Source organism: Candidatus Fusobacterium pullicola (assembly GCA_018883725.1).
Classification (GTDB): Bacteria; Fusobacteriota; Fusobacteriia; order Fusobacteriales; family Fusobacteriaceae; genus Fusobacterium_A; species Fusobacterium_A pullicola.
In genome coordinates this window covers 57,672-99,509 of the sequence record JAHLFN010000076.1, presented here as the reverse complement: position 1 = coordinate 99,509, position 41,838 = coordinate 57,672, and the positions used below count along the sequence as shown (strand labels likewise).

Genomic DNA, 41,838 nt, shown 5'->3' with positions numbered 1-41,838 from the left:
AGAAATGGAAGAACCTCAATATACAAATGAATATCAAAGACAGCTTTTAGCTATTCAAATGTCTCATATGATTGGTTATTATAATACGTTATTAGCTAGAATAGACAATGATAAAAACATAAAAAAAGAGGCGTAAAAATGGGAGAAATTTTTGCTTTTATCAATCATGAAAGATGGTACAAAATAGGGTGGGGAACTTATGCTAGTGGTATTCCTTGCTCTTTTTTATATAGAACTAAAAGGAGATGAGAGAAATGACACCAGCAGGATATTTTTTTATAGGACTTGTAATAGGACTAGGAATTGGCTTTATTTGGGGAACTATAAGAGAAAGAAAGGGTATGAATAAAAAATAAAGAGGAGGAAAAATAAATGACTAAAGAGCAATTAGTAGCATTAGGACTTAAAGAGGAACTAGCTCTAAAAGTAGCTGGAGAATCTAAAAAAGAGTTAGAAGGATATGTGGAAAGAGCTAAATATTTAGAGCTAGAAACTGAAAAAAATCAACTAGCTGAGAGTAATAAGTCATTAATTAAGAATTTAGAGGAGGTGAAAAAGAATGTAGGAGATAATGAAGAACTTAAAAAGCAAATATCAGATATGCAAGAAACTCAAAAGTCTAAAGATAAGGAGTATGCTGAGAACATAGCAAAAATCAGATTAGATAATGCTTTAGATATAGCACTAATGAGTGCAGGAGCTAAAAATAATAAAGCAGTAAAAGCATTATTAAATTTAGATGGAGCAAAAATAGGAGAAGATGGGAAAGTTGTAGGACTTGATGAGCAATTAAAAGTTTTAAAAGCAGCAGCTGACTCATCTTTTTTATTTGAAGTAACACAAACACCTAAAGGTGGAAGTCCAGCAGGAAATCCTGAAAAGAAAGTTAATTTTAATGAGATGACTTATTCTCAAATGGAAAAATATTTAGCAGAAAATCCAGGAGCAAAAATAGATTAATTAAGGAGTGATGAATAATGGGAAAATTTGATGAAAAAAGTTTTAATGGACAAGCATTTGGAAAATATGTAGATAGAATACCTAATACAAAAAGAAATGAACTGATTAAATCTAAAGCTGTAAAAGGAAATGAGGCTATAAGATCAGTATTTAGTTCTCAAACAGGAACAGGATATGCTACTATTCCTTTCTATGGACTTTTAGATGGAGTTCCTGTAAACTATGACGGAAAAACAGATATTGAATCAACAAGAACAGAAACTTATGAAAGAGGAGTAGTAGTCATTGGTAGAGCTAAAGCTTGGACAGAAGGAGATTTTTCTTATGATATAACAGGTGGAGTAGATTTTATGGATAATGTTGCAGAGCAAATAGCTGAATATTGGGGAGAGATTGACCAAGCCACAATACTTTCTATTCTAAAAGGAATATTTGCAATGACTGGAAAAGAAAATCTTGAATTTGTAAATAATCATACATTAGATATTTCAAAAGAATCTATTGCTAAATCAGTGGTTGGGCCAGCTTCTTTAAATACAGCTATTCAAAAAGCATCTGGAGACCACAAACATAGATTTTCATTAGTTATTGTACATTCAGCAATTTCAACTAATTTAGAAAATTTAAAACTTTTGAACTATTTAAAATACACAGATAAAGATGGAATACAAAGAGATTTAGCATTAGGAAGTTGGAATGGAAGACTTGTATTAATTGATGACGGAATGCCTACAGAGATTAAAGAAACTTTATATGTGAGATGTTTAGCTACAGATGAAGGAGCTTTAAAAGTAGCAACTCCAGGAACAGGGCAAGGAGAAGTAGCAAAAGAAACAGTAGCAACAGTTATCTCTGATGTAAAAGATGGAGAATATGTACAACATATTCAAAATGCAGTAATCTATACATCATATATACTAGGAGATGGAGCTTTTGACTATGAAAATATAGGAGCTAAAGTTCCTGCAGAAATGGCTAGAGATCCTAAAACAAATGGAGGAGAAACTACACTTTATTCAAGACAAAGAAAAGTTTTTGCACCATATGGAATTTCTTATACTAAAAAATCTCAGGCTTCTAACTCTCCTACAGATGAAGATCTTGAAAATGGAACTAACTGGGAATTAGTAAATAATGGTTCTACTTCAAAGAAAAAATGTATTGCACATAAGACAATTCCTATTGCTAGAATCATCTCAAGAGGATAGTGATTAAGATGGCACTATATGATGATGTTGTTAATAGATTAGGGATGTTTAATTGTGAAGTAGCTGAAGAGCAAAAGAAAGCTATACAATACCTCATTAAAAAGACTTTGAGTAGTATTAATAATTATACTAATCAAAATTATAATGAGGAAAATATACCTTATGGAATTTATTATATAGTTGTGGATAAAGTTGCAGGAGAATATCTCCAAGCAAAAAGAGTTACTGGAAATTTAGAGGGGTATGATTTTACTCCTCTAATTAAAGATATTCAAGAAGGAGATACAAAGATAGGTTATTCTACTTCTCTTTCTCAAGCTGATTTAATAGATAAAGCTATTGATTTTTTAATTAATGGTAAAGATGAAGAACTTATTAAATATAGGAGATTAGCATGGTGAGAAAAAATCCTTTAGAAATACTTTATACTGATAGATGTGATATTTACAACTGGGAGTCAGTGAAAGACCCTACAACAAAAGTTACAGAACATAAAAAATTTTTAAGGTATGAAAATATACCATGTAGAATATCATTTAAAAGTATCACTTCTGTAAATCAAACTACCTATGAGCCTATAATATCTCAAGTTGTAAAACTTTTTCTTTCAAAAGATATAGAAGTTAGTGCTGGTTCTGAAATAATTGTATATAGAGATGAAAAAAGTTTTCTATATAAATGTTCTGGAATGCCTGCTAAATACTCAAATCATCAAGAAATTATATTACTTAATGCAGAGGAACATGCTTAATGGGAAGAGCGGTAAGAGTTAATATAAAGGGGTTGACAGAGTTAAAACAAAACTTAGTAGAGCAACAGAAACAGATAGATGACTACATAAGGCTATTAGCAAGCGATATAGCAGCTTTATTACTCAGAAAAGTTATTAAAAGAACTCCAGTAGGAGTTTATCCTCATAAAACAGGTGGAAATTTGAGAAGAGGTTGGACTGTTGGAGAAGTTGTTAAAACTAATAATGGGTATAAAGTAGAAGTGATTAACTCTGTAGAATATGCATCTTATGTTGAGTATGGGCACAGAACTAGAAATCATAAAGGGTGGGTTCCAGGTAGATTTATGTTAACTATATCAGAGAATGAAATAAGAGATAATTTAGAAAGTATTATCCAGAAAAGATTAAAAGTAATTTTGGAGAAGATGAAAAATGCTTAAAAAATTAATAATAGCTATAAATACAGTCTTAGAAAAAATAAATTCTGAGGCTGAAATTTATATAGAGGAAATTCCACAAGGTTTTAAAAAGCCATGTTTTTGTGTACAAGTATTAAATCCTGATGAAAAACAATTATTAGGAGATAGATATTTAAGAACTTATAATTTTTGTATTCAGTACTTTCCTAAAAAAGGATTATGGGAAAATGCAGAAATAGCAGAACTGTTACATAGAGCCTTAAATATGATAGATTTAGGAAATGAAAATTATGTAAGAGGGATAAATCGTAGATATGAAATAGTGGAAAAGAATCTATACTATTTTGTTACTTATAGATTACATGTTAGAGATGTAGATACGGATGATAACTATATGGAAGAAATGCTATGTAAAGGAGGTATTAAATAATGGCTAAAGAGAAAACTGAGAAAGTAAAAACTACTGAGTCTAAATTTTCAAAAGAGCAGTTGCTAAAAAGTAAAAAGTATTCTAATAGAAAAGACTTATTAGGAGTCTTATTAGAAGATGACAAAGAATATACTTTTATTGAAGTAGATACAATAATAGATAAATTTATGAAAAGAGGTGTTAAATAATGGCTAATGGTGGAGGAACATTTTTAAGTTACAACAAAGTTTTACCTGGATCATATATTAACTTTGTTAGTGCAGCAAGAGCTACTGTAAATATATCTGATAGAGGTTTTGCAGCTATAGCTATGGAATTAGATTGGGGAGTAGAGGGAGAGATCTTTACTGTAGAAAATGGAGATTTTCAAACTGATACCCTAAAGATATTTGGGTATGATTACACCCATGAAAAAATGAAACCTTTAAGAGATTTATTCATGAAAGCTCAAACAGTATATATGTATAGGCTAAATGGTGGAGGGACTAAGGCAGCTAATACCTATGCTACAGCCAAATATAGTGGAACTAGAGGGAATGATATTACTATAATAGTTAAAACTAATGTAGATGAGGAGAGTAAAAAAGATGTAACGACAATGATAGGTGATATCAAAGTAGACGTTCAAACAGTAACCAACTCTTCAGAACTTATAAGTAATGACTATGTAGATTTCAAAACATCAGAGTTAACAGAAACAGCTGGAGAAAAATTAACAGGTGGAACAAATCTTGTTAGTGTAACAGGAACTCAGCATCAAGAGTTTTTAGATCTACTAGAATCTTATAGCTTTAACGTTGTGGGATGTACAGCTAAAGACTCAATTATCCAAAAGTTATATATTAACTGGACTAAGAGAATGAGAGATGAAGTTGGAGTGAAATTTCAATGCGTAGTCTATAGAGAAGCTGCTGATTATGAAGGAGTTATCAATCTTCAAAATAAAGTTTCAGATGATGGAGCCCCTGAAAATGTATTAGTTTATTGGTTAACTGGAGCTGAAGCAAGTTGTGCTGTAAATGCTACTTTAACTAATACTAAGTATGATGGAGAGTATACTATTGATACTAAATATACTCAATCACAGTTAGAGGCAGGAATAAAAGCTGGCCAATTATTATTTCATAATAATGCTGGAGAACCTTATGTTTTAACTGATATAAACTCTCTAACAACTATCACAGTAGAGAAAAATGATGATTTTACATCTAACCAAGTTGTAAGAGTGTTGGACCAAATAGGAAATGATATAGCTTTATTATTTAATAAAAAACATTTAGGGCACACTAGAAATATTGAAAGCGGTAGAGAAGCATTATGGAAAGATATAGTGGCCCATCATGAGGAATTAGAAAGAATACAAGCATTGGAAAATTTTGATCCTAAAGCTGTAACAGTGGAAAAGGGACCTACTAAAAAATCGGTAATAGTTAATGACCCTGTTACTCCAGTAGCTTGTATGGAGATATTATATATGACAGTAGTGGTATCGTAGGAAGGAGAGAGTTTAAATGCCAGAAGGAAAATTAACAATGTTAAGTAAAGATGCAATAGCTGGAGTATTTGGGGAATGCTATGCTACTATTGATGGTACTAGATATAATTTTATGACAGCTATTAAGTTTGAAGCTAAATACACAAAGAATAAGTCTAAACTACCTATTCTCGGAAGAGTTAACAAAGGAAATAAAGCAACCTCAGCAGAAGGTACAGGAACTATGACTATGCATTATAACACCAGTGTAATGAGAGAGATATTAGAGAAATATCAAAATACTGGAGAGGATCTGTACTTTGATATTGAAGTAGCTAATGAAGATCCAAATTCGGCAGCTGGAAGACAAGCTGTATTGATTCAAGGTTGTAACCTTGATGGTGGGGTTATAGGGCAATTTGATGCAAATGGAGAATACCTGGAAGAGGAAGTATCTTTTACTTTTGAAAAATGGGTACTCAATAAAAAGTTTAATATTTTAGATGGAATGGTATAGAGGAGTTGAAAATAAATGAATTTTAATAGTTTTTTTAAGCAAAATGCTAAAGTAGTAGAAAATAAGAAGATCACTATTTCAGAAAGATTTATCAAGGAAAGTGGAGAAACTGAACTATTTGAAATAAGAGCTATCTCAGCTCAAGATGACCAATTACTTAGAGAAAATTGTACTATTATAAAAGATATCAATGGGCAAAAACTACCAATGTTAGATGGTAATAAATACCAGGCAATGTTATGTGCTGCTTGTGTAGTTTATCCTGACTTAGGTAACGCTGAATTACAAGATAGTTATGGTGTAAAAACTAAGCAGGATTTATTAAAATCAATGTTGTTACCAGCTGAGTTTCAGGACTTAGCAACTGAGGTTAATAAAGTCAATGGTTTTAAAACTTTGGGAGAATTAACTAAAGAAGCAAAAAACTAATAAAAGCAGGTGATGGTGAGGCTAACATAGCTTACTATTGCCTGCACAAATTACATATAAGACCTAAAGAATATTTAGAGATGAGTAATGAGGAAAAAGCTTTTGTAATTGCAGCTATTCAAATAAGACTTGAGAAAGAAAATAAATAATTATTGACTTTTTATTCTTTTTTTACTATAAATAGAGGTATAGAAAATGATGGAGGGAAATATCTATGAAAAAAATACTTATTTTATGTTTTTTTACTCTGAGTTTTATATGTTTTGCTGTAAAAGACATTCCTGCTGATGGTAAATATAAGGGATATAGAAAATTAATAGAACATGAGTTTGAGAAAAAATATGACCTATATTTTAAAGTAGAAAACAATAACGGGATTGTTAGTGAGGAAATGAAAGTAATCCCTCTTTATCCAGGTGTTAATTTAAAAGAAAAAATAACTATAGTATTCCCGAACGGAGAAAAAAGAGTTGCTACTAGAGAAAATTGGTATAAAGTTTTCAGAAATTTAGACATGGATTATGGAATTGGGAGAGTTCTTTCTGAAGAGAAATTGTATGATGAATGGGTTGAGTTAGAGCGTGATGGAGATGCTGAACGGATTTTAAAAAAATATATTCAAGAAGAGTATTATCCTAAAATAGGGGTGGAACCAATCAGAAATAGATTTTTATAAGGTGTATGCACTTGAGAATTAAAATTCTCGGGTGCTTTTTTTATTGGAGGTGATAAGGTGGCTACAATAGAAAGTTCAATAATGCTTATAGATGGCATGAGTAAACCTCTCAACAACATAGTAGGAGCTATTAATACTACAATAGCAGCTTTACAAGGAGTAAACAATGCTAATGTAAATATTGACACCACTAGATTAACAAATGCCTCTCAAATGATAACAGACGCAGGAGCAGAGTTAGTAAGAATAGAGCAAGAGATACAAAATCAAATTAATAACAATACAAATGGGCAAAATAGATTTAATCAAAGTCTTGCAAGAGGTGTTAAAGAAAGTGACGGGTTATTATCTAAAATTAGTAGAGTGGCAGCAGCTTATGTAGGACTACAAACTCTAAGAGGAGCTATAAACCTTTCTGATAGTTTAACACAAACTACTGCTAGATTAGATTTAATGAATGATGGTAATCAAACTACTAGTGAACTTCAAGCAATGATATTTCAATCAGCTCAGAATAGTAGAGGAGATTCATTAGGAACTATGGATAGTATCTCTAAAATGGGACTTATGGCAGGAGATGCCTTTTCCTCTAACACTGAACTTATTGGTTTTATGGAGTTAATAAACAAACAATTTAAGATATCAGGTACAAGTGCTGAGGGAGTTAGTGCAGCTATGCTACAATTAACTCAAGCTATGGGAGCTGGAGCTTTGAGAGGAGAGGAATTAAATTCTATACTAGAACAAGCACCATTAATAGTTAGAAATATAGCTAACTATATGGAAGTTCCAGTAGGACAGATAAAAGACCTTGCATCTCAAGGCAAAATTACATCTGAAGTAGTTAAAAACGCTATGTTTAATGCTGCTACTCAAATAAATAATCAATTTGAGAGTATCCCATTAACTTTTACAGATATAATTAGTAGTATAAAAGGCCAAGTTATTCAAGGATTTATCCCTATCTCTAATCAAATTTCTCAAGTATTAAACTCTGAAAATTTTAAAAATTTTACAAATAGCATTGTTACAAGTATAGGCCAAATTATGGCAATATCTCAACAGGGATTGAATATTATAGTTGGGTTAGGTAGTATTATTTATGATAATTGGGGGGTGATATCTCCAATATTAAAAACAGTTACGGCATTAATGGGAGTTTATACAACTGCTATTGGGGTTAATACTCTAGTTACTAAAGCTATGGGATTAGCTCAATTAGGAAGTGCTTTGGCAATGACTATTTATAATGCGGCTACTGGAAAATCTATAGCTTTAACTCATCAGCAAACATTAGCCCAATGGGGATTGAATAGTGCTATATTAGCAAATCCAATAGTTTTAGTTGTAAGTGGTGTAGTTGCAGCATTATATTTAGGAGTAGCAGCCTTTAATCATTTTGCAGGTACTTCAGTATCAGCTACAGGAATAATAGTAGGAGCTTTCTATGCTATTGGTGCTGTAATCCATAATGTGATTGGAGCTGTTTATAATGCAACTCTTCAATTAGGAAGTTCAGTTTATAATTATATAGCTGGAATAGTAGAATTTATAGGAAATGTTTTTACACATCCAATAACTGCTATCAGTAATTTATTCTTAGATTTTACCAACTTTATTATAGATCAATTAAAAGTTATCGGGAGAATAACAGATACAATACTGGGAACTAGTGTATCTGATACGTTAGGGGAGATTCAAAATTCCTTAAATACTTTTGTTTTAGATAAAGTTGGAGAAAATTCATTTAAGGTAGAAAGAAAAGATTTTTCAGAAATGATGGTGGACTATAAAGACCCTTGGCAAGCAGCAAAAAATGGATATAATGCTTGGGATAATTTTTCTTTAACTGATACTATCCAGGAGAAAAATCAAGAACTACTGGGCCAAATAGCAACAAATACTGAAGCTATTGTAGATAACTTAGACTTAACAATAGAAGAGATTAAATATATGAGAGATTTAGCTGAAATGGAAGTTATCAACAGATTTACTACTGCTGAAATAAAAGTTGAGGTTGGCGGAATTACTAACCAAGTTAATAATTCTATGGATGTTGAAAGTATTTATTCAAATATCAGTGATAAATTGAGAGAAACTGTTTCAGTAGTAGCTGAGGGGGTGTATGATTAATGCTATTAAAAAATGGATACGCGTTTTATATCGACGGGGTGTTATTCCCTATTACCCCTCAAAGAATGAATATTAAATTCAAAAATAGAAATAGGACTGTAACTCTTGTGAATGAGGGAGAATTTAATATATTGAAAGAGTCTGGATTACAAGAGATATCTTTTGATGCTTGTATTCCAGCTGTTAAATATCCCTTTGCTCAATATTTAGGTGGGATATTTTTACCTATTGTTTACTACATCGAACTAATAAAAAAGCTAAAGAACTCTAAAAAACCTTTTAATTTTGTAATAATTAGAGAAGGTAGTATTGGGGTATTGGGATATAGTCATTGCATGAAGGTATCATTAGAAGATTTTCAAATAAAAGAAGATGCTGACGAAGGAAGAGATGTAATAGTATCTTTAAATCTAAAAGAGTATAAAGATAGTAATAGAGCTATAGTTAGTGCTATAAGTGGTGGATTAATAACTACTACAAAAGTAAGAGACAGTGCTTCTAAAACGATAGCTAAAACTTATACAGTTAAAGCTGGAGATACTTTGTATAATATAGCTAAAAAAGAGCTTGGAAACGGCTCTAGATACTTAGACTTAAAAACTTTAAATAATTTAGCAAATGCTAATAGCATAAAAGTGGGGCAGGTGTTAAGACTTGAATAATTTAGATATAGAATTAGGAATAAAAACTACAAATGGGGCAATAGCACCTGCTGTACTAGAGGGAGTAACTTGGACAACAGAAAGAAGAGGTGCTCCTGGAAAACTCACATTCAAGTGCTTATTTGATGAGAATAACATCTTTGAAGAGGGAGATTTAGTAACAGTTAAGTACAAAGGGCAAAAAGTTTTTTATGGATTTATCTTTACGATTAATAGAGATAAAGATAAAATACTCTCTGTCACTGCTTATGATCAACTTAGATATCTAAAAAATAAAGATGTCTATGAGTATAGAAATAAAAAAGCTAGTGAAGTAATAACCATGCTAGCTAATGACTTCCAATTACAACTTGGAGAAATAGAAGATACTAAATTTATTATTCCTAAAAGACTAGAAGATGGGGTATCACTGTTTGATATCATATTGACTGCTTTAGGAATAACACTTCAAAATACAAAAAAAATGTATGTTCTGTATGATGACTTTGGTAAATTGACGTTAAAAAATATTGAAAATATGAAATTAGATTTTATTGTTGATGCTTCAATGTCTCAAAATTTTTCTTATAAATCTAGCATAGAAAATAGTGCTAACACTGTAAAAATAGTTAAATCTGACAGTAATGCTGGAAAAAGAGAGATTTATATAGCTAAAGATTCAAGTAATATCAATAAATGGGGAGTTCTACAACACTATGACACCCTGGGAGAAAAAGAAAATGGAAAAATGAAAGCCGACGCATTATTACAGCTCCACAATAGAAAATTTAAAAGCTTAGATATAAAAAATATATTCGGAGATGTGAGAGTAAGGGCTGGAAGTAGTATCATAGTTGTTTTGGATTTAGGAGATGTAAAAGTAAGTAATTATATGTTGGTAGAAAGTGCTAAGCATATTTTCAATAACCAAGAGTATTTAATGAATTTAACGGTAAGGGGGGCAGATATTCAATGATAGATGCTATCAAAGAAGTAGTAGAAAAATTACTAGAAAGAAAAAAAATGACAAAACTAGAATTTGGAATAGTTGAAACTGTAAATCCTTTAACTGTTAGAGTAGAGGCTAAAAAACTTCTACAAGCTGAGGATCTAATACTTTCCCATCTTGTAAGAGATTATTACGTTGATATCACAGTTCAACACTCAACTGATAGTATACATGGATCATGGGATACTAGTCATGACCACCCTAATGTTGGTAAAAATGTGATACCGATTGATCACGAGCATGAATACACAGGTAGAAAAAAGATATTAATTCATAACGCACTATTAAAGGGAGAGAAAGTAATAATGATAAGGCAAGAGGGGGGACAAATTTACTATATCCTGGATAGAATTAATGATCCTACTGTTGAAGGAGAGTGGATATGATGTTACCTGTTAGAGAAAATGTATCTGTTGAAATTGTAGAAGAGAATAAAGTTATGACAACTAAAACTCATAAAATCCAGATGTTCGGGGATCGAATCTACGGAAAAATAGACGGGCTAAAAGCTATGGAACAGGCCTGTTTTAAAATATTAAATACTGAAAGATACGCTTATCTTATTTATTCGTGGAATTATGGAATCGAATTAAAAGATTTATTTGGAAAACCTAAGAGTTATTGCAAAGTAGTTTTAGAGGAAAGAATAAAGGAAGCATTGTTACAAGACAGTAGAGTTTTAGAAGTTTATAACTTTTCTTTCAAAGACTTAGCTCGTAGTGTATTAGCTGTAACATTTACTGTAAATACAATCTACGGAGAGATGAATTTAAGGAAGGAGGTACTGATCTGATGTTTGAGGATAAAACTTATGAAAAATTACTCGAAATAAAAATGAAAAATATCCCCAGTGATGTGGACAAAAGAGAAGGATCCATAGTTTATGACGCAGTAGCGGGGAACTCACTAGAAACAGCTCAGATGTATATAACTATTGGCGAATACTATAAAGAAACATTTGGTCACACAGCAAGTAGAGAAAATCTGATAAAAAGAGCTTCAGAAAGAGGTATATATCCTAAACCAGCAAGTGCAGGTGTGTATAAAGGAGTATTCAATGTACAAGTACCTTTAGGTAGTAGATTTAGCTTGAATGAATATAACTACATAGTTATAAAAAAACTTGATTCAGGAAGTTATGAATATCAGTTAGAATGTGAGACACTTGGAGAAGAGCCTAACGGAAACACAGGAACTTTGATTCCTATAGAATATATAGACGGACTGACATCCGCTGAGTTAACTGAAATACTGATCCCTGGAGAAGATGAAGAGGAGACAGAAAGTTTAAGGGCTAGATACCTGAACAGTTTTGATACCCAAGCATATGGTGGCAATATAAAAGATTATGAAGAGAAAACATTAGCCATAAGTGGAGTAGGATCAGTTAAAGTTACTCCAGTGTGGCAGGGTGGCGGAACAGTAAGACTTACTATTTTAGATAGTGAGTGTGACGAGGCCAGTAGTGCTTTAATTGAAAGAGTACAGGAGACAATTGATCCAACAAAGGATGGTACAGGTAAAGGGATAGCACCTATAGGGCACATAGTAACTGTTGATACACCTTTAAAAAAATCTATCCATATTACTACAAATTTAACTTTAGAAGATATAGAAGTGACTAACATTAAAGATGACATAGATAATGCATTAATGGATTATCTATTAGAACTTAGAAAGAATTGGGCAGCTTCTAATAAGATAGTAATAAGGATATCCCAAATAGAGACTAGAATATTAGCTATAAATAATAAAATAATAGACATAGGTAATACAAAAATTAATGGGAGAGAGGAAAATTTAGAAATAGATATCTACGAAATACCAGTGTGGGGAAGTGGAAATTATGAGAGTAATTGATGTTCTGAATTACTTGCCTGATTTTATGCAGGAATACAAAGAAATAAAATGTCTATTACAAATAGAAAATGAGGAGTTGCGAAAAGAGTATGAAGAGATTGAAAGGGCCTTTAGCAACTCTTTTATTTTTGGTACTGATAAGCAGGGAATAGCAATTTTTGAAAGTATGATGAAGATATATCCTAAATCTACTGATACTCTTCAAGAAAGACAAAATAGAGTGTATGCTAAATGGAATGCTGTTCTACCATATACTTGGAGATGGTTGGAGGAGTATTTAAGGGCTTATTTTAATAATGAATCTACTGTAGCGACACCTGTTTTATTTAATAATGATTATAGATTAGATGTTAGACTCGAGAAAGAAGAGCAATTCAATGAACATGATTATAGCCTTTTCAAAGAGTTAAGGGTTTTAATTCCAGCTAATTTAACCCTTAATATAGTAAATGTGATTCCGGAAAAAAGAGGAGATTTTTTTATAAAAAGTGCCGTAATTTACAAATTGAAAAAACAAATAGAGGATAAAGCGGTTGATACTGTTTCGACTGGAGAATACTTTATTAGAAGTGGTATTGTATATAAAATTAAAAAGGAGATGGTATAAATGGCATACAGAGGATTAACAACATCAGGAGCTAACTATTTAGCTACAAGACTTGCTCAAGAGCTGCCTGTTGAATTTACAAAAGTACAGATAGGAGCAGGTACACCAGCAGGAAATCCCGCTGATGTGACAGAGCTTCAAAACTATAAGTTGGATGCTAAAATTTTAAAAAAATCCCAAGAAAATAATACTGTAGAGATAACTATTCAAGTTGTAAATGACAATGTTGAACAAGGATTTTATCTTAAAGAAATAGGAGTATTCGTTAACGATGATACAGAAAAACTGTATTGGTACTGTAACGAGGACAATGCTCAATACATTCCAGCAAAAACAGACAGTGCTATAGCTTTTGAAATTGATATAAAAATGGAAGTAACAAATGTGGAGAGTCCTATTTTAAACTGGAGTGGGCAGGGAACATGGGTCAATAAAGACTATTTAGAGGAAGTTTTAAGAAATTACACTCCTAATACTAGACAAATGACTGCTGGAAAAGGATTAACTGGAGGAGGAAACTTTACTAGTGATAAAACTTTTAATGTAGTGAGTGCAAATGATGGAATAATCGTAAATGAGAACAACATACAGCTAAATCCGGTTGATGATCTATCAAATTCGAGTACAACAAGGGCTTTAGCAGCCAATCAAGGGCTTATTTTAGATAATAAAGACAAAGGAATTGTAGGAGGATATAATGGAAAATTTCCACTTACGAGTGCTACAAAAGGTAATATTTATTTATTAGAAAACACTCAAAAGTACTATATTTGTATTACAGATTATAACGGCTCTAAGCTTACTACACCGAACGCTAACTTTGAGGAATTGAGTGTATATACAAATCGAAGTAAATTAGATAATCTACCAAAAGAATTTGATTTCGGTTCAAATGCTATAAATGCCCCTTCTAATGGAACTGTTATAACTATAAATTTCAATAAAATTTTTTCGTCACCCCCAACAGTTGTAGCGGGAGAGGCTGGGTATTTTGCACAAACCTCTGTTGAAGTTACTTATAGGATTTACGATATAACAACTAGTTCGTTTAAAGTTGTGATTATTAAAAATGGTGCAACACACAGTCCTACAATATCTTGGATAGCTATGCTTTAATTCATTAAATTCTAAAGTTTAAGCAAAATTGGAAGTGTTAATATAGCTACCCAACCAAAGTTCGCACTATTATTTGAGCATCTTAATTTTATGTCACCATTTTCTATCCTAATATTTAGCGTGTCAATAGCATATTCAACAGCATCGTGATTATTGTATACTAATTTTCCTATGACAATAGGTTCATAAGTAATAGGAGTATTGATATTTAAACCTAAAAAAACAATTCCAGTATTTCCTGTTCTTCTTAAACTTGAATTTGAGGATAAGCATTGATGTGGAGATATTATATTAGTCCATTCTTGTTCTTGCAAATTATCTAAGAGGTAAGACTATCTAAAGATTGGGGGCAGAAAAGAGGAGCTATCACAGAGGTGTTGACACCTCTTTCTTTTTTTACGGAAAAAACCAATACTAAAAAAAAATTAAGGAGGCATAAATTATGTTAAGATTTTATACAAAAGAAAGAATATCAAGAGAAGTACACAGTATTAACCTTTCTAGAGAAGAGGCTGAGATAATACTAGAGGGAAACTTATTCAAAGATTGCCCCCAGTATAGCGATAGTAATGTTGTAATTATTGAAAGAGATACCGAGATGGGATCACCAACATGGGATAACAACGAACTTAGAGAGATGACAAGAGAAGAGGAGATACTGATATTAAACCTTACTGAGAAACTTATTGATGGTGAATATATTCAAGATGGTAGAGTTGTAAAAATTGAATATGATACAAGCTTAGGTTATCTAAAACCTACTTGGGACAAAGGGGAGCACGTATGGTATGAGGGGGCTACTGAAGAGGAATTACAAGAAAAGTATTATTCTATTATAAACACTTCAAAAGCCGAAATCCTTGAAAATGGGTACTTGTTCATAGATAACTCCGATGGGAAACATCAACAAAAGTGCAGAGATAAGGATCTAGCTCTTCTAGGTAACTGTATAGCAGCTCATGAAGATGCAACAAATTTTTCTCCTGAGGGAGCGTTAACAACTCTGTGGGCTTTCAATGATGGGGATGCTTTAGAAATGACATTACCAGAGTTAAAAAAATTAAGACTTCAAGGAGCTATGTTTGTTCAAACTATTTTCAATGTAGAGGCTCAATTAAAAACTCAAGAAAGCAACATAAAATTTACTAAAGCAGATTTTATAGAGTTAATAAATTCTAACTCAGATATAAAGTGCTGGCAAGAATTATCACAAATTTAAAAAAAGGGGATGGTGAAAATGAAAATTTCAGATAAAGGAATAGAATTTCTAATCAAAGAAGAAGGAGGAATAAAATTAAAAGCTTATAAATGCCAAGCTGGTATATGGACTATTGGAGTAGGACATACTGGAAAAGGTGTTAAAGAAGGAATGGAGATTACAAAAGAAAAAGCTATTGAGCTTTTAAAAGGCGATTTAAGACGTTTTGAAAATGTAGTCAATAAAAGTATCAAATACCCTATTGAGCAACATAAATTTGATGCACTGGTGAGCCTAGCTTTTAACATAGGGTGTGCAGCTTTCTCAAACTCAACCGTAGTTAAGAAAATAAATACGGGAGCAAAAATGTGTGAGGTAGAAGAAGCTTGGAAGATGTGGAGAAAAGGGGGAGGAAAAGTATTACCAGTTTTAGTTGCGAGAAGAGGCAGAGAGATAAAGCTATACAGAGGTGAGTGAATATGTGGGGAATTGTAGCTAAGTTTATTAAAGCTATGGCTGTAAAATATTTATCGGCAGTAGTAGTTGAAAAGATAGTTATTTGGGGGTTAGGTGTTTTAGTAAAACAAACTAAATCCAAGGCAGATGACGAGCTATATGAGATAGTATTCGGGAAATTGAAAGGGGAAAAAGATGTGGGAAAAAATTAAAGATAATGCACTATCCACAATTGTTACAGTTCTTATAACTGGAGTAGTATCAATTATGGGGAGCTCACTGGCTAATAAGAATAAAACCTTAGAAGAGTTTGGAGAGGTGAAGAATCAAATCGCTAAAAATTTTGATTCTTTAAATGCTAGACTAGATACAGAGTTAAAGTTGATAGACTTAAAAAATAAAATGCAGGATGAAAAAATAGCGGAGCTGGAAAGAAAAGTAGCTTTATCAGCAACTCAAGAACAAATGCTAAATTTATCCCAGCAACAAAAAGAAACTACAGATAGAATTGAAAAAAAGTTAGATGTAGTGTATGAAAAGCTGATTTATAAATAATTTAGGTATGTTTAAAAAAATTAAATTTAAACTTGCTAAAAATCAATAGGGTTTCATTCGGTAGCACACAAATAGAACACAAATTAGAAAAAGCTGATTTAAAAAAATCTTTCAAACACTGTAAAAATAAGGATTTGATAAAATTATAAAAGTAACAAATTTAGAGAAAAATTATCTGGGGAAGATAGTAAAAGCTCTTGACTTTTAATAAAAACTATGATATTATTAGAACGTAAATAAGATAGAAAGATAGTAGTATTAAGAGGGAGTAGTTAAAAATATAGTATCAACATCACGGAGTCTAGGACTTTCTGGTACTGTATACCCAAGTGGTAACAAGACTTTTAATACGGAGTTTTATATACTTCGTATTAAAAGTCTTTTTTTATTAATTAACAATAATTAAAAATATAAAGGAGGATTTATGAAAAATTATTTTTCAAAGTCAAAAGAGGAAATTTTAAAAGAGTTTCAAGTAACAGAAAAAGGTTTGACTAGTAATGAGGTAAAGGAAAGATTAAAAAAGTATGGGAAAAACCAATTAAATGAGGAGGAAAAAGTTAGTACTTTACAAGTATTTTTATCACAGTTTAAAGATTTTCTTGTAATTATTTTAATAATTGCTTCAATTATTTCAGCAATATCAGGGAATATAGAGAGTACAATAGTTATTCTTGTGGTAATTATTATTAATGCAATATTAGGAACAGTTCAACATATTAAAGCTGAAGAATCAATAAATAGTTTAAAATCTTTATCATCTCCTAAGACTAAAGTTTTAAGAAATGGAGAAAAGATAGAGCTTTCATCTGAAGAGATAGTTCCAGGAGATATAATTTTTATAGAGGCAGGAGATTTAGTACCTGCTGATGGTAGAGTATTAGAAAGTTTTTCACTTTTAGTAAATGAAAGTTCTCTTACTGGTGAATCTGAAGGAGTAGAAAAAAGAAGTGAAGTAATACCAGTGAATGAATTAGCATTAGGAGATCAAAAAAATATGGTATTCTCTGGTAGTTTAGTAAGTTATGGTAGAGGGGTAATACTAGTAACAGCTACTGGTATGAATACTGAATTAGGAAAGATAGCAAAATTATTAGAATCGACAAAGGAGAAAACAACTCCATTACAAGTTTCTTTAGATAATTTTGGTAAGAAATTGTCATTAGGTATAATTTTACTATGTGGAGTAATATTTGCAATCAATTTATTCCATGGAGTAAAAATATTAGATTCTTTAATGTTTGCAGTGGCTTTAGCTGTTGCAGCTATTCCAGAGGCACTTAGTTCAATAGTAACAATTGTATTAGCTATAGGAACACAAAAATTATCAAAAGAGAATGCTATTATTAAAAATTTAAAATCTGTAGAAGCTTTAGGGTGTGTAGGAGTAATATGCTCTGATAAAACAGGAACACTTACACAAAATAAAATGACAGTAAAAAAAGTTTATGTCAATGGAAAAATAGTAGAGGAAAATGGATTAGATTCTAATCAAATGGCAGAAGATATTATATTAAAACAATCAATTTTATGTAATGATGCTACAAATGAAGTAGGGGATCCAACTGAGATAGCTCTAATAAATTTAGCTGAAAAATATGATATTGATTATAGAGAATTAAAAGATAGATATCCACGTTTATCTGAAATACCATTTGATTCTGATAGAAAACTTATGAGTACTCTACATGAAATTGATGGAAAAATGGTAATGTTAACAAAGGGAGCTCTAGACTCATTACTTCCAAGATTTAAATCTATATTAGAGAATAATGAAATAAGAGAAATCACAAAAGATGATATAAAAAATATAGAAAAAGTAAATAATACTTTTGCTGAAACAGGACTTAGAGTATTAACTTATGGTTATAAGATTTTAGAGTGTGAAAAAGATATATGTCATGAGGATGAGAATGGATATATATTTGTAGGATTAGTAGGAATGATTGATCCACCAAGAGTTGAATCAAAAGAAGCTGTAGCAAAATGTATAATGGCAGGAATTAAACCAGTAATGATAACTGGAGACCATAAAGTAACTGCTAGAACAATAGCTAAAGAGATAGGAATATATCAAGAGGGAGATAACGTATTAGAAGGTGTAGATGTAGAGAGAATGTCTGATGAAGAATTAAGAGAAAAAGTAGAGCATACATCTGTATATGCTAGAGTATCTCCTGAACATAAAATAAGAATAGTAACTGCATGGCAATCTTTAGGAAAAATTTGTGCTATGACGGGAGATGGAGTTAACGATGCTCCAGCTTTAAAAAGAGCAGATATAGGAATAGCAATGGGAATAACAGGAACAGAGGTTTCTAAAGATGCTGCCTCTATGATACTTGCTGATGATAATTTCTCTACTATTGTTAAAGCTGTAACAACAGGAAGAAATATATATGCTAATATAAAAAATTCAATAAGATTTTTACTTTCAGGAAATACTGCTGCAATTTTAGCTGTAATTTACTCTTCTTTTGCTGGATTACCAGTAATATTTGCTCCAGTACATCTTTTATTTATAAATCTATTAACAGATAGCTTACCAGCTATTGCTATTGGAATGGAGCCATCACATGGAGAAGTTTTAAAGGAAAAACCAAGAGATCCAAAAGAACCAATTCTTACTCAAGCTCTTTCAGGTAAAATTTTAACAGAAGGGTTATTAATAGCTATTTTTGTAATGATAGGATTTTATCTTGGATATGGTGAAATGCACGATGCTTTAAAAGGAAGTACAATGGCTTTTGCTGTGTTATGTTTAGCTAGACTATTCCACGGATTTAACTGTAGAGGAAATAGTTCAATTTTTGGTTTAGGATTTATGAGTAATCCATTTTCAGTAGTTGCCTTTTTAATAGGATTTGTTTTATTAAGTGGCGTTTTAATGATACCAGCATTACACGGAATATTTGAAGTAGCTCCATTAGGAATAAATGAGATTGTATCTATATATGGATTAGCTTTTATTCCAACTGTTATTATACAAGTTGCTAAATATATTAAATATAGAAGATAATATAAAATAGTTGAAATCATACCAAAAATGTGTTAAAATATCTATAACAAAAACTAACTAAGTCGCATTCATGCGACTTAGTTTTTTATAGAGGAGTTGCAAATGAAGAAAAAAGTTGGTCTATTTTATAAAAAAAATGGAAGTTTTAATAATGCAGTGCTTACTGTAGATAAGAATATAACAGAAGCCTTAAATGTTAGTAAAGAGGAAAATGAAATAGTATTTTCTATGGAAAATAGAATAATCACTTTAACTAAGGGTAGATGTGAAGAAGAGATAGAGGAAAAGGATATTCATGGAAATCTTTTAAAATATAGAAAAAACGTAAATATAAATTTTAGTAAAGTATATAAGGATAAAGATTATTATGTTGCTAAATTAAATATTCCATTTGGAGTTGTTGATACTTTAAAAATAACTAAAGAGAGTAATGATGTAACTGTAACAATTGGAGATAAGTTTGTTACTATTGATAGAGAAGAGAGAGTAGGAAAGGTATATACTTTAAAGGTAAATAAAGGTGGAATAGGAAAAACTTTTTTAACAGTTCAATTAGCTCATGGACTTACTATGAAAGGAAGTAAAGTAATGATACTTACATCAGACTCTCAAAATAATATTATAGATTTTACAATTCCAGAAGATAAGCAAGAGAGAGTTGAATTAAAAAAAGGATTAAGAAGTTGGGTTATGACAGGGAAAGGGGACAAGATAAATCTAAGAAAAAATTTAGATTTTATACCACTTGAAAGTTCAGTCTTTACAGAGAGATTTTTAGAGAAGTTACCTCTTTTCATAGAGCATTTAAAAAGAGAGTATGATTATGTATTAATAGATAGTATACCTACTATGAAAATAGATACGGAATTTGTAAAGTGCTCAGATAAAATTATAATTCCAGCGTTTTGTGATATTCCAACTCTTAAAGGAGTAATTAATGTTATAGAGGAAGCTGGAGTAGAAAAAATACAAGCTATTTTAGTAAATCTGTATAGAGCAACTGTTACTCAAAAAGATATTTTAAATAAATTAAAAATGATGTTAGAGGATACAGATGTGGTTTTCCCAGAGCCCATAAAGGAAACTTCAATTATAGAAAGTTTGGTAAAAAAGGGGAAAACTGTATGGGAAAGTAAATCAAAATCAGTAGAGGAAGCTCAAAATAGCTTGTTAGATATAATAATGGAGATGTAGAGCAGGAGGATAAATGAGTACAGCAGAAGAAAGATTTCAGGCAATGATGGCAAAAAGAAAGAAGACAAAAGAGACATCAGAGAAGATAGAGCCTACGATAATTAAGGGAGAAAAGAATAATAAAAAAGATATAAAAGAGATATTTTCAATAGAGGATAGTGTATTTAACTCCTTAACTAATGATATTGAATTAATAGAGTATTTGAAAAATAAGTCGTTAGAGATGTTAAAAATACAAGGAAATAATATAATTATGTTAGGAAAGAACCTGACAGAAGTTTTTGAAGAATTAGGGAGAAAAGGGAGTCCAGAAGGCTTATACTTAAAATACTTAGAATTTAATGGATATAAAAAAGACACAGCATTAAGACTTAGAAAAAGATATGAGCTATTTAAAAAGAGTAAATCAGATGTTGTAAAACAGATAATTGCAATATTGCCTGTAAGAAGTATAGAGCAATTATATAAAGAGCAGGATAAAATCTTACTAGAGCTAGAACAGAAAAGTGAGGATTTAACATACAAAAAGGTGTTGGATATTCTTAAGAAAAATAATGAAAGTATTGAATTAAAAGATAAGATAGAAGAAGAGGTATCATATAGTTTTAACTTTGAAAGAATAGATAGTTTATATAGAAGAATAAATAATAAATATGATGAATTAGATGAAAAGAAAAAAGAAAAAATAGGAAAATTATTTTTTGAAATAGAAAAACTTTTAAAATAAAGTGGAATGTAGATAGGGGGATATCTTATGTATAAAATTTTAAGTAAGAGATGGCTAACTAAGGATATTTGCTATATGGATATAGAAGCAAGAGAGTTAGCAATGGGAGCAAAACCAGGGCAATTTTTGATTATAAAAACTGATGAAAAAGCAGAAAGAATACCACTTACAATTTGTGATTTTGATAAAGAAAAAGGAAGTGTGGCAATAGTTTTTCAGGTTGTTGGAGAAGGAACTAAAAAAATGGCAAATTACAATGAGGAAGAATTCTTTCAAGATGTTGTTGGACCATTGGGACAGCCAAGTGAATTTTTAACTCTTCCATTAGAAGAACTAAAAAATAAAAAATATCTTTTTGTAGCAGGAGGAGTAGGAACAGCACCTGTATATCCACAGGTTAAATGGTTTAAAGAAAATGGAATAGCCGTAGATGTAATAATTGGAGTAAGAAGTAAAGATATACTGATATTAGAAGAGGAAATGAAAAAAGTAGCAGAAAATCTGTATGTATGTACAGATGATGGAAGTTATGGAGTAGCTGGTAGAGTTACTGATGTGATACAAAAATTAGTAGAAAATGAAAATCAAGAGTATGATCATGCAATAGTAATTGGTCCGATGATAATGATGAAGTTTGCATCATTAAAGTGTAGAGAATATAATATAGCGAATACAGTTAGTCTAAATCCATTAATGGTAGATGGAACTGGAATGTGTGGAGCTTGTAGGGTTACAATAGATGGAAAAGTTAAATTTGCTTGTGTAGATGGTCCAGAATTTGATGGAGATAAAGTGGATTATGATGAAGCAATGAGAAGACAGATGATGTATAAGAGTAGTGAAGGAAGAAATATTTTAGAAATAGAAGATGGAGAAACACATCATAATGATTCATGCCCTATGCATAGTGATTTATCTGAGATAAAAGGTAGAGTGCCAGCAAGAGAACAAGAGCCAAATAAAAGAAATAAAAACTTCTATGAGGTGTGCTATGGATATAATTTAGAGGAAGCTAAATTAGAAGCAAATAGATGTTTAAATTGTAAAAATCCACTATGTGTAAAAGGATGTCCCGTATCAATAGATATTCCAGGATTTATTCAAGAGATAAAAAGAGGAGATATAGCGGAAGCTAGTAAAGTTATTTCAAAATATTCTAGTTTACCAGCAATTTGTGGAAGGGTTTGTCCTCAAGAAACTCAATGTGAAGGAAAATGTATATTAGGAATAAAAGGAGAGCCTGTATCTATTGGAAAATTAGAGAGATTTGTTGGGGACTGGGCTATTAGAAATAATACTCAAGTAGAAATAGCTGATAAAAAAGAGGAAAAAGTAGCTATAATCGGAGGAGGGCCAGCAGGGCTAACTGCAGCAGGAGATTTAGCTAAATTAGGATATGATGTAACAATTTATGAGGCATTACATAAATTAGGTGGAGTTTTAAGTTATGGAATACCAGAGTTTAGACTTCCAAAGGAAGAGATAGTAGATAAAGAGATTGAAAAACTATACTCTTTAGGAGTTAAGGTTCATACTGATACCTTTGTTGGAAGAACATTTACTGTTGATGAGTTATTGGATAGAGATGGATATTCAGCTGTATTTATTGGAAGTGGAGCAGGCTTACCTAAATTTATGAATATACCAGGAGAGAATTTAAATGGTGTTATATCAGCAAATGAATTTTTAACAAGGGTAAATTTAATGAAAGCTAATAGAAAAGATTACGATACTCCAATAAAAATAGGAAAAAGAGTTTTTGTTGTAGGTGGTGGAAATGTGGCTATGGATGCTGCTAGAACGGCAAAAAGATTAGGAGCTGATGTAACTATTTTATATAGAAGAGGAGAGGCAGAACTACCAGCTAGACGTGAGGAGATACATCATGCAAAAGAGGAAGGAATAAATTTTAAGTTTTTAGTAAATCCAATTGAAATACTTGGAGATGAAAAAGGCTGGGTTAAAGAGATAAAGTGTGTAAAAATGGAATTAGGAGAGCCAGATGAAAGTGGAAGAGCAAAATTTTCTATAATAGAGGGAAGTGAATTTACTTTAGAAGGTGAGACAGTAATTATGTCGTTAGGAACATCTCCAAATCCATTGATTGCTGATACAACAAAGGGATTAGCAACAAGTAAATGGAAAGGAATAGAGGCAGATGAAAATGGAAAAACTTCTAGAGAGGGAATTTTTGCAGGAGGAGATGCAGTAACTGGTGCTGCTACAGTAATATTGGCAATGGAGGCTGGAAAGAAAGCCGCAGCTGAGATAAATAAATATCTTAGTGAAAAAAGAAAGAATAAAAGATAAAATAAAAAACTTGACAAATAAAAATAATAAGTATATAATCAGCATAGAAAAAGAATATTTTTATGAATTGCTAGGGGAGCCAGTAGGCTGAGAAAGAGTAATCTTGACCCTTAGAACCTGATATGGATAATACCAGCGTAGGGAAGCAATATATTTTATAGGTATTTTTATATTTATTAAATTTATAGCTCTGTACATTGGTACAGAGCTATTTTTTTATGTGAATTTAGGAGGAGATATGTATTCAACACAAATGGAAGCAGCTAAAAAAGGAATATTTACTAAAGAGATGGAGGTTGTAGCTAAAGATGAAAAGATAGAAAGAGAAGAATTGTTAGATAGAATAGCAAAAGGAAGTATTGTAATTCCAGCTAATAAAAATCATAAGAGTATATATCCAAGAGCAGTTGGAGAAGGAACTAGAACTAAGATAAATGTTAATTTAGGAGTATCAGAAGATTGTTGTAATTATAATGGAGAAATGAAAAAAGTAGAAAAAGCTATAGAGTATGGAGCAGATGCTATAATGGATTTAAGTACTTTTGGTGATACACAAAAATTTAGAAGAGAGTTAGTAAAAAAATCATCAGTTATGTTAGGAACTGTACCAATGTATGATGCTGTAGCTAAACTTGGGAAAAATATAAAAGATATGAGTGTAGAAGATCTATTTAAAGTAGTAGAGATGCACTGTGAAGATGGAATTGATTTTTTAACTATTCATGCTGGTTTAACTAAGACTTGTATAGAAAGATTAAAAAGTAATAAAAGATTAACAAAGATAGTAAGTAGAGGAGGTTCAATACTATTTCAGTGGATGGTACTAAATGATAGAGAAAATCCTTTTTATGAGTATTTTGATAGATTACTTGATATATGTAGAAAATATGATGTAACACTTAGTTTAGGAGATGGATTAAGACCAGGAAGTATAGCAGATTCAACTGATGCTCCACAGATACAAGAACTATTGATTTTAGGAGAATTGACAAAGAGGGCATGGGAAAAAGATGTACAAGTGATGATAGAAGGACCAGGACATATACCTATACATGAGATAGTTACTAATATGCAAATAGAAAAAAAACTTTGTCATAATGCTCCATTTTATGTATTAGGACCGTTAGTAACAGATATAGCACCTGGGTATGATCATATAACAGCAGCAATAGGTGGAGCTATAGCAGCAGCAAATGGAGCAGACTTTTTATGTTATGTAACTCCAGCTGAACATTTAAGACTTCCAACATTAGAAGATATGAAAGAGGGAATAATGGCTTCTAGAATAGCTGGTCACGCAGCAGATATAGCTAAGGGAATAAAAGGAGCAAAAGAATGGGACAATAGAATGAGTAAATATAGGGGAGAATTAAATTGGAATGGAATGTTTGAGGAGTGTATTGATTCAGAAAAAGCAAAAGAGTATAGAAAATCATCAAAACCTATAGAAGAAGAAGTTTGTACAATGTGTGGAGATTTATGTCCAATGAAAAGATGTAATGAAATATTAGATTAAGGTGATAAAGTGGAGATTATTTTAAATGGAGAAAAATATATTTTAGCTGAAGAGAATCTTACTATTGACGAATTTTTAGCTAAATTATCAAGAGAATGGAAAATAGATTTATCAGAGGCAGTTATTCTTATAAATGATGAAATAGTGAAAAAAAGTGAATGGAAAACTCAAAAATTAGCTAATAATTATCACCTAGAAATTTTATCTTTCGTTTCTGGAGGGTAGTTTTATAACTGATAATATAGGACAAAATAAAAAAGTTGTTGGAGGAAAAGATGGAAAAGTTAATTTTAAAAGGAAAAGAATTTAATAGTAGATTATTAACAGGAACAGGAAAATTTTCAAATAAAAATTTAATAACTCCAATGTTAGAAAGTAGTGGTTCACAAATTATAACAATGGCTTTAAGAAGAATAAATTTTCGTAATCCTAAAGAGAATATACTCAATTATATTCCAAAAAATATAACTTTGCTACCTAATACATCGGGAGCAAGGACAGCTGAAGAAGCAATAAAAATAGCAAGAATAGCTAGAGAGGCAGGATGTGGAGAGTTTATAAAAATTGAGATAATAAATGATAGTAAATATCTTATGCCAGACAATAATGAAACAATAAAAGCTAGCAAGATTTTAGCTAATGAAGGTTTCATTGTTTTACCATATATTATGCCAGATTTAGTAGTAGCTAAAAAATTAGAAGATGTTGGAGCAGCAGCAGTTATGCCATTAGGTTCCCCAATTGGTTCAAATAGAGGAATATTAAGTAAACCTTTTATTGAAATGTTACTAGAGAATAATAGAGTACCTATAATTGTAGATGCTGGAATAGGAAAGCCATCAGATGCGGCTTTAGCTATGGAAATGGGATGTGATGCAGTATTAGTAAATACAGCTATTGCTATAGCAGAAGATCCGATAAAAATGGGAAGGGCTTTTGCATTAGCTGTTGAAGCTGGAAGAGAAGCTTTTTTAGCACAATTAGCTGAAGAGAAAAGGTATGCTAGTGCATCTTCACCACTTACAGATTTTTTATTTAAAGGTACAGAAAATGAGCTATAGCTATTATGATGAGTTAACAAAATGGAAAGATTTTGATTTTGAAAGATATTTTGATTTAGTAAGTGAAGAAGAAATACTAGTGAGTATAGAGAAGGATAGGCTATCAATATATGATTACTTAAATCTTCTCTCTCCCAAAGCTCAAAAATTTTTAGAAAAAATGGCATATAGAGCTTATAAAATTACAAGACAATATTTTGGAAATGTAATAAGTCTATATATTCCAATTTATGTATCTAATTATTGTACAAGTAATTGCATATATTGTGGTTTTTCAAAGAAAAATCATATAGTTAGAAGGCATATGAAATTTGAAGAGATAGAAAAGGAAGCGGAAGAGATAGCTAAAAGTGGAATAGAAAATATACTACTTTTAACAGGGGAAGCGAAAGGGCTAGTTGATAAAGAATATTTAAAAGGTGCAATAGATAAATTAAAAAAATATTTTTCATCAGTTTCTATAGAAGTAATGCCTTTAGAAGAAAAAGATTATAAATATTTAGTTGAAAATGGATTAGATGGGCTTACAGTATATCAAGAGACTTATGATGAGAATAGGTATGCTGAAGTACATCTATCTGGAGAGAAGAAAGATTTTAAATATAGATTGGCTACTCCAGAAAGAGGGGCAAAGGCAGGTATAAGATCAATAGGAATAGGTGCTCTTTTAGGATTAGGAGATATAAGGAGTGATGCTTTTAAAACTGGATTACATTTAAAATACTTAATAGAAAATTATCCAAATAGTGAATTTAGTATTTCTTTTCCTAGAGTCAATAAAGCTGAAGGAAATTTAAAGGATAGTTATATAGTTGATGATATTACTTTTGTACAGATAATACTAGCTAATAGAATTTTTCAACCAAGTGCTGGAATAACTATATCAACAAGAGAAACTCCAATGATGAGAGATAATCTTTTAAAATTAGGAGTTACTAAATTTTCGGCTGGATCTAAAACAGAAGTAGGAGGATATTCACATAATAATCAATCTACTCCTCAATTTGATATAACAGATAATAGAGATGTTAAAGATATAGTAGAAAGTATTAGAAAAAAAGGATTAGAAGTAAAGTTTAAAGAATGGGAGATATTGAAATGAAAATAGGAATAGCTGGAGTAGGAGGAATAGGTTCAAATGTTGCTATGCATCTAGTTAGAAGTGGAGTAAAAAATTTGAAGTTTGGAGATTTTGATGTTATAGAAAATTCTAATCTAAATAGACAATTTTATTTTGAAGAACAAGTAGGTAAAGAGAAAGTTGAAGTATTGAGAGAAAATCTTACCAAAATCTCACAAGGTAGCTATGAAAGTGAAATAATAAAATTTGGAAAAGAAAATTTAAAAAATTTTTTTAAAGATTGTAATATTATTATTGATGGATTTGATAAAAAAGAATTTAAATCTCTATTATTAGAAGAAGTATTTGATGGAAAAAAAATATTGATAATGGTATCCGGGATTGGTGGAATAGATTCATCAAATATTCAAATAGTAAAAAAAATGAAAAATCTTTATATAGTAGGAGATATGAAAAGTGATATATCAGAATTTAAGACCTATTCTCATAAAGTAAATATAGTAGCTAGTAAAATAGTGGAAATAATATTAAAGGAGTTAGAGTATGCGGAATAGAATAGAGATTCCAAATGGAATATATGGAATAACAGGAGATAATTTTTCAAAAGGAAAGAGTAATTATCTTTGTGTTGAAGAGATGATAAAAGGTGGAATAAAGATTATTCAATACAGAGATAAAATAAAAAATACAAGAGAAAAGATAGAAGAAGTAAAAGAAATAAGAGAACTGTGTAGAAGAAATGGAGTAATTTTTATAGTAAATGATAATGTTGATATAGCAGTTCTTGTAGATGCAGATGGAGTACATGTGGGACAAGAGGATATGCATCCAGATGATATTAGAAAAATTATAGGAGAGAATAAAATAATTGGACTTTCTACTCATTCACCAGAACAAGCAAAAGAAGCGGAAAAAAATTTAAATATTGACTATATAGGAGTAGGGCCAATATTTCCAACTACTACAAAAGATACTTCACCAGTAGGGATAGAGTATTTGGAATATGTAGCAAAAAATCTAAAAATCCCTTTTGTAGCAATAGGAGGAATAAAAGCACATAATATAGATAATATCATAGCTAAAGGAGCACAGTGTATATCTCTTGTCAGTGAAATAGTTGGAGCAGACTCTATTGTGGATAAAGTTAAAGAATTACAAATTAAATTCCTATAATTAATAATTATAAAATTAATATAATAAAATAAAAAAATGGGAGATAAATATACAAATAATCAATCAAGATTAGAATTAAAAGTATATTATCTCCCATTAAGTTATTTTATAAAAATAGTTACACTTTATTTATTGTAGTTATCATATTTGGTAAACTCATTATAATTCATAGTATTTATAACTTTTTTTACGTATTTTTCTCCCTCTTCAGAGTATTTTATAAGTCCTTGTGCAACAACTTGAGGGGGTTGGTTCTCATTAAGTAATTTTCTAAGTGTTTTGTAAGAGTTATTTCTTGAAAGATTTAAGACAAAATCCGAAACAGAATCTTTTACACTTTCATATTTTTTTAAATGAGGAACAAATCCATTATCTCTAACACCCTTAGCTGGAATTCTAGGTTCATTTGGATCTGTTGACCAAACACCAAATAGGTTATTCCCCTCTCTAAAAAATCTCGAAGTAGCCCAAGCACTTTCAATAGCACCTTGAGTAAGAATTAAAGATGTAGGATAAATAATTAAACGATAATTAAGCTCATCAAAATTTCCATATTCAACTCTATAAGTCTTAAAAAGATTTTCAAGATAAGTTTGCTCTTCAGGTGTTAAATTTTCCTTTTGTGATAAAGTTTTTACTATCTCTCTATTGTTTTTTATTTCTGCATTAACAACATCAATAGCTGGAAGTAAAATTGCTATAAAAGTATTCTTTTTTGTTATAGTTGATAATTCTCTTAGATCAACATTTACATTTGTAAAAACATATAATTCGTTAGAGTTTTTCCAAGTATTAATATCCTCTAAACTATTTAATTTAACTTTTTTATATTCTACTTTAGGAATACTACTTTCTCCATAAAGAAAAGTTCCTAGAAGGAATATAAAAATACAAGTTAATAATTTTTGTAATCTCATCTGTACACTCTCCTAAAAAAAATAATCAGGATTAGTATAACAAAATAAATAACATAAGTAAAGAAATTTTTATTCTTTTTTCAAAAATATTTTAATAGTTATTTATAAAAAATGTAACCATCTAAAAATAAGTCCTATAATTAATAGTTATAAATTAAAATAAATTTAAAAACATTTACTTTAAATTCCAAAAAATTAAAAGAGTAATTAATGAAACTCTTTTTTCGAATTCCAAAAATTACTCTTTTAACATTATCTGAAAAAACCTATTATATAATCCTCTACTCCTATCTCTACATCTAAATTTCCACTCTTAATACTGTACTCTAAATAAGTTAATTCTTTTAATTTTTTTCTTAAGAAAAACTCATCAAAAATATCAATATTTTTTAATTTTAGAAAAAGTGTATACGGGTGAGGATAACCTCTATCTGTTAAGAAAAACATCTTTATATTCTCACATATTCCCTCATTAAACTTTTTATATGAGATATTTTTATTTAAAATATTATCTTGGGCAAGAGATGAAAGCTTGAGATAAAATATTAATTCCTCAGCTATTCCATATATAAAATTGTTATGTAACTTTTCCTTTGAAACAAAGTGAAGTAAATCTTTTGTATTTTTTGAGATAAGAAAATTCTCAATAAGATTTTTTAAATTATACTCCTCATTAATAGATAGAAGAGGTTTAACTTTTTCAAGATTAAAACTATCTCCATCTAAAAAACTTTTAACTTTTTCTACTTCATTTTTTACTTTAAAAAAATCATCTCCAACTAACTCAACAAACTTTTCAGCTTCATATTCTGAAATATTTAATTCGTGTTGAATATAGAAAATAATAGCTTTCTTCTCATTCTCTTTTCTGAAACAAATTATTTCAGCTATCTCTTGGAAACTATCCAAAGTTTTTTTAGGAATTGGATTTTTAATTTTTCCGTAATCATTTAAAAACTCTTCGTAAACAATTACTATCTCTTTTTGAGCTAAGTTATACATTTTTAAAGATTTGGCTATACCATCTAAATTTTTAAAATCTTCAGCTCTCTTTAAAATTATTAATTCCTTAGGTGAAAAAATAGAGTTAGTAGATATAGAGTCAAAAAATAAAGTAACTTCATCTAAGGAAGCATCAAAAATTTTCTCCGGTATAGAGGGATTGTTACTCTTTATCTTATCTATAATTTCTTCGTATTTTATCTGCAAAGGAGCTGTATCTCCGTGTAAAAAATATATCATAAATCCACCTTTTTTATTAAGTTTATATTAGATCTTACCATAAAATATAAAAAAAGAAAAGGAGAATAATAGTAAAGATAGTAAAAATTTGATATAATTTACAAGAAATAGATTTATATAGAAAGTGAGAATAAAATAATGAAAAGAGATTTGGGAAAGTATATAGTAAATGGAATATATATAGTATTGTGGCTAACTCCAATTTACTTTTTTGCTAAGGATTTTTTTGAGATATCTAGCTTAGAAATTTTAAAGGAGAGATATCTTAAAGAGGTAGTAATGTTTTCTATAAAACAGGGATTATATTCGACAATAATAGCTTTGTTAATTGGATTAATACCTGCCTATTATACTGCATATAGGAAAGATAACATTTCAAAGTTAATACAGGGATTGGTTTTTATTCCTTTTTTCTTTCCTGTGATATCAATAGTTACAATTTTTTCAATTATATTTAATCTTCCATTAATAAAGGAGTGGAATATCTTATATACTCTTAAAGGAATTATAGTTGCTAATGTTTTTTATAATTCTCCAATATTTGTAAAATATATAAGTGAGGGATTAAAAAAAATTCCAAAGGAGTTGGAAGAGGCTATGAGAATAGATGGCGCAGGAGCTTTTATTATTTTTTTAAAAGGACAGCTCCCTATTATTCTTCCTCAAATATTCAGGGCCTTTATTTTAGTATTTACTTATTGCTTTTTAGGGTTAGGAATAATTTTATCCTTAGGTGGAATAAAATATTCAAATATTGAAGTGGAGATTGCTAATACCTTAATGGGAGGAGCAGATTTTTCAAAAGCTATGATTTTAGGTGGAATACAGTTTATAATTCTTCTAGCATTAAATTTTTTAGGCTTATTTATAAAAGAGTATGAAATTTATGGAGAACAGGAAGAAAAAAATTTAAATCCACTATTTAAGATATATTCATTAATATATATGTTATTTCAATATGGGGTAATTATATTAACATTCCTCTTATCTTTTGTTAATCAATATACTGGAAAATTTTCAATAAAAGCTTACTATAATCTTTTTTCCCATGAGTTTAATGAAAATTATGAAATAATAAATAGTATAATCAATTCTTTTGGAATTTCAGCTATTGTTAGTATAATAACAGTTTTTTTAATATACGTTATAATAAAAAACTATAGCAGGTTGACGGATATAATTATATTTTCAAATATGGGAATATCTGGAGCTTTTCTTGCTATAACTCTATACTATATGAATATATTATTTAATATTCCACTTATTATACTTTTAGCTGTTGGTTATATTATAGGAGCTATCCCTATTGGATATTCTTTTATGTATCAATATATAAAAAAATTTCCAATAACAATATTAGAAGCAGCTGAATTAGATTGTAAAAATTTTTATCAAAGATTTAGATATGTGGATTTTCCAATTTTAAAAAATATATTTATCTCCTCTTTTCTCCAAATTTTTGCTGTTATATTTGGAGAGTTTACAGTGGTATATACTATGCAACTAGGAGATATTCTTCCAATTGCTTCTTTAGTAAACTATTCATTAGTAAGTAATAAAAAATATATGGAAAGTTCAGCATTTTCAGCTATTATACTTTTTATAGTATTAGGAGCTTTTTTATTAGGAGAATATTTTAAAGAGAGAGATTGATTTTTTTTAATTCATAAGCTATACTCAATTTAGAAAAATATATAAATATAAGGAGCTAAAAAGATGATAAAGTTTGGAATAATAGGAACAAGTAGTATCAGTGAAAAATTTATAGATGCTTTACAGAATACAAATGGGTGTAAGGCATATGCTATTCTATCAAGAGATGAAAATAAAGGTAAAAATTTTGCTGAAAAATTTGGAGTGACTAAAGTATACACAGAACTGAAAAAAATGCTAGAGGATATTGAGATTGATGCTATCTATATAGCTTCACCTAATGGGAAACATTTTGAACAAGCAAAGCTCTCACTTGAAGCTAAAAAAAATGTAATCTGTGAAAAACCAATAGTACCAACTGTAAAAGAGTTTGATATATTGAAAGATATAGCCTTAAGAAACAGTGTGGTACTTATGGAAGCAATGAGACCAACTACTAATCCAAATTTTAAAATTATAAAAGAAAATTTAGATAAGATAGGAGTAGTTAGACAGGTTATGCTGAAATATTGTCAATATTCATCAAGATATGATAAATTAAAGTCTGGAGAGATTACAAATATTTTTGATAAAAATATGGCTGGAGGAGCTTTATATGATATTGGGGTCTATCCTCTATATTTTACTTTGGCTATGTTTGGAGAACCCCAAAATTATATTGGAAGTAATTACTTATTAAGTACTGGAGTAGATGGTTGTGGAACTCTTCTACTGAATTATGATGATAAAGTAGCAGTAGTATCTTATTCAAAAATTACTGATGAAAAAACACCTTCTGAGATAATTGGAGAAAAGGGATCTATTGTTATAGATAAAGTATCTAGTGTAAAAGGAATAACTATCAAATATAGAGATGGAAAAGAGGAAATCTTAGGAACTACTCTATATGAAAATGATATGAGATATGAGATAGAAGAGTTTATAAAAACTATTAATTCTAAAAAAGTAGAGTCGGAGTTAAATAATTTTACAGTTTCAAGAAAGTGTGTTGAGATAATGGAAGCTCTTGCTAATAAATAGTAGGGGGTAGATAAAATGTGGGGAGTTTTAAAAAATTTATTTAGTAAAGATAAAAAACAAGAGGTAAATATACGGGAGAGGAATATAAAAAGAAGCAAAATTTCTCCATTACAAAAAAGTATAAAAAGATTAGAAGAGAGAGAGGTAAAATATGTAGATACCTCTCTTTTATCTAAAAACTATAAAATAAAATACCAATCTCTTCTTAATGAAGAGCAAATAAGAGCTCTTCTCTCAACAGAGGGACAGTATCTTGTTATAGCAGGAGCTGGTTCTGGAAAGACAAGAACAATTGTGTATCGTACCGCTTGGTTAATAGAAAATGGAGTAGCACCTGAAAAAATTTTAATGATAACATTTACAAGAAAAGCTAGTGAAGAGATGAAAGAAAGATTAAAGAATATTTTGGGAACAAATAAGTTAGAAACGACTGTAACAACATTTCATTCTTTCTGTGCAAAGTTAATATATAAGTATAAAAATCTTTTTGAGATACAGAACCTTAATATATTAGAAGATGGAGAAAGAGAAAAAATTATTGCTAGAATAATCGCAAAACTTCAACTGGATAAGAAGTTTAAGGGAAAGTTTTATAGTGCTGAAGAGCTTTCTAATAAATTGGAAAAATTAGAAATAAGAAAATTAAAATTAGATGAAATTTTTGAAAAAGAGTATATAGATGATATCCTAGTTATTAAGTCCGAATATAAAAAATATAAAAAGAAAAATAATTTATATGAATTTGAGGATTTAATCGATATGGTTGTAAAAAAATTTAGAGAGAATAGAGAGTTTTTAACCCTAATACAAAAAAGTATTGAATATCTAGTTGTAGATGAATATCAAGATAGTAATTTAAGTCAAAGAGAACTTTTAAAGCTTCTCATAGGAACAGATAAAAATCTTATGGTAGTTGGTGATGATTATCAGAGTATTTATGGATTTAGAGGAGCAGATTTTACTAACATTTTAAAATTTGGAGATGACTTTCCGAATGCTCAATTGATTAAATTGGAAAAAAATTATAGAAGTAGTGAAGAGATAATAGAATATATAAATAGAATATCTCAAAATTTTGAATTAAAATATAATAAAAAGGTTATTGGAACTGAAAGAAAAGTTGCCAAGGTAATAAAAATATCTTTTAAAGATGAAGAAAAAGAGGGAAGATATATTTGTGAAAAAATTATAGAGTATAGTAAAAAAATTTCCTATGAAGAGATAGCTATATTATTTAGAAATAGGTACTCTATAAAGGTGTTAGAAAAATTATTACTTGAGTATAAAATACCATATTATAAAAAAGAGACAGATAAAAAAATAGGTGTAGCCCTTTACTCCATACACTCATCTAAAGGATTAGAATGGGAGGTTGTTTTTATTCCTGTTCTTTTAGACGGAATATTCCCAAGTGGAATAGATGAAGAAACTCTTGAAGAAGAGAAGAGACTCTACTATGTAGGATGCAGTAGAGCTAAATCATATCTTCATTTAAGCTATCCAAAATTTCATTATGAAAAACTTGGATACTTTGAAAGAAAATCAAAATTTTTAGATTATTAGTGAAGAGAAATAAAACATAAGCATGTATCATTTTAGAAAATAGTAATTATTGATATAATAAATATCTTATATAACTCAAAATAAGAAATAATATATATACTTCAGAGTATTTCTTTTCTTGACGAGATTATTTAAGATAAGGTATAATGGATAAAAAGAGTCGAGATAAGTAAAGTTTTAAGTAGAGGGAAACAAGTGAAAATCTTGTACGGTCCCGCCACTGTAATGAGGACGAAAGTACATTATCCACTGAGAAATTGGGAAGGGGTATGAGTAGGTAGAATCAAAGTCAGGATATCTCGCTTAAAATATTTAACTATCCTGCGCGGACGGGAGGAGTAGAAAAATGATAAGAAAATATTTTTTGAGCCACATTAATCAATTAAATGGGAAGAACTTCCCATATTTTTTAATGTGGTTTTTTATTGGGGTGAAAAATGAAACATAGGAATATTATGGTAGTAGGAACTTCATCAGGTGCTGGAAAAAGTATTACTGTAACAGCTTTATGTAGAGTATTAACAAAAGATGGATATAAAGTATCTCCATTCAAATCTCAAAATATGGCTTTAAACTCTTTTGTTACAAAGTCTGGGTTAGAGATGGGAAGAGCTCAAGTAGTGCAAGCATATGCTTGTATGATAGAGCCAGAAGCGTATATGAATCCAATTCTATTAAAACCTACAACAGATAGAAAAATTCAAATTATAGTCAATGGAAAATCTATTGGAAACATGAGTGGAATAGAGTATGGTAAATTTAAAACATCTTTAAAACCAGAAATTATGAAATCATATGATTATATAAGAGAAAATTATGATATATCTATACTTGAAGGAGCAGGAAGTCCAGTTGAAATAAATATTAAAGGTGAAGATATAGCAAATATGAAAATGGCGGAGATGGCAGATTCTCCAGTAATCTTAGTAGCTGATATAGATAGAGGTGGAGTTTTTGCATCTATCTATGGAACTATAATGTTGATGTCAGAAAAGGAAAGAGCAAGAGTAAAGGGAGTAATTATAAACAAGTTTAGAGGGGATATAAATATTTTGAAATCTGGATTGGAAGAGATAGAAAAATTAACTGGTATTCCTGTGATTGGAGTGATGCCTTATACTAATGTGGATATTGAGGACGAAGATAGTGTAACAGAAAGATTTAAGAGATTACAAAAGAAAAAGGGAATAAATATCTCTGTTATAAAATTAAAACATATTTCTAATTTTACTGATATAGATGCCTTAAGAATGGTTGAAGATATAAATATAAAATATATAAATTCTGTAGATGAAATGGGAGAAGAGGATATCATTATTATCCCGGGAACTAAAAATACAATTGATGATTTAAAAGAGTTAAAGGATAATGGAATAGCAACAGAGATTATAAAAGCTTCAAAGAATGGTAAGGTAATAATAGGTATCTGTGGTGGCTTTCAAATGTTAGGAGAAAAAATAAAAGATCCATATGGAATTGAAAGTGAAATTAAAGAGATACCAGGATTGGGATTATTAGAACTAGAAACAGTAATGGAAAAAGAAAAAAATACTACACAGTATGAAGGGAAGCTTTCTAATTGTACAGGATTACTTGAAGGACTTGAAGAAGAAGAGATAAAGGGATACGAAATACATCAAGGAGTAACTTTTGGAAATGAAAGTAAGGTCAATGATGAAGATAGAATAGTTACTGTGGTAAAGGGAGAGAATATCTTTGCAACATATCTTCATGGAATATTTGAGAATGAAAAGATAACTAGAAATATACTAAACAAAGTGAGAGCAAAAAAGGGAATCGAACTTCAAATGAAAGGAATAACATTTGATGAATATAGAGAACAACAATTAGATAAATTGGAAAAGATTTTTAGAGAAAATGTTGATATTGATAAAATATATGAGATATTAGGAGAATAAGATGAGCTTTATAATAAGATATAGTATAGCCTATATATTAGATTTAATTTTAGGAGATCCATATTGGTTTCCACACCCTGTAAGATTTATTGGAAAATTAATAGAGATACTGGAAAAACTCCTATATAGATTTAAGTGTAAAAAAATTACAGGTGGATTATTAGCTATCTTAACAATAGTAATTACTTTTATTATCTCTTTCTATATCACAAAAATTTCAACCATATTGGAAGTATTTTTCCTATATACAACTTTGGCAACTAAAAGTCTAGCTGATGAAGGAATTAGAGTTAGTAATATTCTAGCAGAAGGAGATATGGAAAAAGCTAAAAAGGAGTTATCTTATTTAGTAAGTAGAGATACTAATAGTATGGACATTACCCAAATAGTAAGAAGTATATTAGAGACAATAAGTGAGAATACAGTAGATGGAGTTATTGCCCCTATGTTTTTTGCCTTTGTAGGAAGCTTCTTTTCTATGGAGGGAGTATCTCTTGCTCTTCCTTTTGCTATGGGATATAAAGCAATAAATACTTTAGATTCTATGGTGGGATATAAAAATGATAAATATATAGATTTTGGAATGATATCTGCTAAGATAGATGATATAGCTAATTTTATTCCTGCTAGGTTAGCTGGAGGATTTATTATTCCTATTGGAGCTTTTATTTTAAGAATGAATTATAAAAATGCTTGGAAGATTTTTTATAGAGATAGATTAAATCATTCTAGTCCAAACTCTGGTCATTCTGAAGCTGCTTTTGCTGGAGCATTGGAAGTACAGTTTGGTGGAAGAACTAGCTATTTTGGAAAATGGCATGATAAACCCACTATTGGAGATAAGATAAGAGATTTTTCTTTAACTGATGTGAAAAAAGCAGTAAAACTTCTATATGTTTCATCTTGGGTAGGATTAGCTACGTTTATAATTTTATCTCAATTAATAGGAGTGTTGATATAATGGACTTACACGGTGGAAATATATATAGATTAAAAAGAGAGGGAAAAGGAGAATTATTAGATTATAGTTCTAATATAAATCCTTTGGGAACCCCTGAGAAATTTAAAAAAAGTGTGATAGAAAATTTTGATATATTAGAAAAATACCCAGACCCAGATTACATAGAATTAAGAGAGAGCATTGGAAAGTATAATAATGTTGATATAGAAAATATAGTAGTAGGAAATGGAGCTACAGAAATGCTTTTTCTATATATGAAGAGTTTAAAACCTAAAAAGGCTTTAATAGTGGCTCCTACCTTTGCTGAATATAGAAGGGCTTTGGAGAGTATAGATTGTGAAATAGATTATTTTGTATTAGATGAAAAAGAAGATTTTAATTTGAATATGGAAAAATTTATAGACTCTATACCTCAATGTGACTTAGTAGTAATGTGTAATCCTAACAATCCAACTGGAAATTTTATATCCATTGAAAATATAAAAAAAATAAATGAGGAGTTGAAAAAAAGAAATATAAAGCTTTTCATAGATGAAGCTTTTATAGAATTTATAAAAGGTTGGGAAAAATTTACAGCTGTAAATTTAAAGGATAGCAATATATTTGTAATGAGAGCATTAACAAAGTTTTTTGCTGTACCAGGGTTGAGATTAGGATATGGAATAAGTTATGATGAAAAGATAATGAAAACTCTTCCTAAATATAAAGAGCCTTGGAGTATAAATAGCTTCGCTGATATAGCAGGAAAAACTATGTTACGGGATAAAGAGTATATAGAAAAGAGTGAAAGTTGGATAGAAGAGGAAAAAGTTTGGTTTTATAATGAAACTCTAAAGATAGAGGGAATAAAAACATATAGAACTAACACAAATTTTATTTTGATACAACTTTTAAATAAGAGTTCTAATGAAGTAAGAGAAAAATTGATAGAGAGAGGAATAGTCATAAGAGATGCATCTAACTTTGTAGGATTAAATAATTACTATATTAGACTTGCTATCAAAGATAGAGAAAACAATATGAAGGTATTAAAAAATCTTGCTGAGGTGGTAAAGTGAAAGGTTTTATGATAGCTGGAGTAAGTAGTGGAATAGGAAAAACTACTGTATCAATGGGACTTATGTCACTCTTTGAAAATGTTTCTCCATTTAAAGTAGGTCCAGATTATATAGATACAACATTTCATCAATTTGTAACTGGAAATAAAAGCTATAACTTAGATTTGTTTATGATGGGAGAGGAGGGAGTGAAATACTCTTTCTATAAACATCATAAAGGAATCTCAATAGTTGAAGGAGTGATGGGACTATATGATGGAATGGATCATGGCTTAGATAATAATAGTTCGGCACATTTATCGAGAGTACTAGACCTCCCAGTTATTTTGATAGTTAGTGGTGGTGGAAAGAGTACAAGTATAGCTGCTGAAGTACTTGGATATAAAATGTTAGATAATAGAGTTAAAATAGCTGGTATAATAATTAATAGAACCACTGAAGCTATGTACAAACATTACAAAGAGGCAATAGAAAAATATACAGAGATAGAGTGTGTTGGCTATATACCTAAAGATGAAAACTTTGAGATTGGAAGCAGACATCTTGGACTTTTACAAGCTGGAGAGATAGATAATTTAAAATTTAAAGTTGAAAAATTGAAAGAAGTATTAATGAAAACTATCAATATAAAAAAACTTCTTGAAATAGCTGAACTTGGAGAGAGAGAGAAAGTAGATAATCCATTTGAAAATATAAAAAATAGATATAGTGGAGTGAAAATAGGAGTAGCCAAAGATAGAGCCTTTAGTTTTTACTATAACGATAACCTTGAACTTATGGAGGAGTTAGGAATAGAATTAATTCCCTTTTCTCCCATAACTGATAAAAAAATACCAGAAGTAGATTTACTATATTTTGGTGGAGGTTATCCAGAAAATTATGCTAAGGAATTATCAAATAACATAGAGATGATGAATAGTATAAAAGAATATTATAATAAAAATGGAAAAATCTATGGCGAGTGTGGTGGGTTTATGTACCTTAGCTCTGGAATAAAATTACTAGATGACAAATATTTTCCTATGTGTGATATTATAAAATGTAGTATAGAAATGAAAGATAGACTAGATATTTCTAGATTTGGTTATATATCTCTTCATGAAGATGAGAGTCTTGTAGGAAGAGGACACGAATTTCACTATTCAAAAATATATGATATAGAAAAGGATAGTAGAAAATATAAAGCCGTAAAACCTAATGGTAAAGAGTGGTCTTGTGTCTTTAAAGAAAAAAATTGTAGAGCTGGTTATCCACATATACATTTTTTTAAAAGTTTAGATTATTTAGATAAAATAATAAATGGACAGATAAAGGAGTAAAATTAAATGAGTACATATATAAAAGTTCCTCAAGATATTGAGAAGAGAAGTTTTGAAATAATAGAGGAAGAGTTAGGAGAAAAGAGAGAAAAATTTGATGAGAAAACTCTTCCTATCGTGAAAAGAGTAATACATACAACTGCTGATTTTGAGTATGCTGATTTGATAGAGTTTCATAATGGAGCTGTCGAGAGTGGAATGGAAGCTTTAAAAGATGGGTGTAAAATTTATTGTGATACAAATATGATAGTAAATGGTTTAAGTAAGTTAGTTTTAGGAAAATTTAATTCAACAGCCTATTGTTTAGTATCTGATGAAGAGGTTATAAAAGAGGCTAAAGAAAGAGGGGTTACTCGTTCAATAGTAGGAATGGAAAAAGCTGGAAAAGATGAGGAAACAAAAATATTTTTAATAGGAAATGCCCCAACAGCTTTATTTCAACTAAAAGAGATGATAGAAAAGGGAGAGATTAAAAAGCCTGCTCTTGTAGTAGGAGTTCCAGTTGGATTTGTAGGAGCTGCTGAATCAAAAGAGGTATTTAAAGAATTAAAACTTCCATATATAACTATAAATGGAAGAAAGGGAGGAAGTACTGTAGCTGTATCTATTTTACATGGAATACTTTATCAGATGTATAAAAGAGAGGGATTTTAAATGTCTGAAAATCTAAAGTATGGATATACCACTGGGACTTGTTCTGCTGTTGGTATAAAAGCTGGATTAGAGGCTCTTTTAAATAATAACTATTTAGAAAAAATAAAATTTACAGTTCTAAATGGAGAGGAAATTTTAGTTCCAGTAAATAAAATAAAAGTTAGAAAAAATTCGGTAAGTGTATCTATTATAAAGTATGCTGGAGATGACCCTGATGTAACTAATGGCATACACATATGTACAAAAGTAAAATTAGTAGATAAACTACCTGAAGTAGAAAGAGGACTGTATTTTGATAGATTTGTTTTAATTGGTGGAAGAGGAGTAGGAAGGGTTACTAAGCTTGGTTTACAGGTTGAGATAGGTAAATCTGCTATAAATCCAGGGCCTCAAAAAATGATAGAAAAAATAGTTAATGAAATATTAGAAAAGGAAAATAAAAAAGCGATAGTAACTATATATGTGCCAGAGGGGCGGGAGAAAGCTAAAAAAACCTTTAATCCTAAACTTGGGATAGTAGGAGGAATATCTATTCTTGGATCAACTGGTATTGTCAAACCCATGAGTGAAGAAGCTCTTAAAGACTCTATGTTCGTAGAGTTAAAAGTACTAAGAATGGATAAAAATAGAGATTGGTGTATTTTTACATTTGGTAATTATAGTAAAAATTATTGTGAAAGGTTAAACTTAGACTTAGAACAAACAACTGTCATAAGTAATTATGTGGGCTTTATGATAGACTCTGCTGTAAAACTTGGCTTCAAGAAAATTCTCTTACTTGGACATATAGGGAAAGCTATTAAAATAGCTGGTGGAATATTTAATACTCATAGTAGAGTGGCAGATGCACGTATGGAGATAATGGGAGCAAATGCCTTTTTATGTGGAGAGAGTTCTGAAAATATAACTAAGATATTGAGCTCTAACACTGTGGAAGAAGCTTGTGATTATATTGAAAAAAAAGAGTTTTTCTCTTTTATAGCTAATAAAGTAAAAAGAAAGGTAGAGGAATACTCTAGAGAAGAGTTAG

General features: G+C 29.9%; 45 protein-coding genes and 2 riboswitches (1 of these 47 cut by a window edge). Of the genes, 42 read left to right on the top strand and 3 right to left on the bottom strand.

The window, feature by feature from the left end; genetic code table 11:
* Positions 1–372: 372 nt before the first annotated feature.
* The 19 genes from IAA47_08970 to IAA47_08880 all read left to right on the top strand — a co-directional run bounded on the left by IAA47_08970 (position 373) and on the right by IAA47_08880 (position 14,212).
* Entirely contained in the window at positions 373–960 is a 588-nt protein-coding gene (locus IAA47_08970) for a phage scaffolding protein (GenBank protein ID MBU3843093.1), read from the top strand.
* A 17-nt stretch (positions 961–977) separates the two neighbouring features.
* The gene (locus IAA47_08965) at positions 978–2,168 is read left to right on the top strand and encodes a phage coat protein (protein ID MBU3843092.1); all 1,191 of its coding nucleotides are present in this window, start codon (positions 978–980) and stop codon (positions 2,166–2,168) included.
* A gap of 8 nt (positions 2,169–2,176) precedes the next feature.
* Positions 2,177–2,569, top strand: a complete 393-nt coding sequence (locus tag IAA47_08960) for a hypothetical protein (GenBank protein MBU3843091.1) — start codon at positions 2,177–2,179, stop codon at positions 2,567–2,569.
* The gene (locus tag IAA47_08955) at positions 2,563–2,919 is read left to right on the top strand and encodes a hypothetical protein (protein MBU3843090.1); all 357 of its coding nucleotides are present in this window, start codon (positions 2,563–2,565) and stop codon (positions 2,917–2,919) included. Before IAA47_08960 ends, IAA47_08955 begins: the two co-directional genes overlap by 7 nt.
* A complete protein-coding gene (locus tag IAA47_08950; protein MBU3843089.1) occupies positions 2,919–3,341 on the top strand; it encodes an HK97 gp10 family phage protein in 423 nt (140 codons plus the stop codon). The genes IAA47_08955 and IAA47_08950 overlap by 1 nt, the downstream gene beginning before the upstream one ends.
* Positions 3,334–3,750, top strand: a complete 417-nt coding sequence (locus IAA47_08945) for a hypothetical protein (GenBank protein MBU3843088.1) — start codon at positions 3,334–3,336, stop codon at positions 3,748–3,750. The genes IAA47_08950 and IAA47_08945 overlap by 8 nt, the downstream gene beginning before the upstream one ends.
* Positions 3,750–3,938 (top strand): hypothetical protein, encoded by a 189-nt coding sequence (locus IAA47_08940; protein MBU3843087.1) that lies wholly within the window; start codon positions 3,750–3,752, stop codon positions 3,936–3,938. The genes IAA47_08945 and IAA47_08940 overlap by 1 nt, the downstream gene beginning before the upstream one ends.
* Positions 3,938–5,245: a phage tail sheath family protein gene (locus tag IAA47_08935; protein MBU3843086.1), complete on the top strand. Its 1,308-nt coding sequence runs from the start codon at positions 3,938–3,940 to the stop codon at positions 5,243–5,245. Before IAA47_08940 ends, IAA47_08935 begins: the two co-directional genes overlap by 1 nt.
* Positions 5,246–5,261: 16 nt before the next feature.
* Positions 5,262–5,741, top strand: a complete 480-nt coding sequence (locus tag IAA47_08930; protein MBU3843085.1) for a phage tail tube protein — start codon at positions 5,262–5,264, stop codon at positions 5,739–5,741.
* 15 nt (positions 5,742–5,756) lie between these two features.
* Positions 5,757–6,170, top strand: coding sequence for a hypothetical protein (locus IAA47_08925; protein ID MBU3843084.1), 414 nt, complete (start codon positions 5,757–5,759; stop codon positions 6,168–6,170).
* Positions 6,171–6,384: 214 nt separating this feature from the next.
* Complete coding sequence (locus IAA47_08920; protein ID MBU3843083.1) at positions 6,385–6,846, top strand: hypothetical protein; 462 nt, start codon at positions 6,385–6,387, stop codon at positions 6,844–6,846.
* A gap of 57 nt (positions 6,847–6,903) precedes the next feature.
* Positions 6,904–8,979 (top strand): tape measure protein, encoded by a 2,076-nt coding sequence (locus IAA47_08915; protein ID MBU3843082.1) that lies wholly within the window; start codon positions 6,904–6,906, stop codon positions 8,977–8,979.
* Positions 8,979–9,641 (top strand): LysM peptidoglycan-binding domain-containing protein, encoded by a 663-nt coding sequence (locus IAA47_08910; GenBank protein MBU3843081.1) that lies wholly within the window; start codon positions 8,979–8,981, stop codon positions 9,639–9,641. Before IAA47_08915 ends, IAA47_08910 begins: the two co-directional genes overlap by 1 nt.
* Positions 9,634–10,596: a hydrolase gene (locus tag IAA47_08905; protein ID MBU3843080.1), complete on the top strand. Its 963-nt coding sequence runs from the start codon at positions 9,634–9,636 to the stop codon at positions 10,594–10,596. Before IAA47_08910 ends, IAA47_08905 begins: the two co-directional genes overlap by 8 nt.
* Positions 10,593–11,015 (top strand): DUF2577 domain-containing protein, encoded by a 423-nt coding sequence (locus tag IAA47_08900; protein ID MBU3843079.1) that lies wholly within the window; start codon positions 10,593–10,595, stop codon positions 11,013–11,015. The genes IAA47_08905 and IAA47_08900 overlap by 4 nt, the downstream gene beginning before the upstream one ends.
* Complete coding sequence (locus tag IAA47_08895; protein ID MBU3843078.1) at positions 11,015–11,422, top strand: DUF2634 domain-containing protein; 408 nt, start codon at positions 11,015–11,017, stop codon at positions 11,420–11,422. The genes IAA47_08900 and IAA47_08895 overlap by 1 nt, the downstream gene beginning before the upstream one ends.
* Positions 11,422–12,489: a baseplate J/gp47 family protein gene (locus IAA47_08890; GenBank protein ID MBU3843077.1), complete on the top strand. Its 1,068-nt coding sequence runs from the start codon at positions 11,422–11,424 to the stop codon at positions 12,487–12,489. Before IAA47_08895 ends, IAA47_08890 begins: the two co-directional genes overlap by 1 nt.
* Entirely contained in the window at positions 12,476–13,096 is a 621-nt protein-coding gene (locus IAA47_08885) for a YmfQ family protein (protein MBU3843076.1), read from the top strand. The genes IAA47_08890 and IAA47_08885 overlap by 14 nt, the downstream gene beginning before the upstream one ends.
* Entirely contained in the window at positions 13,097–14,212 is a 1,116-nt protein-coding gene (locus IAA47_08880) for a phage tail protein (protein ID MBU3843075.1), read from the top strand.
* An 11-nt stretch (positions 14,213–14,223) separates the two neighbouring features.
* Here the strand turns inward: IAA47_08880 and IAA47_08875 are convergent, their stop codons facing one another.
* A complete protein-coding gene (locus IAA47_08875; GenBank protein MBU3843074.1) occupies positions 14,224–14,526 on the bottom strand; it encodes a hypothetical protein in 303 nt (100 codons plus the stop codon).
* Between the two features lie 128 nt (positions 14,527–14,654).
* Between IAA47_08875 and IAA47_08870 the strand changes: the two genes are divergently transcribed.
* The 14 genes from IAA47_08870 (at position 14,655) to thiE (ending at position 28,502) form a co-directional block, all read left to right on the top strand.
* Positions 14,655–15,431, top strand: a complete 777-nt coding sequence (locus IAA47_08870; protein ID MBU3843073.1) for a hypothetical protein — start codon at positions 14,655–14,657, stop codon at positions 15,429–15,431.
* 18 nt (positions 15,432–15,449) lie between these two features.
* Complete coding sequence (locus IAA47_08865; GenBank protein ID MBU3843072.1) at positions 15,450–15,887, top strand: lysozyme; 438 nt, start codon at positions 15,450–15,452, stop codon at positions 15,885–15,887.
* Positions 15,888–15,889: 2 nt separating this feature from the next.
* Positions 15,890–16,078, top strand: coding sequence for a hypothetical protein (locus IAA47_08860; protein ID MBU3843071.1), 189 nt, complete (start codon positions 15,890–15,892; stop codon positions 16,076–16,078).
* Positions 16,062–16,421, top strand: a complete 360-nt coding sequence (locus tag IAA47_08855) for a hypothetical protein (protein ID MBU3843070.1) — start codon at positions 16,062–16,064, stop codon at positions 16,419–16,421. The genes IAA47_08860 and IAA47_08855 overlap by 17 nt, the downstream gene beginning before the upstream one ends.
* 424 nt (positions 16,422–16,845) lie before the next feature.
* Complete coding sequence (locus tag IAA47_08850; GenBank protein MBU3843069.1) at positions 16,846–19,440, top strand: cation-translocating P-type ATPase; 2,595 nt, start codon at positions 16,846–16,848, stop codon at positions 19,438–19,440.
* 102 nt (positions 19,441–19,542) lie between these two features.
* A complete protein-coding gene (locus IAA47_08845; GenBank protein MBU3843068.1) occupies positions 19,543–20,634 on the top strand; it encodes a ParA family protein in 1,092 nt (363 codons plus the stop codon).
* A 13-nt stretch (positions 20,635–20,647) separates the two neighbouring features.
* The gene (locus IAA47_08840; GenBank protein ID MBU3843067.1) at positions 20,648–21,361 is read left to right on the top strand and encodes a hypothetical protein; all 714 of its coding nucleotides are present in this window, start codon (positions 20,648–20,650) and stop codon (positions 21,359–21,361) included.
* 27 nt (positions 21,362–21,388) lie between these two features.
* Positions 21,389–23,671 (top strand): NADPH-dependent glutamate synthase, encoded by a 2,283-nt coding sequence (gltA, locus tag IAA47_08835; protein ID MBU3843066.1) that lies wholly within the window; start codon positions 21,389–21,391, stop codon positions 23,669–23,671.
* A gap of 62 nt (positions 23,672–23,733) precedes the next feature.
* Positions 23,734–23,832: riboswitch (TPP riboswitch) on the top strand.
* A gap of 77 nt (positions 23,833–23,909) precedes the next feature.
* A complete protein-coding gene (thiC, locus tag IAA47_08830) occupies positions 23,910–25,187 on the top strand; it encodes a phosphomethylpyrimidine synthase ThiC (protein ID MBU3843065.1) in 1,278 nt (425 codons plus the stop codon).
* 9 nt (positions 25,188–25,196) lie between these two features.
* Positions 25,197–25,412: a sulfur carrier protein ThiS gene (gene thiS / locus IAA47_08825; GenBank protein MBU3843064.1), complete on the top strand. Its 216-nt coding sequence runs from the start codon at positions 25,197–25,199 to the stop codon at positions 25,410–25,412.
* A 50-nt stretch (positions 25,413–25,462) separates the two neighbouring features.
* Positions 25,463–26,248: a thiazole synthase gene (locus tag IAA47_08820; GenBank protein MBU3843063.1), complete on the top strand. Its 786-nt coding sequence runs from the start codon at positions 25,463–25,465 to the stop codon at positions 26,246–26,248.
* Positions 26,238–27,350 carry a 2-iminoacetate synthase ThiH gene (thiH, locus tag IAA47_08815; GenBank protein ID MBU3843062.1) on the top strand — a complete coding sequence of 371 codons (1,113 nt, stop codon included), beginning with the start codon at positions 26,238–26,240 and terminating at the stop codon, positions 27,348–27,350. The genes IAA47_08820 and thiH overlap by 11 nt, the downstream gene beginning before the upstream one ends.
* Positions 27,347–27,883: a sulfur carrier protein ThiS adenylyltransferase ThiF gene (thiF, locus tag IAA47_08810; protein MBU3843061.1), complete on the top strand. Its 537-nt coding sequence runs from the start codon at positions 27,347–27,349 to the stop codon at positions 27,881–27,883. Before thiH ends, thiF begins: the two co-directional genes overlap by 4 nt.
* A complete protein-coding gene (thiE, locus tag IAA47_08805) occupies positions 27,873–28,502 on the top strand; it encodes a thiamine phosphate synthase (protein MBU3843060.1) in 630 nt (209 codons plus the stop codon). The genes thiF and thiE overlap by 11 nt, the downstream gene beginning before the upstream one ends.
* 125 nt (positions 28,503–28,627) lie before the next feature.
* On the opposite strand, the gene IAA47_08800 is transcribed toward thiE, so the two are convergent.
* Together IAA47_08800 and IAA47_08795 are read right to left on the bottom strand one after the other, a co-directional pair.
* Positions 28,628–29,419: a glucosaminidase domain-containing protein gene (locus IAA47_08800; GenBank protein ID MBU3843059.1), complete on the bottom strand. Its 792-nt coding sequence runs from the start codon at positions 29,417–29,419 to the stop codon at positions 28,628–28,630.
* 252 nt (positions 29,420–29,671) lie between these two features.
* Positions 29,672–30,661, bottom strand: a complete 990-nt coding sequence (locus IAA47_08795; GenBank protein MBU3843058.1) for a hypothetical protein — start codon at positions 30,659–30,661, stop codon at positions 29,672–29,674.
* Positions 30,662–30,799: 138 nt separating this feature from the next.
* Between IAA47_08795 and IAA47_08790 the strand changes: the two genes are divergently transcribed.
* From IAA47_08790 to cbiD, 9 genes are all read left to right on the top strand, one after another.
* The gene (locus tag IAA47_08790; GenBank protein ID MBU3843057.1) at positions 30,800–32,314 is read left to right on the top strand and encodes an ABC transporter permease subunit; all 1,515 of its coding nucleotides are present in this window, start codon (positions 30,800–30,802) and stop codon (positions 32,312–32,314) included.
* A 63-nt stretch (positions 32,315–32,377) separates the two neighbouring features.
* The gene (locus IAA47_08785) at positions 32,378–33,334 is read left to right on the top strand and encodes a Gfo/Idh/MocA family oxidoreductase (protein MBU3843056.1); all 957 of its coding nucleotides are present in this window, start codon (positions 32,378–32,380) and stop codon (positions 33,332–33,334) included.
* Between the two features lie 15 nt (positions 33,335–33,349).
* A complete protein-coding gene (locus IAA47_08780) occupies positions 33,350–34,897 on the top strand; it encodes an ATP-dependent helicase (protein MBU3843055.1) in 1,548 nt (515 codons plus the stop codon).
* A gap of 150 nt (positions 34,898–35,047) precedes the next feature.
* Positions 35,048–35,219: riboswitch (cobalamin riboswitch) on the top strand.
* A 115-nt stretch (positions 35,220–35,334) separates the two neighbouring features.
* Positions 35,335–36,816, top strand: a complete 1,482-nt coding sequence (locus tag IAA47_08775) for a cobyric acid synthase (protein MBU3843054.1) — start codon at positions 35,335–35,337, stop codon at positions 36,814–36,816.
* Between the two features lies 1 nt (position 36,817).
* Positions 36,818–37,777: an adenosylcobinamide-phosphate synthase CbiB gene (cbiB, locus tag IAA47_08770; GenBank protein ID MBU3843053.1), complete on the top strand. Its 960-nt coding sequence runs from the start codon at positions 36,818–36,820 to the stop codon at positions 37,775–37,777.
* Complete coding sequence (locus tag IAA47_08765) at positions 37,777–38,835, top strand: aminotransferase class I/II-fold pyridoxal phosphate-dependent enzyme (protein MBU3843052.1); 1,059 nt, start codon at positions 37,777–37,779, stop codon at positions 38,833–38,835. The genes cbiB and IAA47_08765 overlap by 1 nt, the downstream gene beginning before the upstream one ends.
* Positions 38,832–40,154: a cobyrinate a,c-diamide synthase gene (locus tag IAA47_08760; GenBank protein MBU3843051.1), complete on the top strand. Its 1,323-nt coding sequence runs from the start codon at positions 38,832–38,834 to the stop codon at positions 40,152–40,154. Before IAA47_08765 ends, IAA47_08760 begins: the two co-directional genes overlap by 4 nt.
* Positions 40,155–40,160: 6 nt before the next feature.
* Complete coding sequence (locus IAA47_08755; GenBank protein ID MBU3843050.1) at positions 40,161–40,808, top strand: precorrin-8X methylmutase; 648 nt, start codon at positions 40,161–40,163, stop codon at positions 40,806–40,808.
* Positions 40,809–41,838 carry the 5' portion of a cobalt-precorrin-5B (C(1))-methyltransferase CbiD gene (gene cbiD, locus IAA47_08750; GenBank protein MBU3843049.1) on the top strand. 95 nt of this gene lie beyond the right edge of the window, so only the first 1,030 of its 1,125 coding nucleotides appear in the window; it begins with the start codon at positions 40,809–40,811; the stop codon falls past the right edge of the window. It abuts the gene before it with no gap.

Bases quoted from the DNA above. Each gene is read 5' to 3' on its own strand.
- IAA47_08920 (MBU3843083.1), top strand. From the start codon at position 6,385: ATGAAAAAAATACTTATTTTATGTTTTTTTACTCTGAGTTTTATATGT.
- IAA47_08850 (MBU3843069.1), top strand. From the start codon at position 16,846: ATGAAAAATTATTTTTCAAAGTCAAAAGAGGAAATTTTAAAAGAGTTT.
- IAA47_08780 (MBU3843055.1), top strand. From the start codon at position 33,350: ATGTGGGGAGTTTTAAAAAATTTATTTAGTAAAGATAAAAAACAAGAG.
- IAA47_08755 (MBU3843050.1), top strand. From the start codon at position 40,161: ATGAGTACATATATAAAAGTTCCTCAAGATATTGAGAAGAGAAGTTTT.
- IAA47_08955 (MBU3843090.1), top strand. From the start codon at position 2,563: ATGGTGAGAAAAAATCCTTTAGAAATACTTTATACTGATAGATGTGAT.
- IAA47_08865 (MBU3843072.1), top strand. From the start codon at position 15,450: ATGAAAATTTCAGATAAAGGAATAGAATTTCTAATCAAAGAAGAAGGA.
- IAA47_08885 (MBU3843076.1), top strand. From the start codon at position 12,476: ATGAGAGTAATTGATGTTCTGAATTACTTGCCTGATTTTATGCAGGAA.
- IAA47_08945 (MBU3843088.1), top strand. From the start codon at position 3,334: ATGCTTAAAAAATTAATAATAGCTATAAATACAGTCTTAGAAAAAATA.
- IAA47_08775 (MBU3843054.1), top strand. From the start codon at position 35,335: ATGAAACATAGGAATATTATGGTAGTAGGAACTTCATCAGGTGCTGGA.
- IAA47_08935 (MBU3843086.1), top strand. From the start codon at position 3,938: ATGGCTAATGGTGGAGGAACATTTTTAAGTTACAACAAAGTTTTACCT.
- IAA47_08965 (MBU3843092.1), top strand. From the start codon at position 978: ATGGGAAAATTTGATGAAAAAAGTTTTAATGGACAAGCATTTGGAAAA.
- IAA47_08895 (MBU3843078.1), top strand. From the start codon at position 11,015: ATGTTACCTGTTAGAGAAAATGTATCTGTTGAAATTGTAGAAGAGAAT.
- IAA47_08960 (MBU3843091.1), top strand. From the start codon at position 2,177: ATGGCACTATATGATGATGTTGTTAATAGATTAGGGATGTTTAATTGT.
- thiH (MBU3843062.1), top strand. From the start codon at position 26,238: ATGAGCTATAGCTATTATGATGAGTTAACAAAATGGAAAGATTTTGAT.
- IAA47_08925 (MBU3843084.1), top strand. From the start codon at position 5,757: ATGAATTTTAATAGTTTTTTTAAGCAAAATGCTAAAGTAGTAGAAAAT.
- thiF (MBU3843061.1), top strand. From the start codon at position 27,347: ATGAAAATAGGAATAGCTGGAGTAGGAGGAATAGGTTCAAATGTTGCT.
- IAA47_08870 (MBU3843073.1), top strand. From the start codon at position 14,655: ATGTTAAGATTTTATACAAAAGAAAGAATATCAAGAGAAGTACACAGT.
- IAA47_08930 (MBU3843085.1), top strand. From the start codon at position 5,262: ATGCCAGAAGGAAAATTAACAATGTTAAGTAAAGATGCAATAGCTGGA.
- IAA47_08860 (MBU3843071.1), top strand. From the start codon at position 15,890: ATGTGGGGAATTGTAGCTAAGTTTATTAAAGCTATGGCTGTAAAATAT.
- IAA47_08910 (MBU3843081.1), top strand. From the start codon at position 8,979: ATGCTATTAAAAAATGGATACGCGTTTTATATCGACGGGGTGTTATTC.
- cbiB (MBU3843053.1), top strand. From the start codon at position 36,818: ATGAGCTTTATAATAAGATATAGTATAGCCTATATATTAGATTTAATT.
- IAA47_08800 (MBU3843059.1), bottom strand. From the start codon at position 29,419: ATGAGATTACAAAAATTATTAACTTGTATTTTTATATTCCTTCTAGGA.
- IAA47_08890 (MBU3843077.1), top strand. From the start codon at position 11,422: ATGTTTGAGGATAAAACTTATGAAAAATTACTCGAAATAAAAATGAAA.
- IAA47_08900 (MBU3843079.1), top strand. From the start codon at position 10,593: ATGATAGATGCTATCAAAGAAGTAGTAGAAAAATTACTAGAAAGAAAA.
- IAA47_08820 (MBU3843063.1), top strand. From the start codon at position 25,463: ATGGAAAAGTTAATTTTAAAAGGAAAAGAATTTAATAGTAGATTATTA.
- IAA47_08855 (MBU3843070.1), top strand. From the start codon at position 16,062: ATGTGGGAAAAAATTAAAGATAATGCACTATCCACAATTGTTACAGTT.
- IAA47_08950 (MBU3843089.1), top strand. From the start codon at position 2,919: ATGGGAAGAGCGGTAAGAGTTAATATAAAGGGGTTGACAGAGTTAAAA.
- IAA47_08765 (MBU3843052.1), top strand. From the start codon at position 37,777: ATGGACTTACACGGTGGAAATATATATAGATTAAAAAGAGAGGGAAAA.
- IAA47_08840 (MBU3843067.1), top strand. From the start codon at position 20,648: ATGAGTACAGCAGAAGAAAGATTTCAGGCAATGATGGCAAAAAGAAAG.
- IAA47_08970 (MBU3843093.1), top strand. From the start codon at position 373: ATGACTAAAGAGCAATTAGTAGCATTAGGACTTAAAGAGGAACTAGCT.
- IAA47_08785 (MBU3843056.1), top strand. From the start codon at position 32,378: ATGATAAAGTTTGGAATAATAGGAACAAGTAGTATCAGTGAAAAATTT.
- IAA47_08845 (MBU3843068.1), top strand. From the start codon at position 19,543: ATGAAGAAAAAAGTTGGTCTATTTTATAAAAAAAATGGAAGTTTTAAT.
- thiC (MBU3843065.1), top strand. From the start codon at position 23,910: ATGTATTCAACACAAATGGAAGCAGCTAAAAAAGGAATATTTACTAAA.
- IAA47_08795 (MBU3843058.1), bottom strand. From the start codon at position 30,661: ATGATATATTTTTTACACGGAGATACAGCTCCTTTGCAGATAAAATAC.
- IAA47_08880 (MBU3843075.1), top strand. From the start codon at position 13,097: ATGGCATACAGAGGATTAACAACATCAGGAGCTAACTATTTAGCTACA.
- IAA47_08940 (MBU3843087.1), top strand. From the start codon at position 3,750: ATGGCTAAAGAGAAAACTGAGAAAGTAAAAACTACTGAGTCTAAATTT.
- gltA (MBU3843066.1), top strand. From the start codon at position 21,389: ATGTATAAAATTTTAAGTAAGAGATGGCTAACTAAGGATATTTGCTAT.
- thiE (MBU3843060.1), top strand. From the start codon at position 27,873: ATGCGGAATAGAATAGAGATTCCAAATGGAATATATGGAATAACAGGA.
- IAA47_08790 (MBU3843057.1), top strand. From the start codon at position 30,800: ATGAAAAGAGATTTGGGAAAGTATATAGTAAATGGAATATATATAGTA.